This window comes from Streptomyces sp. NPDC093111, from assembly GCF_040683955.1.
Lineage (GTDB): Bacteria > Actinomycetota > Actinomycetes > Streptomycetales > Streptomycetaceae > Streptomyces.
Genome location: NZ_JBFBNW010000003.1, coordinates 452,437 through 503,506, shown reverse-complemented (window position 1 = coordinate 503,506; position 51,070 = coordinate 452,437). Strand labels below are relative to the sequence as shown.

Below are 51,070 nucleotides of genomic sequence, written 5' to 3'. Positions count from 1 at the left end.
GACTGGTCGTGGGATTTGTTGGAGGGGCCGGAGCGGGTGGTGTTGCGGCGGCTTTCGGTGTTCACGGGTGGGTGTGATCTGGAGGCTGCCGAGGCTGTGTGCGGGGGTGCGCTGCTGGGTGGGTTGGGTGTGTTGGATGTGTTGGGGGCCTTGGTCGACAAGTCGTTGGTGGTGGTTGTCGAGGGGGTTGGGGGGATGCGGTATCGGTTGTTGGAGACGGTGGCCGAGTATGCGGGGGAGCGGTTGGACGAAGGGGGGGATCGGGGGGAGACCGAGCGGCTTCATCTGGTGTATTACCGGGAGCTGGCGCGGGTGACCGATCCCGCGTTGCGGGGGCGGGGACAGACCGCCGCCCTCGCCCGGTTCGGCGTCGAGTACGGGAACGTCCGCACCGCGCTGCGGCGGGCCGTCGCCGCCCGCGACGAGCACGAGGCGCTCGTCCTCGTCCACTCCCTGCTCTGGTACTGGACCATGCGCGACCTGCGGGCCGACGCCCTGCACTGGGCCGAGTCCGTCGCCGCCCTCGGGCCCGACCCGTTCGGGCCCGGCGCCGGCCCCGTCGTACCGCTGGGCGAGCCGGTCACCGCACGGACCCCGCCGCTCGACGAGGACCAGCTGTGGGAGGCGCGGCGCGGCGTGCGCCTGATCGAACTGCTCAACATGGACCACGAGACGGGGCGGTGGACCACCCCCGAGGGCATCGCCCGGCTGCGGCGCATCAACGAGATGTATCCGCCGGGGCTGCCCCAGACCTGCCGGCTGCCCGGCTCCTTCGCCGTCTTCGCCGTCCTGCTCATCGCCGAACCCGGACGCATGGGCCAGGCCCTGGACGCCCACGTCGCCGCCTGCCGCCGCTACGGATACGACTGGGAGCTCGGCAACGCCCTGCAACTGCGCGCCAACCTGCTCGCCAACCGGGCCGACCTCGCCGGACAGGCCGCCGTCGACGCCGAGGAGAGCCTGCGGATCTTCGTCCGGCTCGACGACGCCTGGGGCGCGGCCGAGGCGCTGTCCTCGCGTGCCGAGGCGCGGGAACGGCGGCTGGAGTTCCACGGCGCCGCCGAGGACTTCGCCGCCGCCATCGACTACGCGCGGCGGGTCGGCGCCCAGTCCCAGATGGCGCTGCTGCGCGCCCGCTACGCCGACATGCTGATCGAGACCGGGCGTCTCGACGAGGCCGAGAAGATCCTGCGCGAGGTCGTCGAGGGCGAACACGGGCGCGGCCACGAGCCGATGCTCGCCGCCCGGATCTTCCTGGCCATGCTGCTCGGCCGGACCGGACGCCTGGAGGAGGCCCGGGCCCATCTGGAGCGGCTGCTCGGCGAGTTCCGCTCGCAGACCCTCTCCATCTTCGAGGGCTTCACCCTCGGCAGCCTGGGCTGGGTGGAGAACCTCGACGAGCGGTACGACGTGGCCTTCGCGCTCGCCCGGCGGGCGTACGAGCGCTCGCTCGGCGCCCTGTCGCTGATGGTCGCCCCGCAGATGCCGTCGGTCCATCTGATGACCGCCGCCTGGGCGCTGGCCGGGCTCGGCGGGCCCGGGGCCCGTACGGCGGCCGTGCTGCTCGGCGCGTCCGAGGGGCTGCGCCCGCCGGGGCACCTGTCCCCGCCCATCGAGCTGGAGAACCTGGCGCGCGGCACCGAACTGGCCCGTGCCGCGCTCGGCGACGAGGCGGAGTTCGAGGCCGCGTACGCCGAAGGCGGCGGCCTCTCCCTGGAGGAGGCCGCCGCCCTGCTCGTACGCGCCGACGCGATCAACGGGCGCGCCGAGTCCTGAATCCCCCTGCGGATCAGGTCTTCTTGCGGAACTTGGCGACCGCGAGGGGCGCCATGACCACGGTGAGGCCGGCCGCCCAGGCGAGGGTCATCCACACCGAGTGGGCGACGGGGCCGCCGTTGATCAGGCCGCGGGCGGCGTCGGCGAGGTTCGACAGCGGGTTGTAGTCGGTGAAGCTCTGCAGCCAGCCGGGCATCGTGGTCGGCGGGGCGAAGATCGACGAGCCGAACTGGAGGGGCATCAGCACCAGCATCGCCATCCCCTGGACGGCCTGGGCCGTCTTCATGGTGAGACCGAGCAGGATGAAGATCCACATCAGGGCGGCGCCGAAGATCGCGGACAGGCCGATCGCGGCGAACAGGTGGAGCACCGAGGTGTGGATCTGCAGGCCGAGCAGGAAGCCCATGCCCAGCAGGATCGCGGTGGCGATCAGCATGCGGCCGAGCTCGACGACTATCTTCGCGATGAGCACCGAGGAGCGGGCGATCGGCATGGTCCGGAACCGGTCCATGACGCCCTTCTTGAAGTCGTCGTTGATGCCGGTGCCGACGCCCATCGCGATGTTCATGCCCATCATGGCCATCAGGCCGGGCACGACGTAGTTCACGTACTCCGAGTTGTTGCCCTTGCCGGCGATCGCGCCGCCGAAGACGTACACGAAGAGCAGCACGAAGATGATCGGCATCAGGACGGCGTCGAACATCGACTCCGGGTCCTGCTTGATCTGGAGCGCGTTGCGGCGGACCAGGGCGCCGATGTGGCGCAGGTTGGCCCGCAGGCCGATGCGGCCGTCGGCGGCGCCGGGCGCCTGCCGGGAGGGCTTGGGGCCGGGGGTGTCCACGGGGGACTGGGGCAGGGTGGTGGTGCTCATGCGGCGACCTCCTGGTCGAGCGCGTCGTGGACGGCGTCGGTGGCGGACGTCTTCGCGCCCGTGATGGCGAGGAAGACCTCGTCGAGGCTCGGCAGGTGGGTGCCGATGTGGGCGATGCCGAAGCCGCGGGCGCCGAACAGGCCCACGACGGCGGTCAGCTGCTCGTCGCTGAGGATCGGCACGTACAGCACGCCCTCGTCGGGCACCACGGTCGCGCCCGCGACGCCGTCGAGGCCCGTCTCGCGGAGCGCCGCCGCCATCGCGGCGAGGTCGGCCGGATCGGCCGGGCGGACCTGGAGGGTGCGGCCGCCGACCCGCGCCTTCAGCTCGTCGACGCCGCCGCGTGCGATGACCCGGCCGCGGTCGATGACGGTCAGCTCGCTGGCGAGCTGCTCCGCCTCCTCCATGTACTGCGTGGTGAGCAGGACGGTGGCGCCCTCGGCGACCATCCGCTGGACCTCGTCCCACACCTCGTTGCGGGTGCGGGGGTCGAGGCCGGTGGTCGGCTCGTCCAGGTAGAGCACGGCCGGCCGGCCGATCATCGAGGCGGCCAGGTCGAGGCGGCGCCGCATGCCGCCGGAGTAGTTCATCGCGGGGCGCTTGGCGGCCTCGGTGAGGGAGAAGCGCTCCAGGAGCTCGTCGGCGCGGGCCCGGGCGTCCTTGCGGGAGAGGTCGAGCAGCCGCCCGATCATGTACAGGTTCTCCCAGCCGGACAGCTTCTCGTCGACCGAGGCGTACTGGCCGGTGAGGCCGATGGTGCGGCGCAGCTGGCGGGGCTGGCGCACCACGTCGTAGCCGGCGACGAAGGCGGTGCCGGCGTCCGGGGCGATGAGGGTGGACAGGCAGCGGACGAGGGTGGTCTTGCCGGCGCCGTTGGGGCCGAGGACCCCGAGGACGGTGCCCTCGCGGACGTCCAGGTCGACCCCGTCCAGGGCCTTCGTCTCGCCGAAGTGCTTCACGAGGCCCCGGACCTCGACGGCGTTGGTGTGTGATCGCGTCATGTCCACCATGGAACACGGCGCCACCGACAGTCGACCGACAGCGGACCGACAGCCGGCCGACAGCACCGGGCGCGGGCGCCGACAGCAGCCGACGGCCCGCCGACGGGGGACGGTCGGCGGGCCGCGGTTCTTACCGGGAAGGTCCGGTGGGGCTAGTGGAAGCTGTGCTCCTCGGCGGGGAACGCCCCGCCGGTGACGTCCTGGGCGAAGGCGCGGGCGGCGTCGCCGAGCGTCTCGCGCAGGTTGGCGTACTGCTTGGTGAAGCGGGGCACCTTGCCGCCGGTCAGACCGGCCATGTCGGTCCAGACCAGGACCTGCGCGTCCGTGTCGGGGCCGGCGCCGATGCCGATCGTCGGGATGTGCAGCGAGCGGGTGACCTCGGCGGCCAGCTCGGCCGGGACGAGCTCCAGGACCACGGCGAAGGCGCCCGCGTCCTGCGCCGCCTTGGCGTCGCTGAGCAGCCGGTGCGCGGCCTCGTCGGAGCGGCCCTGCACCCGGTAGCCCATGGTGTTCACGGACTGCGGGGTCAGGCCCAGGTGGGACATGACGGGGATGCCGGCCTGGACGAGCAGCTCGGTCTGCGGGAGGGAGCGCTCGCCGCCCTCCAGCTTGATCGCGCCGACGCCCGCGTCCTTGACCAGCCGGGTGGCGTTCCGCAGGGCCTGGACGGGGCCCTCCTGGTACGAGCCGAAGGGGAGGTCGCCGACGACGAGGGCGCGCTTGGTGCCCCGTACGACGGCGGCGGAGAGCAGCGTCATCTCGTCCATCGTGACGGGCACGGTGGTGTCGTAGCCGAGGTGACAGTTGCCCATCGAGTCGCCGACGAGGACCACCGGGATGCCGGCCTCGTCGAAGACGGACGCGGTCATGGCGTCGTAGGCGGTGAGCATGGGCCACTTCTCGCCGCGGGTCTTGGCGGCGGCGATGTCGTGGACGGTGATGCGGCGGGTGCCCTTCCCTCCGTACAGCGCCTTGCTGCTGTCGGCGGGCGGTTTCTGGGCAGCCTGAAGCGTCATGGTGAACGGCTCCTTTTTGTCATCTCGAGGCGCCCTGTGGCGTCCCCGGACCATGTCCATGGTGGCACTTCGCCGGGGGGCCGGGGAAGTGGGGCGGAGTGGTGCTGTTCACACCTGCGCAACGTAAAAACTTCATCAGGTGATTCGATACGAGACGGTCCCGTATCGAAATAGGTCTAGGGTGAGCGGCATGTCTCAGCCGTCCCCTGACCTCACCCTGCCCCGGATACCCGAGGCCGTGCACCGCCGCCGCTGGGCGATCCTCGGCGTCCTGATGCTCAGCCTGCTGATCGTCGTGCTCGACAACTCGATCCTGAACGTCGCCGTCAAGACGATCGCCAGCCCCGCGCCCACCGGCATCGGCGCCACCCAGAGCGAGCTGGAGTGGGCCATCAACTCCTACACGCTCGTCTTCGCCGGACTCCTCTTCACCTCCGGCCTCCTCGGGGACCGCCTGGGCCGCAAGAAGGTGCTCCTGTTCGGCATCACCGTCTTCGGCATCGCCTCCGCGCTCGCCGCGCTCTCCGGCTCGCCGGCCGAGCTCATCGGCTACCGGGCCCTCATGGGCCTCGGCGCCGCCTTCGTCATGCCGGCCACCCTCGCCGTCCTCATGAACGTCTTCGAGCGCGACGAGCAGCCGAAGGCCATCGGCATCTGGGCCGGCAGCGTCGGCCTCGCGATCGCCATCGGCCCCATCACCGGCGGCATCCTCCTGGAGCACTTCTGGTGGGGCTCGATCTTCCTGGTCAACGTCCCCGTCGTGCTGCTCGCCCTCGGCCTCATGGCCTGGCTCGTGCCCGACTCCAAGGACCCGAAGCCCGGCCGGATCGACCTGCCCGGCGTGCTGCTCTCCGTCCTCGGCCTGGTCCTGCTCGTGTACGGCATCATCCGCGGCGGCGAGCTGGCGAGCGTCACCGACGTCACCGTCCTCGTGCCCGCGCTGGCCGGCCTCGCGGTCCTCACCGGCTTCGTGCTGTACGAGAAGCGCACCGACCACCCGGCGCTCGACATCTCGTACTTCCGCAAGCCCGCGTTCTCGGCCGCCGTCGCCGCCATCGCGCTGGTCTTCTTCGCCCTGCTCGGCGTGACCTTCTTCTCCGCCTTCTACCTCCAGAGCGTCCGCGGCTACAGCGCCCTGCAGTCCGGCCTGCTGATCCTGCCGCTGGCCATCGCCCAGGTGCTGTTCTCGCCGCGGGCCCGGCTGGTCGTCGACCGCTTCGGCGCCAAGGCCGTGTGCACCGTCGGCATGCTCGCCGTCGCCGTCGGCCTGGGCGCGTTCGCCTTCTTCGACGCCGACACCCCCGTCTGGGTCCTCGAAGTCGTCTTCTTCGTCCAGGGCGCCGGCATGGCGCACATCATGCCGCCGGTCACCGTCGCCGTGATGCAGGCGCTGCCCCGCGAGAAGGCCGGCTCCGGCTCGGCGATCAACAACACCTTCCGCCAGGTCGGCGGGGCGCTCGGCGTGGCCGTCCTCGGCTCCGTCCTGTCCTCCACCTACCGCGGCGGCATCGAGGACCACCTCGGCGCGGTCCCGCCCGGGCTGCGCGACGCGGCCGGCGAGTCCATCGAGGCCACCCTGGCGGTCGCCGAGAAGCTGGGCCCGGCCGGGCGCGGCCTGGTCGCCCCCGCGTACGACGCCTTCCTCGACGCCATGCACGTCGCCGCCTTCGGCTCCGCCGCCGTCGCCCTCCTGGGCGCCGTCGTCGTGGCCGTCTTCCTCCCCGGCCGCACCCCGGCGCTCCCGGCACAGCGCTCCTCCGTTCCCGGCGACCGGGCACAGGCGGGAGAATCGGTGAAGAGCTGACGACAGGACGCGGCGGTGGCCCAGGGGCCCGGACGGAAAGGCGGAGCGGACGTGGCGCAGGAGAACGACGGGGCACGGCCGACGGCCCCGGGCCCCGCAAGACGGGCCGGGGACACCTCGCGCGGCACGGCCCCGGCCGTGGACGCGCGGCGGGCCGAAGGCCCGGGGAGCGCGACGCCCGGTCGGGCGCCCGCCGCGGGCCCGGCGCGGGCCGAGGGCGCCGCCGCCGCGAGCGGCGCGCGCGATCCGCGCGCCGCGTCCACGACCCCGTCGCCAGCCGCCGCCACCCCGCCGTCCCCCGCCCAGGCCCCCACCACCGCCTCCACCCCCCCTCCCCCCTCCGACGACTGCCCCGGCTCCGCGCGGCGTGGGCGGCCTCGGAGTGAGGCGGTGGAGCAGGCGATCTTCGACGCGGCGATCGGGCTGTTGGAGGGCGGGACGCCGCTGACCGAGCTGTCGATCGAGAAGATCGCCCGCACCGCCGGGGTCGGCAAGGCCACCATCTACCGTCGCTGGCCCGGCAAGGAAGAGCTCTTCGTCGACCTGCTGCGGTCCGTCGAGGCCCCGGATCCGGTGCTGCCCGGGGTCTCGGTGCGGGACGACCTCGTCGCCCTCATGGAGTCGATCCGGCGGCGAGGGCTCGCCAAACGGAACTCCGCGCTGCTCCACAACGTGTTCTCGCAGATGCAGAGCTACCCCAAGCTGTGGGACGCGTACCACCAGACCGTCATCGACCCCCGCCGCCGGATGGGCCTGGACGTCGTCCGGCGCGGGATGGAACTCGGCGAGATCCGCGACGACCTCGACGCCGAACTCGTCAACGACCTCTTCACCGGCCCGTTGCTGCTGCGCACCGTGATCCGCCCCGGCGCGTCCCTGGACCCCGACCTCGCCGAGCGGGTCGTCGACGCCGTCCTGGAGGGCGTGCGCCCGCGCCGCTGACCAGGCACGACACACCGACCGGACGAGTCGTACGAATGTGCGCGTTCTGTCACAGCCCCGCGCCCCGCGCCGCCCTCAGGAACCCGCCACGCGGCTGTGTCGTCCCTCGGGGAGTACGACCGAACCGGAATCGCCTAGGGTCGAGTCCGGGTCGCAGAGCAAGGCAGTGAGGACGGCAGCGATGACGCGGGTGGACATGACGGAGACCGAGAACGGCGGCGCGCCGCACGACAAGGGCCCCGCCTCCCGGCTCGCCTACCGCCTCCGGGCCCTGCGCGGCGACCGCGGCATCTGGCGGCGCGGCATCCTGCTCGCCCTGTGCGCCGTGCTGCTGACGTTCCTGATGGTGTTCCACTCGGACATCCCCAACCGGATCGGCAACCTCGGCAGCCTGACCGAGACCTTCCTGCCCTGGCTCGGCCTGTTCGTGCTGGTGCTCCTCGTCCTCGCCCTGCTGCGCCGCTCCGCGACCGCGCTGATCGCCCTGCTGCTGCCGGCCGTCGTCTGGGTCAACGTCTTCGGCGGCCTGATCGTCGACAAGTCGGAGCCCGGCGACGGCCTCACCGTGGTGAGCCACAACGTGAACGCCGACAACCCCGACCCGGAGGGCACGGCCCGTCAGATCGCCGCCTCCGGCGCGGACGTGGTCGCCCTGGAGGAGCTCAAGGGCGACGTGGTGCCCACCTACGAGCGCGGTCTGGCCGACACGTACCGGTACCACTCGGTGCAGGGCACGGTCGGCCTGTGGAGCAAGTACCCGCTGCGCGACCCGCGGCCGGTCGACATCCGGATGGGCTGGACCCGCGCCATGCGCGCCACCGTCGCCGCCCCCGCCGGGGACGTGGCCGTCTACGTGGCCCACCTCCCCTCCGTACGGGTCAAGCTGAACGCCGGGTTCACCGCCAACCAGCGCGACGACAGCGCCAACGCCCTCGGCGAGGCCATCTCGCACGACCCGCATCAGCGGATCGTGCTGCTCGGCGACCTCAACGGCACCATGAACGACCGCTCGCTCAACGCGGTGACCTCGCAGCTGCGTTCCACGCAGGGCGCGGCCGGCGACGGCTTCGGCTTCAGCTGGCCGGCGTCCTTCCCGATGGCCCGCATCGACCAGATCATGGTGAAGGGCGTGGAGCCGCTCTCCTCCTGGACCCTGCCGGAGACGAAGAGCGACCACCTGCCGGTCGCGGCCCGCGTGAGGTTCTGACCCACCTCCACCCGGGCCGCCGGAGGCTCCGTCAGGCGGGCGTCTCGCGCCAGCGGTTGGTGATGGGCAGGCGGCGGTCCTTGCCGAAGCCCTTCGCGGAGATCTTGGTGCCCGGCGGGTACTGGCGGCGCTTGTACTCCGCCGTGTCCACCATCCGCAGCGTGCGGGTCACCAGCTCCTCGTCGAAGCCGGCCGCGACGATCTCGTCCTTGCCCCGGTCGCGGTCGACGTAGAGCTCCAGGATCCGGTCCAGGACCCCGTAGTCGGGCAGCGAGTCCGTGTCGACCTGGTCCGGGCGGAGTTCGGCGCTCGGCGGCTTGACGATCGAGTTCTCCGGGATCGGCGGGAGCTGGCCGCGCTCCTCGGCGGCCCGGTTGCGCCAGCGGGCGAGCCGGAAGACGTCCGACTTGTAGACGTCCTTGATGGGGCCGTACGCGCCGACGGAGTCGCCGTACAGCGTCGAGTAGCCCACCGCCAGCTCGGACTTGTTGCCCGGTGCGAGGACGAGGTGGCCCTCCTGGTTGGAGAGCGCCATGAGCAGCGTGCCGCGCAGCCGGGACTGGAGGTTCTCCTCGGCGAGCCCGGTCAGGGCGAGGGAGCCCAGATAGGCGTCGAACATCGGCTCGATGGAGACGGTGCGGAAGCCGAGGCCGGTGCGGCGGGCCAGTTCGGCGGCGTCGGCGCGCGAGTGGTCCGAGGAGTACTTCGAGGGCATCGACACGCCGTGCACGTTCGGCGCGCCGACCGCGTCGCAGGCGATGGCGGCGACCAGCGCGGAGTCGATGCCGCCGGACAGGCCGACCAGGACGGACCGGAAGCCGTTCTTGGCGACGTACGCCCGCAGGCCGACGACCAGCGCCGAGTAGACCTCCTCGTCGTCGTCGAGCCGCTCCGCGTAGCCTCCGGTGACCTCCGGCTCGTACGCGGGCAGCGGCTCCTCGGAGAGCACCACCCGGTCGATCCGCAGCCCGTCGTCGACGGTGCCCTCGGCGGCGTCCGGCACGGCCGCCGGGAGGTCCAGGTCCAGGATCACGCTGCCCTCGGCGAACTGCGGGGCGCGCGCGATCACCTCGCCGGAGGCGTCGACGACGATCGAGTCGCCGTCGAAGACCAGCTCGTCCTGGCCGCCGGTGGTCGCCAGGTACGCGGTCGTGCAGCCGGCCTCCCGGGCGCGGGCGCGGACCAGTTCGAGCCGCGTGTCGTCCTTGTTCCGCTCGTACGGGGAGGCGTTGACCGACAGCAGCAGTCCGGCCCGGGCGCTGCGGGCCGCCGGGACCCGGCCGCCGTCCTGCCACAGGTCCTCGCAGATCGCGAGGGCGACGTCGACGCCGTGGACGCGCAGGACGGGCAGGGTGTCGCCCTGGACGAAGTAGCGGTACTCGTCGAAGACGCCGTAGTTGGGCAGGTGGTGCTTGGCGAAGCGCAGCACCACCTCGCCCCGGTACAGCACGGCGGCGGCGTTCTCCGGGGAGCCGGCGGGCCGGCCGAGCCGGGGCCGGTCCCGCTCGGACCGGTCGAGGTAGCCGACGACGACCGGCAGCTCGCCGAAGCCCTCGTCCGCGAGGCGCCGCCCGAGCGCCCGCAGGGCGGCCCGGGAGGCCTCGACGAACGAGGGGCGCAGCGCCAGGTCCTCGACGGGGTAGCCGGTCAGCACCATCTCGGGGAACGCGACGAGGTGCGCCCCCTGCTCGGCGGCGTGCCGGGTCCACTGGACGACGGCCTCGGCGTTGCCGGCGAGATCGCCGACCGTCGAGTCGATCTGATTCAGGGCGAGGCGTAGTTGAGGCACGCCCCCCAGTCTAATCGTCAATTCGACGCTATGTCCTGGGGAATGCGTGCCCGTGCCGTCGTGGCCCTACTTGGTCGAGCCGGTCCAGACGGCCGACTCGTGGTCCAGCACGGTCGGGGCGATCTCGACCTGGAGCTCGCCGGCGGCGTCGGGCGCCATGGCGAAGGTGAAGTCGGCCTTGGCCTGCTTGCCGGGGAGGACCTTGCCCTCGAAGGGCTTGGTGGCGTTGCTGCCGTCGAAGACCATCTCGGCGGTGGCGCCGTTGGCGTCGCTGGCGTTCGGCAGGGCGGCGGTCACGTCGACCGCCTCCTTGCCGCCGTTGACGATGGTGATGGTCACCTGGAAGGCCTTGTTGCCCTTGGTGAAGCCGGCGGCGAAGGCGTCGGGCTTGTGGGCGCGCGGCGCGGAGACGGTGACCTTGAGGCCGTCGTCGTACGCGAAGGTCTCGCCGAACTTCAGCGCGCCGGGGGTCGCGTCGGCCGAGGGCGTGGCGGTGCCGCCCGCGCCCGGCTCGGCGGAGGCGGTGGTGGTCGGCAGGCCGCCCGACTTCTGGATCTCCTCGGCGACGTCGCTCACCGCCGTGGCGATGACGACGGTCCACACGATCGAGACGAGGATCGAGAGGGCGCCCAGGACCAGGCCGGTGACGGCCGCTCCCTTGTTGGTCGCCAGGCCCTTGCCGGCCCGCGAGGCGCCGATGATGCCGAAGATCAGGGCCAGCAGACCGAGGATCCCGCCCAGCCAGAACAGGAACGGGATGATCGCGAAGAGCAAGCCCACGATGCCGAGCACCAGTGCCGAGACGCCGAGCCCGTTGCGGGGCTGGGCCGGGGGCTGCATCCCCGGCGCGCCCCAGGGCTGCTGGTCGGGGGAGTGGGTGGGCATGGTCATGCGATGTCCTTCACGGGCGGTTCGGGGCATGGCAAGACGGCCCCACCCCTGGAGATCACGACCGTATGGCAGTCCGGTGTGAAGAGACCAGTTGATTTGTGAACGATATGTGTTCGTGATCCATACCAGGATAGGGAGGATCTGATTCCTCCTCATTCGGCCGCCTTTGCGAAGATGCTCCCGCCCGCTGATCATGGGCCCATGACGACCACTGACGATGCGGCGGAGCCGTCGGGGAACACCACCGCGGGCTCCCCGGCGGAAGCGGGGCTCCGCCAGGACGACGGCACCGGACGGCAGTTCATCTCCTGGCTGACGCTCGCGTTCATGACCACCGCGTCCGTCGCCTCCCTGCGGCCCTCGCCGTCCATGGCCCTCTACGGCCTCGCGGCGGTCTTCCTCTACCTGCTGCCCGCCCTCGTGTTCCTGCTGCCCACCGCCCTGGTCGGCGCCGAACTCGCCTCCGGCTGGGAGGGCGGCATCTACCGCTGGGTCAGCGAAGCCCTCGGCAGACCGCTCGGGTTCCTCGCCGTCTGGTGCCAGTTCGCCATGACCATCGCGTACTACCCGAGCCTGCTCGCCTACGTGGCCTCGACCTTCGCGTACGTCATTGACCCCTCCCTCGCCGAGAACGGCCCGTACGTCGCGCTCGTCATCGTCGTCGTCTACTGGTCCGGGGTCTGGATCTCCGCGCGCGGCACGAAGACGATCGCCGGCCTGTCCTCCTTCGGCCTCGTCGTCGGCACCCTCGTCCCCGGCGTCCTGCTCGTCGTCCTCGGCATGGTCTTCCTCGGCCAGGGCAACCCGTCCGCGCAGCCCATGACCGCCGACCACCTGCTGCCGCCCTGGACCGGCCTGGCCAGCCTGGTCCTCATCGTCAACAACTTCCTGTCCTACGCGGGCATGGAGATGAACGGCGTCCACGTCTCCTCGCTGCGCGAGCCCAAGCGCGAGTACCCGAAGTCGATGTTCCTGGCGACCGGCCTCGTCCTGCTGATCTTCATCCTTCCGGCCCTGGCCATCGCCTGGGTGATGCCCGCCGAACAGCTCAGCCTGACCGCCGGTCTCATGCAGGCGTTCCAGGCCTTCTTCGACCACTTCTCGATCGGCTGGATGACGAAGGTCGTCGGCGTCATGCTGGTCTGCGCCGCCCTCGGCGGCATGCTCACCTGGCTCTCCGGACCCGCCAAGGGCCTCGTCCTGCTCTCCCGGCAGGAGGGCTACCTGCCGCCCGCGTTCCAGAAGTTCAACAAGGCCGGCGCCCCCGTGAACATCATGGTCGCGCAGGGCGTCGTCACCACCCTGATCGGCGTCCTCTACGCCTTCAGCGACGACGTCTCCAGCGCGTACTGGATGTTCTCCGTGATCACCGTGCAGATCTACCTCATCGCCTACCTGCTGATGTTCGTGGCCGTGGTCAAGCTGCGCAGGACCCAGCCCGCCGTGGAGCGCGGCTTCCGCGTCCCCGCCGTCGCCTGGGTCGCCGGGGCCGGCTTCGTCGCCTCCGTCGCCGCCCTCGTCATCGGCTTCGTGCCGCCCGACCAGTTCGGCGACCAGCCGCTGTGGCGCTACCTCCTGATCGTCGGCGGCGGCCTGCTCGTCCTCGGCCTCGTCATCCCCGGCGCCCTGCTCAAATACCGCAAGCCGGGCTGGATCCACCCGGACCACCGGGAACCTTCCACCACGCCCTGACGTAGGACGAGTGTGTCCAGGAAAGCCACACAGGCCGCCGCCGTCCTCCTCGCGCTCGGCGCGCTCGCGTACACCGCCTGGGTGCTCGAAGTCGTCGTCCGGACCGGGCTCGACCCGGTCCGGACCTACGTCTCCGAGCTCGCCGCCGCCGACCAGCCGCTCGGCGGCCTGTTCCGCGCGACCGACCTCACGGCCGGACTGCTCGTCCTCGCGGGCGCGCTGACCGGCCTCGCGGCCACCGCCCGCCCCCGCCCCGCCGGCCCGGCCGGGACCTCCTGGGCCCGGCGCGAACCCGGCCCGCGCCGCCCCTGGCTGCGCGTCGGCTGGCTCGCCCTCGCGCTCTTCGGAGCCGCCACCGCCGTCGACTCCCGGCTCCCGCTCAGCTGCACCCCCACCGCCGACCCCGAGTGCGCCGCGCGCGAGACCGCCGGACTCGTGCCCGCCACCCACACCGCGCACGCCGTCAGCTCCAGCCTCGCCATGGCCGGCGCGCTGACCGCGATAGTCGCCCTGACCCTGGCCGCCCGCCGCTACGGCCTGTGGCGCCCCCTCGCCCGTACCGGCCCCGTCCTCGTCGCCCTCGAACTCCTCGCCACCGCCTGGACCCTCGCCGCCGTGGCCGCCTTCGAGGCCGGCAAGGGCCTGTGGTCCCTGGGCGCGGGGCAGCGCCTCCAGGTCCTCCTCGTCGCGGTGTGGCTGGCGGTGCTCGCCTGGTCGGTGCACCGGGAGGGGGACTGGGACGAGGACCGGGACAGGGACAGGGACAGGGATGAGGACTCGGCCGGGCCGGGGGTACGGGGTGCGCGGGGTGCGCGGGGTGCGCGGGGCGTACGGCCGGAAGGGCGGCGCCCGTGACCTTCGAGCCCGACCCCGTCCCCGGGGCCTCCGACCGCGCCCCCGGGGCCCCCGACCCCGTCCCCGGGGTCCCCGGGGACACCGCCCCCACCCCCCGCTTCGTCCGTATCGGCGGCGTCCCCCATCACGTCGTCGTCGACGGCTCGGGACCCGTCTGTGTCCTGTCCGCGGGGCTCGGCATGAGCTGGTTCGACTGGGCGCCCGTCGTCCCGCTGCTCGCCCCGTACCGCACGGTCGTCCGGTTCGACCGGCCCGGACACGGCCTCTCCGCCCCCGCCGCCGGGCCCTCCACCGCCGCGGGCGAGGCGGACCGGATCGCCGCCGTGCTCGACGCGCTGCACCTGCCCGGGCCCGCCACCGTCGTCGGCCACTCGCTCGCCGGATTCCACGCGGAGGCATTCGCGCGCCTCCACCCGGCCCGTACCGCCGCGCTCGTCCTCGTCGACTCCTCCGTGGAGGAGCGCCCGCGCGCCTCCCGCACCGGGCCCGCCCGGGCCCGGCTGCTGGGCGCCGTGCTGTCCGCCCTCGGCGTGCCGGCGGCGCTCGGACCGGCCGTCCGCGCGCTGTCCGTACGGCACGACCCGGCACCCCCCGACCTGGTCCGCCGCGTCTACCGCACCTCGCGCGTGCTGCGCGGCACCCTCGACGAGAACGCCCGCTACGGAGCCGTCGCCGCCGAACTCCTCGCCCTGCGGGAGCGCGTGCCGCTGCCGCCCGGACTGCCCGTCACCGTGCTCGCCGCGCCCGCCGGCTCCGCCCGCTGGGAGCGGCGCCAACGCGCGCTGGCCCGACGGCTCGGCGCCCGCTACGAGGCGGCCGAGCCGTCGGGCCATCTGGTCATGCTGGACCGCCCGGACGCCGTGGCCCGGGCCGCGCTGGGAGGCTGAGGCCGCCTCAGGAGACGGCGTCAGGAAGCCGCGTACACGCTCGCGCAGAACGCCTTCAGCTGCTCGTCCGACAGCTGCTGGGCCAGATCGGCCTCGCTGATCATGCCGACCAGCTTCTTGTTCTCGACGACGGGCAGCCGTCGGATCTGGTGGCTCTGCATCTCCTCCAGGACCGCGCCCACGTCGGCGCCCGCCTCGATCCAGCGCGGGGTGCCCTGGGCCATGTCACCACAGGTGATCTTGGCGGGATCGTGACCCATGGCCACGCAGCCGACCACGATGTCGCGGTCCGTGATGATGCCGCAGAGCCGTTCGTTCTGGTCGGCGATGGGCAGGGCGCCCACGTTCAGGTCGCGCATCAGCTGGGCGGCTCGGTCCAGGGTCTCGTGTGCCGGGATCCACTGGGCTCCCGCGTGCATGATGTCCTTCGCCGTGGTCATGGGGTGCGCACCTTTCGTCGAACGCCGGACGTCGGACGTCGGACGTCGGGCGTGCGTACGGGGTCCCCGAGCACCACCATTGTCCGGTCACGACGCGGCCCCCGCGACCGCTGGGGTCACGGGGGCCGGCGCATCGCGCGTCACACGGGTACGTGTGGGTACGCGTGGGTACGCGCGGGCGGGCGCGGTACGGAGATCAGGCGCCGCGCTGCTTGAGCATGTCCGCCATCAGCTTGATCTCGGACTGCTGCCCGTCGACCATGCCCTGCGCGAGGTCGCGCTCGACGCCGGGCACGCACCGCTCCACACAGCCCTGGGCCATGTGGATGCCGCCCTTGTGGTGCTTGGTCATGAGCTTCAGGTACAGCACCTCGGCGTCCCGGCCGGAGGCCTTGCGCAGCTGCTCCAGCTCGGCGCGGGTGGCCATGCCCGGCATGAGCTCACCGTCCTCGCCGGCCCCCTCGGCCGCGGACATGCCGCCCATGCCCATCCAGGTCATCGGCTCCACGCCCGACTGCACCTTGGGCAGCCGCCACATGTCGAGCCAGCCCAGCATCATGCCGCGCTGGTTGGCCTGGGTGTTGGCGATGTCGTACGCGAGGCGGCGCACCTCCTCGTCCTCGGTGCGGTCGCGGACGATGAACGACATCTCGACGGCCTGCTGGTGGTGGACGGACATGTCACGGGCGAAGCCCGCGTCCGCCGACTCCGCGGTGGGCGTGGCCGGGGCCTTGTCGCGGTCGGCGGAGGCGACGGTGACGGCGCCCCCGGCGAACAGCAGGGCCAGGACCACGGCGGTGACGGACGCCCACTGCGTCCGGTTCAGCTTCACTGGCCCATCCCGGCGCCGCCCTGACCGTCCGCGCCGACGCCGCCGGTGCACGCGGCGCCCGGCTCGGGGGTCTGCGGGCCGTTGACGTACTTGGTGAAGAACACGTCGACCCGCGGGTCGCTCGCGCCGTCCACGGTCACCTGCTTGCCCCAGGCGCTCAGCATGATGGCGCCGGTCTGGTCGTCGACCGGGCTCATCAGCGAGTACGGGGTCTTCTTGACCTTCGCGCTCAGCTTCTCCACGTCGGCGGGGGACGCCTTCTTGTTGTACGTCACCCAGACGGCGCCGTGCTCAAGGGAGTGCACCGCGTTGGTGTCGTTGACGGCCTTGTCGTAGACGTCGCCGTTGCAGTTCTGCCAGACGGGGTTGTGGTCCCCGCCGACCGGCGGCTTCATGTCGTACTTCACCGGGGTGGTGACGTGGTTGCGGCCCAGCTTCTTGGCGTCCCAGTCCTTCTCGCCCTTGATGGGGGCCTTGGCGGCCGCCTCCGTCTGCTCCTGCTCCTTGTTCTCCTTGGTGATCACCCAGCCGCCGAAGCCGACGAGGCTGAGCACGACGACGGTGGAGAGACCGATCGTCAGCAGACGGTTGCGGCGCTCACGGGCCTGCTCGGCGCGGCGCAGCTCCTCTATCTTGGCGCGGCGGTCGGCGGTGGTGGAGCGGTTCGCGGCCATGGTGATGTCGTCCTTCTCGGAAGTTCGGAAGTAAGGGGAAATGCGAACGATGCGAACGAACTGTGGGAATGACCCGGCCGTTTACGTCCGCAGCACCTGAAGGACGTGGAGGTCCGGCGCGCGGGGCTGCGCGCCGGGGCGGGGCGCCAGGCCGGAGCGGTGCGGCGCGTCGAGGCGCGGCAGCCGTCCCTCCGCGTGCAGCGGCGGGTCCAGCGGCGGGGCGCTGAGCACCGCGGGCGAGAGGGACGGGAAGAGGGAGCAGCCGCCGGGGTCGTACGGGCACACGTACGCGTCGACGACGGACGTGTGGTGCCGCAGGACCTGTTCGTGGGCGGCGGGGCCCCGGTCGGCGCCGGGCGGGTCGCCGACCCCCAGACAGAGGAAGAGCGCGCCGATGAGCGTCGCCACGGCACTCGCCAGTGCCAGGGGACGCGCGTGTCGCGGCGGGCCGATGAGCCGGGAGGCTCCCATGGGCGCCGATCGTAGTGGTTGAAAGGGGTCCTTGGGCCGAACGGGGGACCGTTCGGTACCGGAAAGATGCCTGACCGGCGCCGCTTTCCGGCCGCTTTCCCGTTACCTGAGTCACAGCGGAGCAGGCACTATGGGTGTGCAACGTGCGCGAAACCATGTGGTGGGATGCTCAGGTGCCCCCCGATGTGCCCGAGACGGTGGGAGCAGGCGGCCTGACCAGCGAGGATGGGTGTGGAAATGGACAAGCAGCAGGAATTCGTGCTCCGTACGCTCGAGGAGCGCGACATCCGCTTCGTGCGTCTGTGGTTCACCGACGTGCTGGGCTTCCTGAAGTCGGTGGCCGTCGCCCCCGCCGAGCTGGAGCAGGCCTTCGACGAGGGCATCGGCTTCGACGGCTCCGCGATCGAGGGCTTCGCCCGGGTGTACGAGTCGGACATGATCGCCAAGCCGGATCCGGGCACCTTCCAGATCCTGCCCTGGCGCGCGGAGGCCCCCGGCACGGCCCGGATGTTCTGCGACATCCTCATGCCCGACGGCTCGCCGTCCTTCGCGGACCCGCGGTACGTCCTGAAGCGCGCCCTCGCCAAGACCTCGGACCTGGGCTTCACCTTCTACACCCACCCTGAGATCGAGTTCTTCCTCCTGAAGGACAAGCCGCTCGACGGCAGCCGGCCCACCCCCGCGGACAACTCGGGCTACTTCGACCACACCCCGCAGAACGTGGGCATGGACTTCCGCCGCCAGGCGATCACCATGCTCGAGTCGATGGGCATCTCGGTCGAGTTCTCCCACCACGAGGGCGCGCCGGGCCAGCAGGAGATCGACCTGCGCTACGCGGACGCCCTCTCCACCGCCGACAACATCATGACCTTCCGTCTGGTCATGAAGCAGGTCGCCCTCGAACAGGGCGTCCAGGCCACCTTCATGCCGAAGCCGTTCTCGGACTACCCCGGCTCGGGCATGCACACCCACCTCTCCCTCTTCGAGGGCGACCGCAACGCGTTCTACGAGTCGGGCTCCGAGTACCAGCTGTCGAAGGTGGGCCGCTCCTTCATCGCGGGCCTGCTGAAGCACGCGGGCGAGATCTCGGCCGTCACCAACCAGTGGGTCAACTCGTACAAGCGCATCTGGGGCGGCTCGGGCCGCACCGCCGGCTCCGGCGGCGAGGCCCCCGCGTACATCTGCTGGGGCCACAACAACCGCTCCGCGCTGATCCGCGTCCCGATGTACAAGCCCGGCAAGATGGGCTCCTCCCGCGTCGAGGTCCGCTCCATCGACTCGGGCGCCAACCCCTACCTGACCTACGCCGTCCTCCTCGCCGCCGGCCTCAAGGGCATCGAGGAAGGCTACGAACTCCCGGCCGGCGCCGACGACGACGTCTGGGCCCTCAGCGACGCCGAACGCCGCGCGATGGGCATCGAGCCCCTCCCGCAGAACCTGGGCGAGGCCATCGCCCTGATGGAACGCAGCGAACTGGTCGCGGAGACCCTCGGCGAGCACGTCTTCGACTTCTTCCTCCGCAACAAGAAGCAGGAATGGGAGGAGTACCGCAGCGAGGTCACCGCCTTCGAGCTGCGGAAGAACCTGCCGGTGCTGTAGGACGCTTCGGCGTGCGACTGCTCCCCACCACCCTCAACCGGGTCGCGAACACCATCCCGGGCAGCGCCCCGGCCGTCGGCTTCGCCGTGCACGCGGCGGAGACGGCGGCCGGCTGGGCGGCCGCCGCGGCCCTCGCGTCCCTGGTGCTCGCAGTGCGGGGCTGGCGGCTGGGCGTGCGGTGCGAGCCGGGTCACCTGGTGGTGAGCGGCTATCTCCGGAGCCGGCGGATCGACCGGTCGCGGATCACCGGGGTCACGGACTTTCCGGCCGTCCGCTGGACCGCCCCGGGCGGTGGGAAGCGGTGGACGCCGGTGCTGGCCTTCCTCGGCACGTCGGAGGAGACCGCCGGTACGTACCGGCGCAAGAGGGAGAACGTGGTGCGGCTGCGGCGCTGGGCGGGCGGCCGGCGGCGGTGATCGGGCCGCCTTCCCGCAAATCCGTTGCGTCCGTCACCGGGCTGGCCGAGACTGCCGCCAATGACTGAGATGAAGATCATCGAAACGGAGCGGCTGGTCCTGCACCCGCTCTCCTTCGGCGACGCGCAGCGCATCGTCGACGTCCGGCCCGCGGTCGGGGAGCGTTGGGCCGCGGAGTATCCCGGGGTCGGGGACATCGCCAGTGCGCGGGCCTTCCTCGCCGGGGTCGCCGAGCGCGGGGACCCGGCGGTCTACCGGCCGTACGCGATACGGGTGCGCGCCGAGGACGTCGTCATCGGGGGGATCGGGTTCCACCGGCCGCCCGGGCCGGACGGTGTCGTCACCGTCGGGTACGGGCTCGTGCCGGCGTTCCGGGGGCAGGGCTTCGCGACCGAGGCGCTGGAGGCTCTGATCGCCCGGGCCCGCGAGGCCGGGGCCACGGCCGTGCGGGGCGACGCGAACCTGGAGAACGTCGCCTCGCAGCGGGTGATGGAGCGGGCGGGGATGGCGTACGAGGGGGAGGACGAGACCGTGCGGAACTACCGGGTCGTGTTTCCCCGGCAGGACAGGCCCTAGCGTTCCGAGAGCTCCGACGGGGACTCCTGGACCACCCAGCCGTTGCCGTCCGGGTCCGCGAAGGTCAGGAACGAGTTCCAGGTGCCGCCCTTGCCCTCCTCCCAGCCCGTCGCCCCCACGTGCATCACCGGGGACACGTCCACGCCCGCCTCGACCAGCTCGTTCCTGGCCCCCTCGATGTCGGTCACGCAGAACTGGAGGCCGTGCAGGGTCCCGGGGGGCATCTCGCGGCTGCCGGGGAACGGCGGCATGCCCTGGATGAGGGTGAGCGAGCAGCGGGAGCCCGGCGGCGTGATCTGGACGATCCGGATGCCCGGCGCCACCTCCTGGTCCAGGTCCACCGTGAAGCCGCACCTCTCGGCGTAGAACTCCTTGGCCCGGTCCAGGTCGGTGACGGGCACGGGGACGACTTCCAGGGTCCAGTTCACGTTCGGGCTCCTCGGTGCGGGGCTGTGCGGGTGCGGTGCGGTTCCGGCCGTACCACCGTGCCCGCCGCGCGTCCGCCACGCACCTCGGAACGCCAAGTCGGCCGTTCGCCGGATAGGCTCGTCCGGGGACTGGAACGACCGGTGGAGGGAGCGGCGGCATGACCGTGCCGGGACGCAGGAGCAGCACGTTCAGCAGGCTGCTGCGGCACGGGTTCACCGATCCGTCCGCCGCCGAACGACTGCTCGACCTGGACGAGCTGGCGGCCCTGCGCGGCGACCCCGTGCTCCTCGACGCCCTCGGCGGCACCGCCGACCCCGACCTGGCGCTGCTCGGCCTGGTCCGGCTCGTCGAGGCGCAGCCCGAGGCCGAGCGCCCCGCGCTCACCACCACCCTGCTCTCCGCCAAGCCCTTCCGCGACCGGCTGCTCGGCGTGCTCGGCGCCTCCGAGGCGCTCGCCGACCACCTGGCCCGCCACCCGCACGACTGGCAGGCCCTCGTCACGTACGAGGCGGCCGATCTGCACCCGGGCGTCGCCGACTTCGAGCGGGGCCTCGCCGAGGCCACCGACCCGGTCTCGCTGCGGGTCGCCTACCGGCGCTGCCTGCTGGCCATCGCCGCCCGCGACGTGTGCGGCACCACCCTGGTCAAGCAGACCGCCGCCGAGCTCGCCGACCTCGCCACCGCCACCCTGCGCGCCGCCCTCGCCCTGGCCTCGGCCGACGCGCCCGAGGACGCCGCCCAGTGCCGGCTCGCCGTCATCGCGATGGGCAAGTGCGGCGGCCACGAGCTCAACTACGTCTCCGACGTCGACGTCATCTTCGTCGGCGAGCCCGCCGACGGCGCCGACGAGGGCAAGGCGATCCAGGCCGCGACCCGCCTCGCCTCCCACCTCATGCGGATCTGCTCCGAGACCACCGTCGAGGGCACCATCTGGCCGGTCGACGCCAACCTGCGCCCCGAGGGCCGCAACGGCCCGCTCGTGCGCACCCTCTCCTCGCACCTCGCCTACTACCAGCGCTGGGCCAAGACCTGGGAGTTCCAGGCCCTGCTGAAGGCGCGCCCGGTGGCCGGCGACCCGGAGCTCGGCGCCGCGTACATCGACGCCGTCTCCCCGCTCGTCTGGCACGCCGCCGAACGCGAGAACTTCGTCCCCGACGTGCAGAAGATGCGCCGCCGGGTGGTCGACAACATCCCCGCCGCCCAGGTCGAACGCGAACTGAAGCTGGGCCCCGGCGGCCTGCGGGACGTCGAGTTCGCCGTCCAGCTCCTCCAGCTCGTGCACGGCCGCAGCGACGCCACCCTGCACAGCGGCAGCACCCTCGACGCGCTCGCCGCCCTCGCCGCCGGCGGCTACGTCGGCCGCGCCGACGCCGCCCAGCTCGACGACGCGTACCGCTTCCTGCGCGCCATGGAACACCGCATCCAGCTCTACCGGCTGCGCCGCACCCACCTCGTCCCGGAGGGCGAGGCCGACCTGCGCCGTCTCGGGCGCTCCCTGGGCCTGCGCACCGACCCGGTCACCGAGCTCAACAAGGAGTGGAAGCGGCACGCGGCCGTGGTGCGCCGCCTGCACGAGAAGCTGTTCTACCGCCCGCTCCTCGACGCCGTCGCCCAGCTCGCCCCCGGCGAGATCCGGCTCAGCCCCAAGGCGGCCGGCCAGCGCCTCGAAGCGCTCGGGTACGCCGACCCGTCCGCCGCCCTGCGCCACCTGGAGGCGCTGTCCTCCGGCGTCAGCCGCAAGGCCGCCATCCAGCGCACCCTGCTGCCGGTGCTGCTCGGCTGGTTCGCCGACTCCGCCGACCCGGACGCCGGCCTGCTCGGCTTCCGCAAGGTCTCCGACGCGCTCGGCAAGACCCCCTGGTACCTGCGCCTGCTGCGCGACGAGGGCGCAGCCGCCGAGAACCTGGCCCGGGTGCTGTCCGCCGGCCGGCTCGCCCCCGACCTGCTGCTGCGCGCCCCCGAGGCGGTCGCGATCCTCGGCGACCCGGAGGGCCTCAAGCCGCGCGGCCGGGAACACCTGGAGCAGGAGGTCCTCGCCGCCGTCGGCCGCGCGGACGGCCCGGAACAGGCGGTCGCCGCGGCCCGCGGGGTGCGCCGCCGCGAACTGTTCCGCACCGCCGCCGCCGACCTCATCCGCTCGTACGGTACGGAGGACAGCCCCCGCGAATCCGACCCCGGCGCCCTCGTGGACCGGGTCGGCAAGGCCGTCACCGACCTCAACGCGGCCACCCTCGCCGGCGCGCTCCGGGCCGCCGTGCGGGCCGAGTGGGGCGACGAACTGCCCACCCGGTTCGCCGTGATCGGCATGGGCCGTTTCGGCGGCCACGAACTCGGCTACGGCTCCGACGCGGACGTGCTGTTCGTGCACGAGCCCCGCGAGGGCGTCGACGAGCAGGAGGCCACCCGGGCCGCCAACCGGGTCGTCGCCGAGATGCGCCGGCTGCTCCAGCTCCCGACCGCCGACCCGCCGTTGCTCATCGACGCCGATCTGCGCCCGGAGGGCAAGAGCGGCCCGATGGTCCGCACCCTCAAGTCCTACGAGGCCTACTACCGGCGCTGGTCGCTGGTCTGGGAGGCCCAGGCCCTGCTGCGCGCCGAGCCGATGGCCGGCGACGCCGAACTGGGCGCGCGGTTCGTCGAGCTCGCCGACCCGCTGCGCTACCCCATGGAGGGGCTCGGCGAGGACGCGGTGCGCGAGATCCGGCGGCTCAAGGCCCGGATGGAGACCGAGCGGCTGCCGCGCGGCGCCGACCCCACCCTCCACGCCAAGCTGGGCCGGGGCGGCCTGAGCGACGTCGAGTGGACGGTGCAGCTGCTCCAGATGCGGCACGGCTGGGCCGAGCCCGGACTGCGCACCACCCGGACCCGCGAGGCACTGGCCGCCGCCCACGCGGCCGAGCTGATCGGCACGGACGAGGCCCAGATCCTGGACGAGGCCTGGGTCCTGGCGACCCGGGTGCGCAACGCGGTGATGCTGGTCCGGGGCCGGCCCGGCGACACCTTCCCCTCCGAGCCGCGCGAACTGGCCGCGGTCGGGCGCTACCTGGGCTACGCCCCGGGCCACGTCGGCGAGATGGTCGACGACTACCGCCGGATCACGCGCCGGGCGCGGGCGGTGGTGGAGGAGCGCTTCTACGGCGCGTAGCGCGGCGCAGGGCGCTCGTCGGGATCAGCGAGACGAGCGCCGTCAGGGCCACCACGAGGAGCAGGGAGCGCAGCGGCAGCAGGGTGCCGGGGGCGTCGTCGATCCGGTCGAGGCCGTTCCACACGGCGAGGATCCAGGCGAAGGTCCCGGTCGTCACGGTCAGCCAGAGCCGCCGCTCGCCCGAGATCCGCAGGCCGGTCCAGAGCACCAGCGGCATCACGAGGGCCGTGTTCATGAGCGCGGTCGTGAACGCCTGGTCCCCGGAGTAGGCGGGCCCTCCGCCGCCCAGGGTCGCCGCGGCCTGTCCGGCGAAGCCCAGGTAGAGGGTGTCGGAGAGGATCAGATGCGAGGCGGCGACGGCCAGCGAGGAGACGGCCAGGGCCTTGAACGGCCGTGAGACGGTGGTCATACCGGCGACTATACGCAGCATGTATACGCGGAGTGCATAGTGGGGTGGGCGACGCCCTCTCGAAGGGCGCGGCGAGGCCCGCACCCGTCAGGAGCGGGTCGCGGCCGGACCTACGCCCCGCCGCCCCCGTCCCCGTCCACGCCGGATCCCCCGCCGTTCCGCTTCCGGCTCGACCGGCTGACGCCGCGCGCCAGTTCGCCCGCCGCCAGGGTCGCGCCGGCCACGCCGCGCGCCCAGCGCGGGCCGCCCCGGGCCGCCCAGACGACACAGCCGCAGCCCAGGGCGGCGAGGGCGACGAGGACGGACAGGATGAGGATGGCCACAGTGCTGTTCTCCTTGGTCAGAGGGCGACGGCGTCGAGCCGTCTCCGGCAGTGTTCCAGGTATCCGGCGAGCGCCAGTTCGAAGGCCGCGTCCGTGCGCCCCCCGGTGACCTCGGCCAGCGCGCGGGCCAGTTGGGGCGTGGCCGTCTCGTCGGTCAGCTCCCACATCGCCTCGGGCGCGGCCATGTCGAGGGCCGAGCCGAGCACCAGGTTCTCCAGGGCGATGATCACCGGCATGACGTCCGGGAGCGGGAAGCCCGCGCCCAGCAGCCGGACGACGGCCTTCTCGTACTGGAGGAGCACCCGGGGCGCCCGTACCGGCGAGGTGGTGAGCAGCGGGATCGCGCGCGGGTGGGCGGCGAAGGCGGCGCGGTACGAGCGGGCCCAGGCCGCCATGGCCGCGTCCCAGGGCTCCCGGTCGAGCGCGCCCCCGTCGATGGCGTCGCAGACCCGCTCCCGCAGCAACTCGACTATGCCGTCCCGGCCGTCCACATGGTGGTACACCGAGGCCGTCTGCGCGCCCAGTCGCCTGGCGATCTGCGGCACGCTGAAGTCGCCCTGCTCGTCGACGAGTTCGAGCGCCGTGGTGGTGATGCGCTCCCGGTCGAGGAGGGGTGTGCGCGGCCGGCCCATGAAGGTGTTCCCCCTGTTCAGGTCTTCCCGAATCGTTGGACCCGAGGCTACATTGCGCCAACCGAAAGGCTTTAGGTTTCCTGCTCCTGCCGCAGAAGGGCCTCCCCACCCATGTCCTCCAGCACCGCCGACGAGCCACCACGACCCGAACTGAGAACCGGCAGCCTCACCACCGCCGACATCTCCTTCTTCGTGGTCTCCGCCGCCGCCCCGCTCACCGTGATGGCGGGCGTCGCCCCCATAGCCCTCGTCCTCGGCGGCATCGGCACCCCCGTCGGCTACCTCCTGGCCGGCGTCACGCTGACCGTCTTCGCCGTCGGCTTCACCACCATGAGCCGCCACGTCCGCAGCGGCGGCGCCTTCTACGCGTACATCGCCCAGGGCCTCGGCAAGCCCGTCGGCATCGCCGCCGCGCTCATCGCGATGGTCGGCTACAACGGCATGGAGATCGGCGTCTACGGACTCCTCGGCTCCGCCACCGCCGACACCGCCCAGGCCCTGTGGGGCGTCGACCTGCCCTGGCTGCCGATCGCCCTCGCCGGCCTGCTGGTCATCTGGTACGGCGGTTACCGCTCGATCGACTTCGGCGCCAAGGTCCTCGGCGTCCTCCTCGTCGCCGAGACCGGCATACTCCTGCTGCTCGCGGGCGGCGTCCTGCTCCGGGGCGGCGCGAGCGGACTCTCCCTGGCCTCCTTCGCCCCCGGCAACGTGCTGGTGCCCGGCACGGCGGCCGTCCTCGCCTTCGCCTTCTCGGCCTTCACCGGCTTCGAGTCCACCGTGATCTACCGCCGCGAGGCCCGCGACCCCGACCGCACCATCCCCCGCGCCACCTACATCGCGGTCGCCTTCCTCGGCCTGTTCTACGCGTTCGTCGTCTGGACCGTCATCCAGGCCTTCGGCGACGAGCGGGTGGTCGCCGCCGCCACCGACGACCCCGGTGGCCTCTTCTTCGCCGCGATCACCACGTACGTCGGCCCCTGGGCCGCCGACCTGATGCACGTCTTCATCGTGACCAGCATCATCGCCTCGCTGCTCGCCTTCCACAACGCGATCAACCGGTACGCCCTCGCCCTCGCCGAGGAGGGCGTCGTGCCCGCCGCGCTCGGCCGGATCCACCCGCGCCACCGCTCCCCGTACGTCGCCGGCGCCGTCCAGACCGTCCTCGGCGCCGTCGTCGTCCTCGGCTTCGCCGCCGCGGGCGCCGACCCGTACGCGCAACTCCTGCTCTGGGTGAACACCCCCGGCATGCTCGGACTCATGGCGCTGATGCTGCTCGCGGCCCTCGCCGTCGTCCGCTACTTCCGCCGCGTCCCGCACGAGGAGGGCGCCCTGCGCACCCTCGTCGCCCCCGGCACCGCCGCCCTCCTGCTGGCCGTCGCGATCTGGCTGGTCGCCTCCAAGGTCCAGCTCTTCACCGGCGCCTCGGACACCGTCGACACCGTCCTCGTCGCCGTCGTCCCCGCCGTCTTCCTCCTCGGCCTCCTCCTCGCGTACCGGCTCCGCCGCACCCGCCCCGAGGTCTACGCCCACTTCGCCGAAGAACCGCCCACCGAGCCCCTGGAACCCGGAGACCCCTCGTGTCCGCAGAGCACGCCGCACCCGACCTCCTCCTCGTCGACGCCCGCCTCCGTACCCCCGCCCTCTCCCGCCACACCGCTGTCGCGGTCCGCGACGGACTGATCACCGCCATCGGCGACGACACCGACGCCCGCGCCTGGCGCGGCCCCCGCACCGAGGTCGTCGACCTCGGCGGCGCCACCCTCACCCCCGGACTCACCGACGCCCACAGCCACCCGGTCTGGGGCCTGGAGATGTCCGCCGGCACCGACCTCTCGGGCGTCACCGACCTCGACGGGCTGCGTGCCGCGCTCAAGGGCGCCGCACGCCGCTCCGGCTGGGTGATCGGCTTCGGCCTCGACCACAACGTCTTCGGCGGACGCCCCATCCACCGCGAGCTGATCGAGGAGGCCCTCGACGGCGCCCCCGCCTTCCTGCGCCTCTACGACGGCCACTCCGCCCTCGCCAGCGGCGCCGCCCTGCGGGCCGCCGGCATCGACGGGCCGCGCGCCTTCACCCAGCGCTCCGAGATCGTCTGCGACGCCGGGGGCCGCCCCACCGGGCACCTCAACGAGCACGCCGCCATGGACCTGATGACCCCGGTCCTGCCGGCCCAGGACTTCGCCGAGCGCCGCGACCGGCTGGTCGCACTGCTCACCGCCATGGCCGCCACCGGACTCACCGGCGCCCACGTCATGGACCTCGGCGGCCACGACGTCCCCGGCCTGCTCGACGCCGTCGAGGCCGCGGCTGACCTGCCGCTGCGGCTGCGCCTCGCCCCCTGGTGCATGCCCGGCGCCACCCCCGAGGAGCTCGACGAACTGATCCGGCTGCAGGACCGGGCCGGGCGGATGTGGCGGATCGGCGGCGTCAAGTTCTTCATGGACGGCACCGTCGAGGGCGGCACCGCCTGGCTGGAGCACGCCGACTGCCACGGCCAGGGCACCGACGCCTTCTGGCCCGACCCGGCCGCCTACTCCGCCGCCGTGCACCGGCTGCACCGCGCCGGCGTCGGCACCGCCACCCACGCCATCGGCGACGCGGCCGTCCGCCACGTCCTGGACACCGTCGAGTCCCTCGGCTCCGGGACCGGCCCCCGCCACCGCGTCGAGCACATCGAGACCGTCCCCGACGACCAGCTCGCCCGCTTCCCGGCGCTCGGCGTCGTCGCCTCCATGCAGCCGCCGCACACCGCGTACACCCGCGCCGACCGCACCGACGAGTGGTCCAAGCGGCTCGGCGACGAGCGGGCCGGCCGGGCCTGGCGCTGCCGCGACCTCAGGGACGCCGGGGCGCACCTCGCGCTCGGCTCGGACTGGCCCATCGCCCACTACGACGCCCGGCAGGTCCTCGCCACCGCCCAGGCCCCGAAGGGCGCGGCCTCGGCCCGGCACGGCCTGACCGGACTGATGGCACTGGAGGGCATGACGACCCACGCGGCGTTCGCGGCGGGGGAGGAGGCGGTCTCCGGCCGGATCGCACCGGGTTACCGGGCGGACCTCGCGGCCTTCGCCCTCGACCCGACGACGGCCCCGGCGGACGAGACCGCCGAGGCCCCGGTCCGGCTGACCGTGGCCGGCGGACGGATCACTTTCCGGAGCTGACCCGCTGCTCCTGCCGCTGCGTCCCGGCCGCCTCGGCCGGGTCCGTGCCCGTCGTCGGGGCCGGGCCGCCCTGGGCGACCGGGGCGGCCGGCTCCACCAGCTTGGGCAGCTTGTGCGGGCGGGAGCCGTACCAGAGGTACGAGACGCCGAAGCCGAAGGCCAGGCAGGCCATGCCGCCGACCGCGTCCATCCAGAAGTGGTTGGCGGTGGCCACGATGACGACCAGGGTCGCCGTCGGGTAGAGCAGGCCGAGGATCCGCGCCCAGGGCGCCTTGGCCAGCAGGAAGATGGTCACGCCGCACCACAGCGACCAGCCGATGTGCATCGACGGCATCGCCGCGTACTGGTTCGACATGTGCTTGAGGTTGCCCGAGGCCATCGAGCCCCAGGTGTGGTGCACCAGCACGGTGTCGACGAAGTTCTGGCCGTTCATGAGCCGGGGCGGAGCGAGCGGATACAGGTAGTAACCGACCAGGGCCACACCGGTGGTGGCGAACAGGACCGTGCGGAACGCCGCGTAACGGCCCGGCTGCCACCGGTACAGCCACACCAGCACGCCGATGGTCACGACGAAGTGCAGGGTGGCGTAGTAGTAGTTCATCGAGACGATCAGCCAGGTCACCGAGTTCACGGCCTGGTTGACGGTGTGTTCGAAGGCGAGCCCGAGGGAGTGCTCGGCCTGCCAGATCCAGTCGGCGTTCTTCAGCGCCTGGGCCTTCTGCTCCGGCACCGCGTTGCGGATCAGGGAGTAGGTCCAGTAGCTGATCGCGATGAGCGCGATCTCGAACCAGATCGTGGGGCGCCGGGGCGTGCGGGCACGCAGGCGCGCGAATCTGCCGCCGGTCACGATGGGTGACGACGGGGTCGTCCGGTCTTCCAAACTCTTCACGGTCGTTTCACCCATGGGAGGAGAGTCTGCCAGATCCCTTTCCTCCGACCGATCATCCCTCGGTCGGGTTCGGAGCGCACCCGCTCCGCCTCAGGGCGGACCTCAGTCCCTTAGGGGAGCCGAGGCGGTTGAACCGCGAACGACCAGTTCGGGCATGAAGACGAACTCGCTGTGCGGGGCCGGCGTGCCGCCGACCTCCTCCAGGAGGGCCCGGACCGCCGCCTGCCCCATCGCCTGCACGGGCTGGCGGATGGTGGTCAGCGGCGGATCGGTGAACGCTATGAGCGGGGAGTCGTCGAAGCCGACCACCGACACGTCCTTCGGCACGTCGAGGCCCTGCTGCCGCGCGGCCCGGATCGCGCCGAGCGCCATCATGTCGCTGGCGCAGACGATCGCGGTGCACCCCTTGGCGAGGAGCGCGGCGGCCGCCGCCTGCCCGCCCTCCAGCGTGTACAGCGAGTGCTGGATGAGCTCCTCGGACTCCTCGGGGGTGAGCCCGAAGCGCTCCTGCATGCCCTTGCGGAAACCCTCGATCTTGCGCAGCACCGGCACGAACCGCTTGGGCCCGACGGCGAGACCGATCCGGGTGTGCCCGAGCGCGGCCAGGTGCGTCACGGCCAGGACCATCGCGGCCCGGTCGTCGGGGGAGACGAAGGGGGCCTGCACCCGGGGGGAGAAGCCGTTGATGAGGACGTACGGGACGCCCTTGCCGCGGAGCTGGTCGTAGCGGGTGGTGTCGGCCGTGGTGTCGGCGTGCAGCCCGGAGACGAAGATGATGCCGGAGACCCCGCGCTCCACCAGCATGTCGGTGAGCTCGTCCTCCGTGGACCCGCCGGGGGTCTGGGTGGCGAGCACCGGGGTGTACCCCTGGCGGGTGAGGGCCTGCCCGATGACCTGCGCGAGCGCGGGGAAGATCGGGTTGTCCAGTTCGGGGGTTATGAGGCCGACCAGTCCCGCGCTGCGCTGGCGCAGGCGTACGGGACGCTCGTAGCCGAGCACGTCGAGTGCGGCGAGAACGGATTCACGGGTGGCCGCGGCCACACCGGGCTTGCCGTTGAGCACGCGGCTGACTGTGGCTTCACTGACCCCCGCCTGGGCTGCGATGTCGGCGAGCCGCGCGGTCATGGGAGTGGACTGTACCGGTCGGCCGTCGGATTGCCCACCGAGCGCGACGGAGGCCCGCGCCGGACCGGCCGGGCGGCGGCCGGCCGTCGGTTCCCGGCCGTCCGCCGGGCCCTGGGCGCGCGGTTTTCGCAAGTTCTTGCAAGAGGCGAAGGGGTGTCGGGGCTGTCAAGCGGCCTGTCGGCAACCTTCAGGACACGCGGATGTAACGATCGCCGGGTCTTGCAGAAAGTTCCCGCAAGGTCTTTCGGCGCGTTTTCATCCCTGTTACGTTCCTGGCAACCCGGGGCGCCGCGAGGGAGCGGTCGCATGAGGAAGTTGTTCGAGACCCTCGTCCAATCCGGGATCAGTTGAAGGAGTTCACATGCGGCGTGGCATAGCGGCCACCGCGCTGGTCGCGGCCCTGGGTGTGTCCCTGGCGGCGTGCGGAAGCGGCGACGGTTCCACCGGCGGCGGCTCGAAGAGCTCGGGTGAGCTGTCCGGCACCGTCACCTGGTGGGACACCTCCACCGTGGGTTCCGAGGACAAGGTCTTCAAGAAGATCGCCGAGGACTTCACGAAGAAGCACCCCAAGGTCACGGTCAAGTACGTGAACGTGCCCTTCGGCGACGCCCAGAACAAGTTCAAGAACGCCGCGCAGTCGGGCTCCGGTGCCCCCGACGTGATCCGCTCCGAGGTCGCCTGGACCCCGGACTTCGCGAACCTCGGCTACCTCGCCCCGCTGGACGGCACCGCCGCCCTGAAGGACCAGGACGACTTCCTCAAGCAGGCCGCCGCGTCCACCAAGTACAACGGCAAGACCTACGCGGTGCCGCAGGTCATCGACTCCATGGGCATCTTCTACAACAAGAAGATCTTCAAGGACGCCGGCGTCGAGGTCCCCAAGACCGTCGACGAGCTGAAGTCCGTCTCCGCCAAGATCAAGCAGAAGACCGGCAAGACCGGCCTCTACCTGCGCGGCGACGACGCCTACTGGTTCCTCTCCTTCCTGTACGGCGAGGGCGGCGACATGGTCAACGCCGACACCAAGACCGTCACGATCGACAACGCGGCCGGCGTCAAGGCCTTCAAGACCGTCAAGGACCTCGTCGAGTCGGGCGCGGCCAAGACCGACGCCACCGACGGCTGGAACAACATGCAGACGGCCTTCAAGGACGGCAAGGTCGCCATGATGATCAACGGCCCCTGGGCCGTCACCGACACCTACGCCGGCAAGGAGTTCGCCGACAAGGCCAACCTGGGCATCGCCCCGGTCCCGGCCGGCTCCGGCGGTCAGGGCGCCCCGCAGGGCGGCCACAACCTCGCCGTCTACGCGGGCTCCAAGAACCTGGACGCCTCCTACGCCTTCGTCGACTACATGAGCTCGCCCGAGGTGCAGACCCAGGTCGCCAAGGAGCTGAGCCTGCTCCCCACCCGCAGCTCGGTCTACGGCAAGTCCGACGTGGCCATGAACGAGATGATCACGTTCTTCAAGCCGGTCGTCGACAAGGCCGTCGAGCGCCCCTGGATCCCCGAGGGCGGCAGCCTCTTCGCCCCGCTGGTCACCGAGTACACCAAGGTCCTCACCAACCAGACCACCCCGGAGCAGGGGGCCAAGACGGCGGGCGAGTCCTACCGCAAGCTGCTGAAGGACTGGAAGTAACAAGGAAGCGGGAAGGAAGGCAGACCGGCTGATGGCTGTGGACACCAGCAGCCAGTCGGTGGCGAAGGCCGCGGGCGAGAACGTCGCCCGCGGCCGGAGCCGCGGAACTGGCAACCGGCAGCGAGCGGCGAAGCGCTCGCTCTCCACTCACTGGTACGCCTGGGCGATGGTCGCCCCGGTGGTGATCGTGGTCGGCGTGATCATCGGCTATCCGCTGGTCCGCGGCATCTGGCTGTCGCTCACGGACGCCAACGAGCGCAACGTCGAGCGCTCCATCGGCGTCAACCACATCCCCGCGACCTACGAGTTCGTGGGCGTGGACAACTACGTCGACGCGCTCACCGGGAGCCAGTTCCTCTCCACCCTGGGCTGGACCCTGGTGTGGACGGTCTCCTGCGTCTCCGTGACCTTCGCCCTCGGCCTCGGTCTCGCCAACCTGCTCAACCGCCGGATCGCCGGCCGCTCCGTCTACCGGATGCTGCTGATCCTGCCCTGGGCCGTGCCCGGCTTCGTCTCCGTCTTCGCCTGGCGCTTCCTCTACAACGAGGACAACGGCCTGCTCAACAAGGTCCTGGCCGGCGGCGGCATCGACGCCGTCCCGTGGCTGAACGACCCCAGCTGGGCCAAGTTCTCGGTCATCGCCGTCAACGTCTGGCTCGGCGTCCCCTTCATGATGGTCGCCCTGCTCGGCGGGCTCCAGTCCATCCCCGGCGAGCTCTACGAGGCCGCCGAGATGGACGGCGCCGGCCCCCTCCAGCGCTTCCGGCACATCACCCTGCCCGGGCTGCGCTCGGTGTCCACGACGGTGATCCTGCTCTCCACCATCTGGACCTTCAACATGTTCCCGGTGATCTTCCTGCTCACCCGGGGCGGTCCGGGCGAGGCCACCCAGATCCTGGTGACCCAGGCCTACAAGTTCTCCTTCGAGATCAGCCCGCGCGACTACGCCCAGTCCTCCACGTGGGGCGTGCTGATCCTGATCCTCCTGATGGTCTTCGCCGCGGTCTACCGGCGAGTCCTCCGCAAGCAGGGAGAAGTCTGGTGACCACGACCACCCCCGCCGCCGCCGCCCCCCGTCGCGGGCGCCGCTCGCCGCTCAGTTCGGCCGCGCTGCACCTCACCCTGATCGCGGCCTCCGTGATCGCCGTCTTCCCGGTGCTGTGGGTCCTGCTGACCTCGCTCAAGCCGGCGAAGTACGCGAGCACCACCGACTTCTTCAAAGACACGACGTTCGAGAACTACACGAACCTGCTGAACGACACCCCGTTCCTCACCTGGTTCGGCAACTCGCTGCTCGTCGCCGCCCTCACCACGGTGCTCGGCGTCTTCGTCTCGTCCACCACCGGCTACGCCGTCAGCCGCTTCCGCTTCCCCGGCAAGCGCGGACTGATGTGGACGCTGCTCATCACCCAGATGTTCCCGGTCGCCGTCCTCATCGTGCCGATCTACAACATCATGGCCTCGATGGGCCTGCTCAACAGCCCGGCCGGCCTGGTCATCACGTACCTGACGATCGCCGTGCCGTTCTGTGCCTGGATGATGAAGGGCTTCTTCGACACCATCCCGCGCGAGATCGACGAGTCGGGGTACGTCGACGGCCTCACCCCCTTCGGCACCTTCTGGCGGCTGATCCTGCCGCTCGCCAAGCCGGGCATCGCGGTCACCGCCTTCTACTCCTTCATCACCGCCTGGAGCGAGGTCGCCTACGCCTCCGCGTTCATGGTCGGCGACGAGAACCTGACCCTCGCCGGCGGGCTGCAGAAGTTCGTGAACCAGTACGGCGCCCAGTGGGGCCCGATGTCCGCGGCCTCCGTGCTCATCGCCGTCCCGGCCGCCCTGGTGTTCCTCTTCGCCCAGCGCCACCTGGTGACCGGCATGTCCGCCGGCGCCGTCAAGGGCTGAGCCGCACACCGGCGCCGCACCCCGCGCCGGGGCCCGCACCCGTGCCCGAACCCGTGTCCGTAATCTCCTTACGACTCAAGGAAGACATGACCCAGCACCTCGCCACTCCCGCCGCCGCCGCTCCGACCACCGGCACGCACTCGGGCTGGTGGAGAGACGCGGTGATCTACCAGGTCTATCCGCGCAGCTTCGCCGACGGCAACGGCGACGGCATGGGCGACCTGGAGGGCGTTCGCAGCCGGCTGCCGTACCTGAAGGAGCTCGGCGTCGACGCCGTCTGGCTCTCGCCGTTCTACGCCTCCCCGCAGGCCGACGCCGGATACGACGTCGCCGACTACCGGGCCATCGACCCCATGTTCGGCACCCTCCACGACGCCGACGCCCTCATCCGCGAGGCCCACGACCTGGGCCTGCGGATCATCGTCGACCTCGTCCCCAACCACTCGTCCGACCAGCACGAGTGGTTCCAGCGCGCCCTGCGCGAGGGCCCCGGCTCCCCGCTGCGCGAGCGCTACCACTTCCGCCCCGGCAAGGGCGACAGCGGCGAACTCCCGCCCAACGACTGGGAGTCCATCTTCGGCGGCCCCGCCTGGACCCGCACGGAGAACCCGGACGGCACCCCCGGCGACTGGTACCTGCACCTCTTCGCGTCCGAGCAGCCCGACTTCGACTGGGACCACCCGGCCGTCCGCGACGAGTTCCGCTCGATCCTGCGCTTCTGGCTCGACATGGGCGTCGACGGCTTCCGCGTCGACGTCGCCCACGGCCTGGTCAAGGCCGCCGGCCTGCCCGACATCGGCAGCCACGACCAGCTGAAGCTGCTCGGCAACGACGTCATGCCCTTCTTCGACCAGGACGGCGTCCACGAGATCTACCGCTCCTGGCGCACCGTGCTCGCCGAATACGACGGCGAGCGCGTCCTCGTCGCCGAGGCGTGGACCCCCACCGTCGAGCGCACCGCGAACTACGTGCGCCCCGACGAGATGCACCAGGCCTTCAACTTCCAGTACCTGGGCACCTCCTGGGACGCGGCCGAGCTGCGCCAGGTCATCGACGCCTCGCTCCGCGCGATGGAGCCCGTCGGCGCCCCCACCACCTGGGTGCTGTCCAACCACGACGTCACCCGGCACGCCACCCGCTTCGCCAACCCGCCGGGCCTCGGCACCCAGCTGCGCACCCCCGGCGACCGCGAGCTCGGCCTGCGCCGGGCCCGCGCGGCGACCCTGCTGATGCTGGCGCTGCCCGGCTCCGCCTACGTCTACCAGGGCGAGGAGCTCGGCCTGCCGGACGTCACCGACCTGCCCGACGAGGTCCGCCAGGACCCGTCGTTCTTCCGGGCCACCGGACAGGACGGCTTCCGCGACGGCTGCCGGGTGCCGATCCCGTGGACCGTCGAGGGCTCCTCGTACGGCTTCGGGGCCGGCGGCTCCTGGCTGCCGCAGCCCGCCACCTGGGGCGGGCTCAGCGTCCAGGCGCAGACCGGCGACCCCGCCTCCACCCTGGAGCTGTACCGCGACGCGCTCGCCCTGCGCCGCGCGCAGCCCGGACTCGGCGCGGGCGAACCCCACAACGGCCTCCAGTGGCTGCCGGCCCCGGAGGGCGTCCTGGCCTTCCGCCGCGACGGGTTCGTCTGCACCGCCAACACCACCGGCCGGGCCATCTCCGTCCCGCTGCCCGGCCGGTTCCTCCTCTCCAACGAGCCCGTCTCGCACGGCGAGGGCATCGTGGAACTGCCCGCCGACACCACCGTCTGGTGGGCGGTGTGACGATCCCCCTGCCGCGGGGCGCCGGTCACGGCGCCCCGCGGCTCGCGGACATCGCGGCCCAGTCCGGGGTGAGCGAGGCCACCGTCAGCCGGGTCCTCAACGGCAAGGCGGGAGTGGCCGGCGCGACCCGGCACAAGGTGCTCGCCGCGCTGGACGTGCTGGGCTACGAACGGCCCGTGCGGCTCAGACGGCGCAGCGCGGGCCTGATCGGCCTGGTCGTGCCCGAGCTGACCAACCCCATCTTCCCGGCCTTCGCGCAGGTCGTGGAGCAGGTCCTCGCCGGGCACGGCTACACGCCGGTGCTCTGCACCCAGATGCCGGGCGGGGCCACCGAGGACGAGCTGGTCGAGCAGCTGGTGGAGCGCGGGGTGGCGGGCATCGTCTTCCTGTCCGGGCTGCACGCGGACGCCACCGCCGACCCGGCCCGCTACACGCGGCTGGCCGCGCGGGGCGTGCCGTTCGTCCTCATCAACGGCTTCAACGAGCACATCGACGCCAACTTCGTCTCGCCCGACGACCGGGCCGCGGCCCGGATGGCCGTACGGCACCTGGTCGAACTCGGCCACGAACGGATCGGGCTCGCCATCGGGCCGACCCGCTACGTGCCCTCGCGGCGCAAGGCGGAGGGCTTCGCGGCCGAGCTGCGCGAGCAGCTGGGCATCGAGCGGGCCGAGGCGGAACGCTTCGTACGGCCCACGCTGTTCGGCGTGGAGGGCGGGCACGCCGCCGCCGACCTGCTGCTGGCCGAGGGGTGCACGGGCATCGTGTGCGGCTCGGACCTGATGGCCCTCGGGGCGGTCAGGGCGGCCCGCGCGCGGGGCCTCGACGTGCCCCGGGACGTGTCCGTGGTGGGCTTCGACGACTCCCCGCTGATCGCGTTCACCGACCCGCCGCTGACCACCGTGCGCCAGCCGGTGCAGGCGATGGCGACGGCGGCGGTCGGCGCGCTCCTGGAGGAGATCGAGGGAAACCCGGTCCAGAGCACGGAGTTCGTGTTCCAGCCCGAGCTGGTCGTGCGCGGCTCCACCGCGCAGTCGCCCCAGCCGGCCGTGTAACTCCTTGCGCAATCCCTTGCATTGCGGTGCCGGAAGGGTTGACCGCACGTCTGTACGCCCCTACGGTCGCGGCTGAAAACAGTTGCTGTCATTTTCGGCAACTTCTTGCGAACCCGCTCTTGCGACAGGGACGTCGTACAGGAGGAAACATGGCAAGAAAGACCGTGGCCGCCGCCCTCGCCCTCGTGGCGGGAGCCGCTGCGGCCCTGACGGGAACCCCGGTGGCGCAGGCCGCAGCCCCGGGGACCAAGGACGTCACCGCGGTGATGTTCGAGTGGAACTTCGCCTCGGTGGCCAGGGCCTGCACCGACCAGCTGGGCCCCGCGGGCTACGGCTACGTCCAGGTCTCCCCGCCCCAGGAACGCATCCAGGGCCCCGCCTGGTGGACCGCCTACCAGCCGGTCAGCTACAAGATCGCCGGCCCGCTCGGCGACCGCACCGCCTTCAAGAGCATGGTCGACACCTGCCACGCCGCCGGGGTGAAGGTCGTCGCGGACTCCGTCGTCAACCACATGGCGAACTCCTCCGGCACCGGCACCGGCGGCACCGCGTTCTCCAAGTACGACTACCCGGGCCTCTACTCCGGCGCCGACATGGACGACTGCCGCGCCACCATCGCGAACTACCAGGACCGCGCCAACGTCCAGAACTGCGAACTCGTCGGCCTGCCCGACCTGGACACCGGCGAGGACTGGGTCCGCGGCAAGATCGCCGGCTACCTCAACGACCTGCTCTCGCTGGGTGTCGACGGCTTCCGCATCGACGCCGCCAAGCACATGCCGGCCGCCGACCTCGCCAACATCAAGTCCCGGCTGACGAATCCTTCCGTCTACTGGAAGCAGGAGGCCATCTACGGCGCCGGCGAGGCCGTCTCGCCGAGCGAGTACCTCGGCAACGGCGACGTCCAGGAGTTCCGCTACGCCCGCGACCTCAAGCGGGTCCTCCAGGGCGAGAAGCTGGCCTACCTGAAGAACTTCGGCGAGGCCTGGGGGTACATGCCCTCCGGCCAGGCGGCCGTCTTCGTCGACAACCACGACACCGAGCGCGGCGGCGACACCCTGAACTACAAGAACGGCGCCGACTACACCCTCGCCTCCGTCTTCATGCTGGCCTGGCCCTACGGCTCCCCGGACGTCCACTCCGGCTACGAGTGGACCGACAAGGACGCCGGCGCCCCCAACGGGCACCAGGTGACCGCCTGTTACAGCAACGGCTGGAAGTGCCAGCACGCCTGGCGCGAGATAGCCTCCATGGTCGCCTTCCGCAACACCGCCCGCGGACAGGCCGTCACCGACTGGTGGGACAACGGCAACAACGCCATCGCGTTCGGCCGCGGCACCAAGGCCTACGTGGCGATCAACCACGAGGGTTCGGCCCTCACCCGCACCTACCAGACCTCCCTGCCCGCCGGCTCCTACTGCGACGTGCAGTCCGGCACGCCGGTGAGCGTCGACTCCGCCGGCCGGTTCACCGCCACCCTCGGCGCGAACACCGCCCTCGCCCTGCACACCGGCGCCACCACCTGCGGGGGGACCACGCAGCCCGCCACGGCCGGCGCCGACTTCGCGGTCAACGCCACCACCAGCCCCGGCCAGAACATCTACGTCACCGGCGACCGCCCCGAGCTCGGCAACTGGGACCCCGCCGCCGCGATCAAGCTGGACCCGGCCGCGTACCCCGTCTGGAAGCTGGCCGCCACCCTGCCCGCCGGCACCGCCTTCGCGTACAAGTACGTCCGCAAGGACGCCGCCGGGAACGTCACCTGGGAGTCCGGCGCCAACCGCACCGCGACCGTCCCCGCCGCCGGCCGCACCGTCCTGAACGACACCTTCCGCCCCTGACGCCTCCCCAGCGTCCCAGGGCCGCCCCGACCGGGGCGGCCCCGATTCCCGTACCCCTGGGAGCACCCTCGTGACACGCAAGAGAACGGCGGTCGTCGTGGCCGCCGCCCTGTGCGCGGCCCTCGTGCCCGTCCTGCCCGCGGCCGCCGCGCCGCGCCCGCCCGCCCCGCCCTCCGACCGGGCGCTGGCCGCCACCCCGGCCCGCCACGACCTGACCCGCGAGCAGTTCTACTTCGTGCTGCCGGACCGGTTCGCCGACGGCGACGCCTCCAACGACCGCGGCGGTCTCACCGGCAGCCGCGAGCGGACCGGCTTCGACCCCACCGACAAGGGCTTCTACCAGGGCGGCGACCTCAAGGGCCTCACCCAGCGGCTCGACTACATCAAGGGCCTGGGCACCACCGCCATCTGGATGGCGCCCATCTTCAAGAACCGGCCCGTGCAGGGCACCGGCAAGGACGCCAGCGCCGGCTACCACGGCTACTGGATCACCGACTTCACCCAGGTCGACCCGCACTTCGGCACCAACGAGGACCTGAAGCGGCTCATCGCCGCCGCCCACGCCAAGGGCATGAAGGTCTTCTTCGACGTCATCACCAACCACACCGCCGACACCGTCGACTACGCCGAGAAGACCTACGGCTACCGCCCCAAGGGCGCCTACCCCTACCTCGACAAGGACGGGCGCCCCTTCGACGACCGCACCGCCGTCGCGAAGACCGACACCGACTCCTTCCCGTACACCCCGGTCGTCCCGCCCGCCGACCGGACCGCCAAGGTCCCGGCCTGGCTCAACGACCCGGCGATGTACCACAACCGCGGCGACTCCACCTGGGCCGGCGAGTCCGCCGAGTACGGCGACTTCGTCGGCCTCGACGACCTGTGGACCGAACGCCCCGAGGTCGTCGAGGGCATGAAGAGGATCTACGAGACCTGGGTCCGCGACTTCGACATCGACGGCTTCCGCATCGACACCGTCAAACACGTCGACCTCGACTTCTGGACCCAGTGGGCCACCGCCCTCGACGCCTACGCCAAGAAGCGCGGCCGCGAGGACTTCTTCATGTTCGGCGAGGTCTACTCCGCCGACACCACCGTCACCGCGCCCTACGTCACCCGCGGCCGGCTCGACGCCACCCTCGACTTCCCCTTCCAGGACGCCGCCCGCGCCTACGCCTCCCAGGGCGCCGGCGCCGACCGGCTCGCCAAGGTCTTCGCCGAGGACTACCGCTACACCACCGACAAGGCCAACGCCTACGAGCAGGTCACCTTCCTCGGCAACCACGACATGGGCCGCATCGGGACCTTCCTCAAGCAGGACCACCCCGACGCCGGCGACGCCGAACTCCTCCAGCGGGCCCGCCTCGCCAACGAGCTGATGTTCCTCGGCCGAGGCAACCCGGTGATCTACTACGGCGACGAGCAGGGCTTCACCGGAGCCGGCGGCGACAAGGACGCCCGCCAGACCCTCTTCGCCTCGAAGACCGCCGACTACCTCGACGACGACCAGCTCGGCACCGACCGCACCCACGCCTCCGACGCGTACGACACCGGACACCCGATCTACCGCTCCATCGCCGCGCTGTCGAAGCTGACCAGGACCCACCCGGCGCTGCGCGACGGCGTCCAGCGGGAGCGGTACGCCGAGGGCTCCGTCTACGCCTTCTCCCGCACCGACGCCCGGGACAGGGTCGAGTACCTCGTCGCCACCAACAGCGCGACCGAGCCGAAGACCGTCACCGTCCCCGCCGACTCCGCCGCCTTCCACCTCCTGTACGGCGGCCAGGGCGCCGTCCGGGCCGAGGACGGCGAGGTCACCGTCACCGTCCCCGCCCTGTCCTCCCTCGTCCTGAAGGCGGACCGGCCGCTGCCCGCCCCCGCCACCGCCCCGGCCGTCACGCTCAAGGCCCCCGCCACCGGCGCCACCGGCACCGTCGAACTCACCGCCGACGTCACCGGCGGCGGCCTGAACCGGGTCGTCTTCGCCGCCCAGGTCGGCGACGGGCGCTGGCAGACCCTCGGCACCGCCGACCACGCCCCCTACAAGGTCACCCAGTACGTCACCGCGCCCGCCGGCACCGCCCTGCGCTACAAGGCCGTCGCCGTCGACTCCGCCGGCCGCACCGCGAGCACCCTCGCCGCCTCCACAGCCGGTCAGGCCCCGGCACCCGAGAAGCCCGTCGCCGTCGAGCGCACCTGGGCCGTCGTGCACTACCAGCGCCCGGACGGCGCCTACGACGGCTGGACGCTGAAGGCCGCCGGACAGGAAGCCCCGTTCACCGGCCGCGACGCCCACGGCGCCTTCGCCTGGGTCCGCGTCCCCGAAGGCGCCGCCACCCTCCCGTACACCGTCGAGAAGAACGGCACGGCCGACGGCCCGCAGCGCGCCATCGGCCTCGCCCGCACCGGCGAGGTCTGGATCACCCAGGGCTCCGACGCCCAGTCCGACACCGCCCCCGCCACCCCGCCCCAGGACAAGAAGAAGGCCGTCGTCCACTACCAGCGCGCCGACGGCGCCTACGACGGCTGGGGCCTGCACACCTGGACCGGCGCCGCCCAGCCCACCGACTGGTCCAAGCCGCTGATGCCGGCCCGCTTCGACGCGTACGGCGCGGTCTACGAGGTCCCGCTCGCCGAGGGCGCGAGCTCCCTCTCGTACATCCTCCACAAGGGCGACCAGAAGGACCTGCCCACCGACCAGTCCCTCGCCCTCGGCACCTACGGCAACGAGGTCTGGCTGCTCGCCGGACAGCCCGCCTACCTCCTGCCGCAGACCGGCGGCACCCCCGACCTGGACCTCGCCAAGGCCGAGGCCCAGTGGATCGACCGCACCACCGTCGTCTGGAAGGTCAAGGCGACCGACGCCACCAGCCAGCAGCTCGTGTACGCCCCCGAGGGCGGCATCACCGTCACCGACGGCGCCCTCAGCGACGAGGGCCGGTGGCTCCGGCTGAACCCGGGCACGCTCACCGACGCCCAGAAGGCCCGCTTCCCGCACCTCAAGGACTACCCGGCCTTCACCGTCGACCCGCGCGACGCCGACCGCGCCCGCGCCTCCCTGCGCGGCCAGCTGATCGCCACCCAGCGCGCCGCCAACGGCGCCCTGCTCGCCGCCACCGGCGTCCAGACCGCCGGCGTCCTCGACGACCTGTACGCACCCGCCGCGACGAAGGCCGCCCTCGGCCCCGTCTTCCGCGCCGGCCGCCCCACCCTCTCCGTGTGGGCCCCCACCGCCCAGTCCGTCGCCCTCGAACTCGACGGCCGGACCGTCCCCATGCGCCGCGACGACACCAGCGGCGTCTGGTCCGTCACCGGCCCGAAGTCCTGGACCGGCAAGCCCTACCGCTACGCCGTGAAGGTCTGGGCGCCCAGCGTCCAGCAGCTCGTCGTCAACCGGGTCACCGACCCCTACTCGACCGCCCTCACCACCGACTCCGCCCGCAGCCTCGTCGTCGACCTCACCGCCCCGGCGCTCGCCCCCAAGGGCTGGCGGACGCTGCGGAAGCCGGCCGCCGTCCCGCTGCGCGACGCCCGCGTCCAGGAACTCCACATCCGCGACTACTCCGTCGCCGACACCACCGTCCCCGCCGCCCACCGCGGCACCTACCTCGCCTTCGGCGACACCGGCAGCAAGGGCGCCCGGCACCTCAAGGACCTCGCCGCCGCCGGCACCAACTACGTCCACCTCCTCCCGGCCTTCGACATCGGCACCGTCCCCGAGAAGAAGTCCGGCCAGACCGCGCCCGCCTGCGACCTGAAGGTCTACGCCCCCGACTCCGAGGAGCAGCAGGCCTGCGTCGCCGCCACCGCGGCCAAGGACGCCTACAACTGGGGCTACGACCCGCTGCACTACACCGTGCCCGAAGGCTCGTACGCCACCGACCCCGAAGGCACCCGGCGCACCGTCGAGTTCCGGCAGATGGTCCAGGCGCTCAACGGCGAGGGCCTGCGCACCGTCATGGACGTCGTCTACAACCACACCGTGGCCGCCGGACAGTCCGACAAGTCCGTCCTCGACCGGATCGTGCCCGGCTACTACCAGCGCCTCCAGGCCGACGGCAGCGTCGCCACCTCCACCTGCTGCGCCAACACCGCGCCCGAGAACGCGATGATGGGCAAACTGGTCGTCGACTCCGTCGTCACCTGGGCCAAGGACTACAAGGTCGACGGCTTCCGCTTCGACCTCATGGGCCACCACCCCAAGGCCAACATCCTCGCCGTCCGCAAGGCCCTCGACGCGCTGACCGTCGCCGAGGACGGCGTGGACGGCAAGGCGATCGTCCTCTACGGCGAGGGCTGGAACTTCGGCGAGATCGCCGACGACGCCCGCTTCGTCCAGGCCACCCAGAAGAACATGGCCGGCACCGGCGTCGCGACCTTCTCCGACCGGGCCCGCGACGCCGTCCGCGGCGGCGGCCCCTTCGACGAGGACCCGGGCGTCCAGGGCTTCGCCAGCGGCCTGTTCACCGACCCCAACACGTCCCCCGCCAACGGCACCCCGGCCGAGCAGAAGGCCCGCCTCCTCCACTACCAGGACCTCATCAAGGTGGGCCTGACCGGCAACCTCGCCGGCTACTCCTTCACCGACACCGCCGGGCGTACGGTCAAGGGCTCCGAGGTCGACTACAACGGCTCCCCGGCCGGCTACGCCGCCGTCCCCGGCGACGCCCTCGCCTACGCCGACGCCCACGACAACGAGAGCCTGTACGACGCCCTCGCGTTCAAGCTGCCGGCCGGCACCCCCGCGGCCGACCGGGCCCGCATGCAGGTCCTCGCCCTGGCGACGACCGCGCTCTCCCAGGGCCCGTCGCTCTCCCAGGCGGGCACCGACCTGCTGCGCTCCAAGTCCCTCGACCGCAACTCCTTCGACAGCGGCGACTGGTTCAACGCGATCCACTGGGACTGCCGCGACGGCAACGGCTTCGGCCGCGGCCTCCCGCCGGCCGCCGACAACAAGCCCAAGTGGGCCTACGGGAAGCCGCTCCTGGGCAACCCGGCCCTGACCCCCGGCTGCGCCGAGATCACCGGCGCCTCCGCCGCCTACCGCGACCTGCTCCGGATCCGCGCCACCGAGCCGGCCTTCTCCCTCGACTCCGCCGCCCGCGTCCAGGACACCCTGTCCTTCCCGCTCTCGGGCCGCGACGAGACCCCGGGCGTGATCACCATGCGCCTGGGCGGCCTGGTCGTCGTCTTCAACGCGACCCCGCAGGGGCAGCGGCAGACCCTCGGCGACCTGGCCGGGACCGGCTACCGCCTGCACCCGGTCCAGGCGGACGGGGCCGACACCGGGGTGAAGGGCGCCACGTACGAGCGGGGCACGGGCACCTTCACCGTCCCGGCCCGCACGGTGGCCGTCTTCACCACCGGCTGACCGCGCGAAGGCCCACCGTCCCCGGGACGGTGGGCCTTCTCCGCTCTACGCCGGGCGCTGCTCTACGAGGGGCGCTGCTCCGGCACCCGCGGCGGCGCCAGGGCGAGCAGGCGCCCCACCAGCTCACCGAACGGCCCGTCGGCCGGCTCGTCGGCGAGGATCCGCACCAGGATCTCCGCCATCTCCCCGTCGTACGCGGCGCTCACCGCGGCCAGCGCCGCGAAGTCGTGCACGAGCTGGCGCTCCAGCTCGGCGCGCGGCACCCGGCGCCCGTCCAGCCACAGCAGGGCCGTCGACTCGGCGAGCGACACCCAGGAACGGACCACCAGTTCGAGCCGGGCGGAGGGGCCGGTCACCTCCAGATGGGCCAGGATCTGCTCGTACGCGGCCTGCCGCACCTCGTCGATCATCGCGTGGGCGGTCGAGGAGCCGACGGCGGGACCGCCCCGCATGAGCGCGGCGAAACCGGGGCCGTGGTCGTCGACGAAGTCGAAGAAGCGCCCCATCACCCGCAACAGCCGCGCGCCCAGCGGACCCTCCGAGGGCTCCACGAACCGTCCGGCCAGGTCGTCGGCGGCCCGCCGCAGCGCCGCCTCGTACAGCGACTGCTTGCCGGGGAAGTAGTGGTAGACCAGCGGCCGTGAGATGCCCGCGGCGGCGGCGATCTCGTCGATCGAGACGTCGTCGGGGGAGCGGTGGCTGAACAGTTCGAGGGCCACCCCGATCAGTTGCTGCTTGCGCTCCTCGACGCCCATCCTGCGGCGTACTCCGGTCGTCATGCGAACAGCCTAACGGGAGTCCGTTACGCTCCCGGCACATGAGCGCTTCTGAGCAGGACACCCCGGACACCGTGGCGGAGCTGGACGAGCCGGCCGAGCCCGGCGATCCGGACGAGGCCGCGGGCCTCACCCCGAAGCAGGCGCGTCTGCTTCGGGTCGTCGCCGGTTCGGTCCTGCTCGTCGTGACGGCCGCGGTGCTGGCGGTCCGCCTGGCGAACCACACGTCCGTCCTCGTCGTCGGCGTGTACGGGATCGCCATGATCCTCTGCGGGGTCGTCATCGAACTCTCCCGCAACGGGCGCACGCGGCTCGCCACGTGGCTCCTGACCGGCGGCCTGCTCACCGCGTTCGCCCTGGACTGGCTGGTCCTTCCCTGACCGGCGGGCCGGCGGACTACAGGTCCAGGACCAGGCGTTCGCCCGCGCACCGCGACACGCAGATCAGCATCGAGCCGGCCCGCTCCTCGTCGGTGAGCAGTTCGTCCCGGTGGTCGACCTCGCCCTCCAGGACGTCCTGCCGGCAGGTCCCGCAGAAGCCCTGCCGGCAGGAGTACAGGACCCCCGGCACGGCCTCGCGGACGGCGGACAGCACCGACTGGCCGGCCGTCACCGTCACCGTGCGCCCGGTGCGCCGCAGTTCGACCTCGAAGGGCGCGCCGCCCTCGGTCCGCGCGGCGGAGAAGCGCTCCAGGGCGGGGACCCGGCCGTCCGACAGGGCCGCGCCCACCGCGTCCATGAGCCCTTCGGGCCCGCAGCAGTAGACGGCGGTCTCGGCGGGCAGCCCGCCGAGGAAGGACAGGTCGGGGAGTCCGCTCTCGTGCTCGGTGACCACGGTCGTCCGGCCGCGCCCCAGCTTCTCCGCCTCGTACACGAACGGCATGGTGGCGCGGTGGCGCCCGCAGTACAGCAGCCGCCAGTCCGCCCCGGCCGCCTCGGCGGCGCGCACCATCGGCAGGATCGGGGTGATCCCGATGCCGCCGGCGACGAAGACGTACGAGGGGGCGGGGGTCAGCGGGAAGCGGTTGCGCGGCCCGCGGATCTCGATCTCGGTGCCCACGTGCAGCTGTTCGTGGACCTCGCGGGAGCCGCCCCGGCCGCCCTGCTCGGCGTCGATGAGCCGGGTGGCGATCGTGTAGGCGTCCCGCTCGGCGGGGTCGCCGCAGAGCGAGTACTGGCGCACGGCGCCGGAGGGCAGGACGAGGTCGATGTGCGCGCCCGGCTGCCAGGCGGGCAGTCCGGGCCCCTCCAGGCGCAGTTGGACGACCCCGGCGGCGGGTTCGCGGCGCTCGGCGACGACGACGCGCAGGGTGACGGTGGAGCCGCGGCCGCGGCCCGAGACCGGCTCGTCGAGCGCGGGCATGGGCCAGAGCGGCGAGGCGTCGATCCGGCGGCGCAGGGCCCGCCTGGCGAGCAGCGCGGCTCCGGCGACCAGGACGACGGTACGCAGTCGGGGCATCAGTGCCGGCCTCCGTTGGCGCCGGGGGAGCTCGCCAGGTAGGCGGCGGCCTGCGCGGTGCTGCCCTCCTGGCTGGGGTGGTAACTCCGGCTCAGGTAGCGGGGGATGGAGCGCAGCATGTCGGGCGTGGCGGGCAGCACGCCCTCGCGGCCCTTGCGGACGAACTGGCCCACGCTCGGCTTGGCGTCGAGCACGCCGGGGTCGTTCTCCATGAAGAAGCGCACCCCGCGCTGCCAGAGGAAGGCGAGCGCGGAGAACGCCGCCGCCCAGGTGCGGGCGCGCCGCCGGTAGCCGCCGTCCAGGTGCAGGAAGAGCTCGAAGGCGACCGAGCGGTGCTCGACCTCCTCGGCGCCGTGCCAGCGCAGCAGGTCCAGCATGACGGGGTCGGCGCCGACCCGGTCCAGCTCCTCGGCGTTGAGCACCCAGTTGCCGAGGAAGGCGGTGTAGTGCTCGATCGCGGCGATCAGCGCGACCCGTTCCATCAGCCACCAGCGGCGCGCCCGGCCCGGCGGCAGGGTCCGGTCGCCGAGCAGCTTCTCGAAGAACCAGTCGACCTGCGCGGTGTACGGGGTGGGGTCGAGCCCCAGCCGCTTGAGGTGCGGCAGCACGTCGTCGTGGGCCTGGGAGTGGACGGCCTCCTGTCCGATGAAGCCGATGACGTCCGCACGCAGCCGGTCGTCGGTGATGTACGGGAGGACCTGCTTGTAGACGTGCACGAACCAGCGCTCACCGGCCGGGAGCAGCAGGTGCAGCACGTTGATGGTGTGGGTGGTGAACGGGTCGCCGGGAACCCAGTGCAGCGGGGTCTCCTCCCAGTCGAAGGAGACCTTGCGGGCCTTGAGCTCGATGTGTTCCGACGCCACCGGTGCAGGCTGCGTATTAGACATGGCGTCAATGTACTGAGGGGTAGGCGCGAGGGCCAGGGGTCGCGCACGCCCATTTCCCCGGCCCCGGCGACCCGTCACCTCAGCGCGCTCACCCGGGTCCCGTCCGCCAGCGTCCCCGTCAGGTCCGCCCGGCTCCCCGCCGCCGCCCGCACCGCGAGCAGATGCCCCTCGGCCCGCCCCCGCACACCGCCCGACAGGCTCAGCGAGGCGAAGTCCCCCGTGCCCGCCGCCACCACGTACCACTGCCCGCTCCGCGCCTGCCAGACCACGCCCGCGAGCACCCGGGGATCCCGCGCCCCGCAGGCCGGGGTCGACTCGGAGCGGGCCGCCAGGGCCGCCGTGCCGGTCGCGCCGGGGGCCCGGAACAGGGCCAGCGCCCGGCTCCCGGTGCCCCGCCAGGTCTCCGCCCGCGCGCACAGCCACTCCGCCCGCCCGGCGGCCTCCGGCAGCGCCTGCCCGGCGAACGCCCAGGAGTTCACCGCCCGCACCCCGTGCGAGCGCACCGCCGAGAGCTGGCAGGCCGTCCGCGCCCACGCCTCCCGCGCCGCCGGCGCCGTCGCGTCCACGGGCGCGGCCGGCGGGCCGGAGGTCAGCCGGGCCGGGGCCAGTTCGCCCAGATCGCCCAGGAGCCGGACCCCCGTCCCGTCCCGCACCTGGAGCGTGTTCCAGCTGTCGCAGGTCCGGGCCGTCGCCGGACTCGGCATCGGCTCGGTCACCCCCGACGCGTCCCGGGGCAGCGGCCACGCCGCCTTCGCGGGCGCCAGGAGGTCGGCGACCGCCGTCTCCTTCACCCAAGGGGCCGTCAGGTAGCGCACGTTGCCCGCGGCCCGCGACACCACGAGCGCCGCCGAGCCGACCGCGTCCGCCCCGTCCGTCCGCGCGAAGTCCAGGGCCGCCCCGCTCTCGTCCCCGACCGGCTCCGCGTACCGCACCACCCGCAGGCCGTCGTAGAACAGCACTACGCGCACCGCGTCCACCCGCCCCGCGTACAGCAGCTGCGGCGATCCCATCGGCGGCCCCGGGGGCGTCCCGGGCGTCGCCGAGGCGTGCACGGACGGACCGGGGCGCGCCCACACCGCGAGCGCCCGCCGCAGCAGCGCCGTGTCGCCGGTGAGCCCGCCCCGCGCCGGCCAGACCGAGAAGTCCGTGCGGGGGGAGGCCCGCCAGGCCGTCGGCTCGACCCGCTTCACGCCGCCCGGGTCGAGCGCCGCCTCCGCCGCCGGGTTACGGGCGTACGAGGGGGCTGCCGCGCCGTTCCTGCCCCAGCCGTCGCCCGGCAGCCCGAGCAGCGTCCCGCACACCACCACCGCCGCGACCGCCGCCAGTGCCGCCCGGCCGTGCTGCCGGCGCCGCATGAGGTCCGGCGGGCGGGCCTGGAGCGAGCAGGGGTCGAACTCGGGCGACTCCAGGAGCGCGCTCCGCGCCTCGACCCCGTCCGCCTCCGCGAGCGCCGCCGCGGGGTCCCCGGCCCCGGCCGCCGCCAGCACCCGCAGCACCTCCGGGTCGCCCTGCCGCTCCAGACCGCGCAGCACGTACGCCGCGCGCCCGGGCCCGGAGAGCGCGGAGAGACGCTGGTCCAGGGCCAGTTCGTCGGCGCCGCCCGCGCGCGGGAACAGCCGCAGGCCCCACACCTGCGGCAGCAGCGGCGGGAACTGCGCCCGGCGCGGCAGCGCGCGCCGCCGCAGCGGCAGCCCGGCCACCAGCGCCTGCCGCAGCACCTCGCCCCGCACGTACGCGTACCCCGGATCGACCGCGTCCTCCGCCCGCCGCGCCCCCGGCACGGCCCCGCCCGAGGTGCGGCGGCGCGGCAGCGAGCGCTGCACGAGCGCGTGCGCGGTCAGCACCCGGCGGTTGCGCCCCAGCGAGGGCGGCAGGACCAGGTACGCGATGCGGACGAGCCGCGGGTAGTGCTCGACGAGCGCGGCCTCGGCCTGCTCCACGTCGACGGGGCCGGGGGAGTCGGGGGAGGGGTCTGAGGAGGGGGCGAGTTCCTGGGTGCTCACGTTCAGCAGAACGAGCGAATCGTGCGATGGTCACCCCGGCGGGGTCCCCCGAACGGGCGCGGACGAGCCCCGGCCGGCGCGGCCCCGGTGTCAGGCCGCGTACACCGTGAGCCGCTCGCGGATCAGCGCGGTCACCTCGTCGGGGACGCCGAGCCCGTCCCGTACGTACTTCTCCATCGACCCGTGCCGCACCGCGACCTCGTCGAGCGCCGCCTCCAGGTACTCCGGCACGACCCCGATCAGCGCGAGCGCCAGGTCGGGATCGCCGCCCTGGGCCGTGAAGCCCTCGATGAGCGGGGCGAAGGCCTGCCGCACCGCCGGGTTGACCGCGAGGAACTCCGCCATGACCGTCTCCTCGTCCGCGCCGAGCAGCGAGAGCACGACCGCCGCCGCCCAGCCCGTACGGTCCTTGCCCGCCGTGCAGTGGAAGAGCAGCGGACCGGCGTACGGGTCGCCCAGCTCGGTGAGGAAGGCCCCGTACGAGGCGCGCGCCGACCCGGTGTTCACGAAGGCCCGGTACGTCCGTTGGAACGCCGCCTGCGCCCGGCCCCCGCCCAGGTGCTCCTCGGCGAGCGCCGGATCGGCGAGCAGGGTCTTCAGCCGGGCGGCGGGCGGCAGCCCGCTGGTCGCCAGGAAGTCCGCGAGCACGTCCGCGACGAGCAGCCGCCCGCCCGCCGGCACGTGGTCGGGCCGCTCGGCCCGCTCGGCGGCGGTGCGGAAGTCGACGACGGTGCGGATGCCGAGCGAGGCCACCACCGGGTCGGCCGGATCGAGCCGGTCGAGCTGCCCGGAGCGGAAGACCAGGCCCTCGCGGACGCTGCGGCCCTCGCCGAGCGGAAGGGTGCCGAGGCCGCGGAGGTTGGCGACGGTGGCGGCGGGGATGGCGGGCATGCGTCGACTCCTCCGAAACCGGTACAAAAGCAGTTCCCCGCTCACCGTAGCCGATGCGGGTCGGGGGTGGTCCGCCGGGCCCGGCGCGGGGATGACAGCATGACCGCACCATGACGCACTCCAGGTCGCCGCTGCGCGCCCTCCGTGCCGCGCTGTTCGCGGCGGTGTGCGTCACTTTGGCCGCGGTGGGGCATTCGTCCATGTCTGCCCATGCGATCCCGGGACGCTCGCTCCTCCTGGCCTTCGCCGTGACGACCGCCCTCGCCTGGACCGCCGCCGGCCGCCGCCGCGGCTCCCTCGCCATCGCGGCCGGCCTCACCTCCGTACAGGGAGCGCTCCACCTGATCTTCGGGGCGGGCGAACACGGGCCGATGTCCGAGCCCAGGGGCTCGACGGGATCCATGAGCGAGCTGGGATCCATGGGCTCGACGGGCGCCATGGAGCACGTGGGCTCGATGAGTGCCGTGGAGCACATGGGCTCGATGAGCGCCATGGAGCACATGGATTCCATGGCGAGCATGGGTTCCATGGCGCACGCCATGACCATGGGCGGCGCCGGTGCCCCCGGGCACGGCGTCGGCCCCGGGTCCGACCTCGGCATGCTCGCCGCGCACCTGTTCGCCGCCCTCGCCTGCGGGCTGTGGCTCGCCCACGGCGAGGCCGCGCTGTTCGCCCTGGCCCGCGCCGTCGCCGCGACCGCGTTCACGCCGCTGCGCCTCGCGCTCGCCGCCGTACGCGCCCTCGCCCCCGTCCCCCCGGCCCTCCGGCCGGTGCGGACCGCCCCGTACCCGCGCAGGCCGCGCGGTGTCGTCCTCGCGCGCTCGGTGTCCCGGCGCGGTCCGCCCCGCCCCGCCGTACCCCGCGCCACGGCCCTCGGAGCACGCGTCTGACGTGATCGGCCCGGGGGTCGCTCTCCCCTGCCGACACCCGCATGCCGACACGGGCATGCCGACACACCTCCTAGGACCGTCATGACCATCGACGATCTCGCACGCCCCGACAGACCCGAGACACCAGACACACCGGACACGCCGGACACGCCGGAGAGCTCCGAGGCGCGCCCCGCCGACTCCCCGTCCCGCCCGCGCGGCTGGGCGGCGCTGCGCCCGCTCGTCCTGCGGCTGCACTTCTACGCGGGCGTCCTCGTCGCCCCGTTCCTCCTCGTCGCCGCCGTGAGCGGGCTGCTCTACGCGCTGTCCGTACCGGCCGAGAAGCTGGTGTACGCGCACGAGCTCGAAGTCCCGGTGCCCGCCGACGCCACGGCCCTGCCGCTCTCCCGCCAGGTCGAGCTGGCCCGCGCGGCCAACCCCGACGGCACCGTCACCGCCGTGTGGCCCGGCGCCGAACCCGGCGCCACCACCCGGGTCCTGATGGACGACCCGGAGGCCCCCGAGGGCACCTCCATGGGCGTGTTCGTCGACCCGTACACCGGCGACATACGCGGACAGCTGCCGAGCTACGGCAGCTCGGGCGCGCTCCCGCTGCGCACCTGGATCTCCGGGCTCCACGTCGACCTGCACCTCGGCGAGCTCGGCCGCAACTACAGCGAGCTGGCCGCCAGCTGGCTGTGGGTGGTCGCGCTCGGCGGCCTGCTGCTGTGGATCGGGCGCCGCCGCAGGAACCGGCGCG

43 protein-coding genes (1 of these 43 cut by a window edge) are annotated in these 51,070 nt (G+C 72.7%); 23 read left to right on the top strand and 20 right to left on the bottom strand.

Translation table 11 applies throughout. From position 1 onward, the window contains the following. The first annotated feature begins 312 nt into the window (after nt 1-312). On the top strand, nt 313-1,776 hold the full coding sequence (locus AB0Q96_RS07085) for a tetratricopeptide repeat protein (RefSeq protein WP_365322469.1): 1,464 nt from the start codon (nt 313-315) through the stop codon (nt 1,774-1,776). A gap of 13 nt (nt 1,777-1,789) precedes the next feature. Here the strand turns inward: AB0Q96_RS07085 and AB0Q96_RS07080 are convergent, their stop codons facing one another. The 3 genes from AB0Q96_RS07080 to panB form a co-directional block, all read right to left on the bottom strand. Next, a complete protein-coding gene (locus tag AB0Q96_RS07080; RefSeq protein WP_365322468.1) occupies nt 1,790-2,647 on the bottom strand; it encodes an ABC transporter permease in 858 nt (285 codons plus the stop codon). Then, a complete protein-coding gene (locus AB0Q96_RS07075; protein WP_365322467.1) occupies nt 2,644-3,657 on the bottom strand; it encodes an ATP-binding cassette domain-containing protein in 1,014 nt (337 codons plus the stop codon). The genes AB0Q96_RS07080 and AB0Q96_RS07075 overlap by 4 nt, the downstream gene beginning before the upstream one ends. Before the next feature lie 143 nt (nt 3,658-3,800). After that, complete coding sequence (gene panB / locus AB0Q96_RS07070) at nt 3,801-4,664, bottom strand: 3-methyl-2-oxobutanoate hydroxymethyltransferase (RefSeq protein WP_365322466.1); 864 nt, start codon at nt 4,662-4,664, stop codon at nt 3,801-3,803. Nucleotides 4,665-4,854: 190 nt separating this feature from the next. Here panB and AB0Q96_RS07065 point away from each other — a divergent pair, with 190 nt between their 5' ends. From AB0Q96_RS07065 to AB0Q96_RS07055, 3 genes are all read left to right on the top strand, one after another. Beyond that, nucleotides 4,855-6,468 (top strand): MFS transporter, encoded by a 1,614-nt coding sequence (locus AB0Q96_RS07065; protein ID WP_365322465.1) that lies wholly within the window; start codon nt 4,855-4,857, stop codon nt 6,466-6,468. A 390-nt stretch (nt 6,469-6,858) separates the two neighbouring features. Then, on the top strand, nt 6,859-7,410 hold the full coding sequence (locus AB0Q96_RS07060) for a TetR/AcrR family transcriptional regulator (protein WP_365322464.1): 552 nt from the start codon (nt 6,859-6,861) through the stop codon (nt 7,408-7,410). A 181-nt stretch (nt 7,411-7,591) separates the two neighbouring features. Beyond that, nucleotides 7,592-8,617 (top strand): endonuclease/exonuclease/phosphatase family protein, encoded by a 1,026-nt coding sequence (locus tag AB0Q96_RS07055; protein WP_365322463.1) that lies wholly within the window; start codon nt 7,592-7,594, stop codon nt 8,615-8,617. Nucleotides 8,618-8,648: 31 nt separating this feature from the next. On the opposite strand, the gene AB0Q96_RS07050 is transcribed toward AB0Q96_RS07055, so the two are convergent. Both AB0Q96_RS07050 and AB0Q96_RS07045 read right to left on the bottom strand, forming a co-directional pair. Next, entirely contained in the window at nt 8,649-10,406 is a 1,758-nt protein-coding gene (locus AB0Q96_RS07050) for an NAD+ synthase (RefSeq protein WP_365322462.1), read from the bottom strand. 66 nt (nt 10,407-10,472) lie between these two features. Continuing rightward, nucleotides 10,473-11,297: a DUF4190 domain-containing protein gene (locus AB0Q96_RS07045; RefSeq protein WP_365322460.1), complete on the bottom strand. Its 825-nt coding sequence runs from the start codon at nt 11,295-11,297 to the stop codon at nt 10,473-10,475. Nucleotides 11,298-11,498: 201 nt separating this feature from the next. On the opposite strand from AB0Q96_RS07045, the gene AB0Q96_RS07040 reads away from it, so the two are divergent. The 3 genes from AB0Q96_RS07040 to AB0Q96_RS07030 all read left to right on the top strand — a co-directional run bounded on the left by AB0Q96_RS07040 (nt 11,499) and on the right by AB0Q96_RS07030 (nt 14,731). Continuing rightward, entirely contained in the window at nt 11,499-12,989 is a 1,491-nt protein-coding gene (locus tag AB0Q96_RS07040) for an APC family permease (protein WP_365322458.1), read from the top strand. Nucleotides 12,990-13,001: 12 nt separating this feature from the next. Then, nucleotides 13,002-13,844: a DUF998 domain-containing protein gene (locus AB0Q96_RS07035; RefSeq protein ID WP_365322456.1), complete on the top strand. Its 843-nt coding sequence runs from the start codon at nt 13,002-13,004 to the stop codon at nt 13,842-13,844. A 107-nt stretch (nt 13,845-13,951) separates the two neighbouring features. Continuing rightward, a complete protein-coding gene (locus AB0Q96_RS07030) occupies nt 13,952-14,731 on the top strand; it encodes an alpha/beta hydrolase (RefSeq protein ID WP_365322510.1) in 780 nt (259 codons plus the stop codon). A gap of 20 nt (nt 14,732-14,751) precedes the next feature. On the opposite strand, the gene AB0Q96_RS07025 is transcribed toward AB0Q96_RS07030, so the two are convergent. From AB0Q96_RS07025 to AB0Q96_RS07010, 4 genes are all read right to left on the bottom strand, one after another. Continuing rightward, nucleotides 14,752-15,171: a CBS domain-containing protein gene (locus AB0Q96_RS07025; protein WP_365322454.1), complete on the bottom strand. Its 420-nt coding sequence runs from the start codon at nt 15,169-15,171 to the stop codon at nt 14,752-14,754. 196 nt (nt 15,172-15,367) lie between these two features. Further along, nucleotides 15,368-15,997, bottom strand: a complete 630-nt coding sequence (locus AB0Q96_RS07020) for a DUF305 domain-containing protein (protein ID WP_365322508.1) — start codon at nt 15,995-15,997, stop codon at nt 15,368-15,370. Nucleotides 15,998-15,999: 2 nt separating this feature from the next. After that, entirely contained in the window at nt 16,000-16,677 is a 678-nt protein-coding gene (locus AB0Q96_RS07015) for a DUF3105 domain-containing protein (RefSeq protein ID WP_365322452.1), read from the bottom strand. An 81-nt stretch (nt 16,678-16,758) separates the two neighbouring features. Beyond that, a complete protein-coding gene (locus AB0Q96_RS07010) occupies nt 16,759-17,148 on the bottom strand; it encodes a hypothetical protein (protein ID WP_365322450.1) in 390 nt (129 codons plus the stop codon). Between the two features lie 237 nt (nt 17,149-17,385). Between AB0Q96_RS07010 and AB0Q96_RS07005 the strand changes: the two genes are divergently transcribed. From AB0Q96_RS07005 to AB0Q96_RS06995, 3 genes are read left to right on the top strand one after another with little or no spacing between them, the layout of a single operon-like run. Then, nucleotides 17,386-18,747: a glutamine synthetase family protein gene (locus AB0Q96_RS07005; RefSeq protein WP_329420080.1), complete on the top strand. Its 1,362-nt coding sequence runs from the start codon at nt 17,386-17,388 to the stop codon at nt 18,745-18,747. A gap of 11 nt (nt 18,748-18,758) precedes the next feature. Further along, nucleotides 18,759-19,163 carry a hypothetical protein gene (locus AB0Q96_RS07000; protein WP_365322449.1) on the top strand — a complete coding sequence of 135 codons (405 nt, stop codon included), beginning with the start codon at nt 18,759-18,761 and terminating at the stop codon, nt 19,161-19,163. Nucleotides 19,164-19,223: 60 nt separating this feature from the next. After that, nucleotides 19,224-19,739 carry a GNAT family N-acetyltransferase gene (locus AB0Q96_RS06995; protein WP_365322447.1) on the top strand — a complete coding sequence of 172 codons (516 nt, stop codon included), beginning with the start codon at nt 19,224-19,226 and terminating at the stop codon, nt 19,737-19,739. Here AB0Q96_RS06995 and AB0Q96_RS06990 read toward each other — a convergent pair. Further along, nucleotides 19,736-20,167: a VOC family protein gene (locus tag AB0Q96_RS06990; protein WP_365322445.1), complete on the bottom strand. Its 432-nt coding sequence runs from the start codon at nt 20,165-20,167 to the stop codon at nt 19,736-19,738. The genes AB0Q96_RS06995 and AB0Q96_RS06990 overlap by 4 nt on opposite strands. Before the next feature lie 158 nt (nt 20,168-20,325). Here AB0Q96_RS06990 and AB0Q96_RS06985 point away from each other — a divergent pair, with 158 nt between their 5' ends. Then, nucleotides 20,326-23,313: a bifunctional [glutamine synthetase] adenylyltransferase/[glutamine synthetase]-adenylyl-L-tyrosine phosphorylase gene (locus AB0Q96_RS06985; protein WP_365322442.1), complete on the top strand. Its 2,988-nt coding sequence runs from the start codon at nt 20,326-20,328 to the stop codon at nt 23,311-23,313. On the opposite strand, the gene AB0Q96_RS06980 is transcribed toward AB0Q96_RS06985, so the two are convergent. From AB0Q96_RS06980 to AB0Q96_RS06970, 3 genes are all read right to left on the bottom strand, one after another. Further along, nucleotides 23,264-23,722 (bottom strand): hypothetical protein, encoded by a 459-nt coding sequence (locus tag AB0Q96_RS06980; RefSeq protein WP_365322440.1) that lies wholly within the window; start codon nt 23,720-23,722, stop codon nt 23,264-23,266. The genes AB0Q96_RS06985 and AB0Q96_RS06980 overlap by 50 nt on opposite strands. A 110-nt stretch (nt 23,723-23,832) precedes the next feature. Beyond that, nucleotides 23,833-24,045 carry a hypothetical protein gene (locus tag AB0Q96_RS06975; RefSeq protein ID WP_365322438.1) on the bottom strand — a complete coding sequence of 71 codons (213 nt, stop codon included), beginning with the start codon at nt 24,043-24,045 and terminating at the stop codon, nt 23,833-23,835. Between the two features lie 17 nt (nt 24,046-24,062). After that, the gene (locus tag AB0Q96_RS06970) at nt 24,063-24,677 is read right to left on the bottom strand and encodes a TetR/AcrR family transcriptional regulator C-terminal domain-containing protein (RefSeq protein ID WP_365322436.1); all 615 of its coding nucleotides are present in this window, start codon (nt 24,675-24,677) and stop codon (nt 24,063-24,065) included. A 111-nt stretch (nt 24,678-24,788) separates the two neighbouring features. Between AB0Q96_RS06970 and AB0Q96_RS06965 the strand changes: the two genes are divergently transcribed. Then, nucleotides 24,789-26,357, top strand: a complete 1,569-nt coding sequence (locus AB0Q96_RS06965) for an APC family permease (protein WP_365322434.1) — start codon at nt 24,789-24,791, stop codon at nt 26,355-26,357. After that, nucleotides 26,255-27,838 carry an amidohydrolase gene (locus tag AB0Q96_RS06960; RefSeq protein ID WP_365322432.1) on the top strand — a complete coding sequence of 528 codons (1,584 nt, stop codon included), beginning with the start codon at nt 26,255-26,257 and terminating at the stop codon, nt 27,836-27,838. Before AB0Q96_RS06965 ends, AB0Q96_RS06960 begins: the two co-directional genes overlap by 103 nt. On the opposite strand, the gene AB0Q96_RS06955 is transcribed toward AB0Q96_RS06960, so the two are convergent. Further along, on the bottom strand, nt 27,822-28,742 hold the full coding sequence (locus AB0Q96_RS06955) for a phosphatase PAP2 family protein (RefSeq protein ID WP_365322429.1): 921 nt from the start codon (nt 28,740-28,742) through the stop codon (nt 27,822-27,824). The two genes, AB0Q96_RS06960 and AB0Q96_RS06955, sit on opposite strands and share 17 nt — an antisense overlap. An 87-nt stretch (nt 28,743-28,829) precedes the next feature. Then, entirely contained in the window at nt 28,830-29,852 is a 1,023-nt protein-coding gene (locus tag AB0Q96_RS06950) for a LacI family DNA-binding transcriptional regulator (protein WP_365322427.1), read from the bottom strand. Nucleotides 29,853-30,213: 361 nt separating this feature from the next. Between AB0Q96_RS06950 and AB0Q96_RS06945 the strand changes: the two genes are divergently transcribed. The 7 genes from AB0Q96_RS06945 to pulA all read left to right on the top strand — a co-directional run bounded on the left by AB0Q96_RS06945 (nt 30,214) and on the right by pulA (nt 43,426). After that, the gene (locus AB0Q96_RS06945; RefSeq protein WP_365322424.1) at nt 30,214-31,491 is read left to right on the top strand and encodes an extracellular solute-binding protein; all 1,278 of its coding nucleotides are present in this window, start codon (nt 30,214-30,216) and stop codon (nt 31,489-31,491) included. Between the two features lie 31 nt (nt 31,492-31,522). Further along, nucleotides 31,523-32,536, top strand: a complete 1,014-nt coding sequence (locus AB0Q96_RS06940; protein ID WP_365322422.1) for a sugar ABC transporter permease — start codon at nt 31,523-31,525, stop codon at nt 32,534-32,536. After that, entirely contained in the window at nt 32,530-33,393 is an 864-nt protein-coding gene (locus tag AB0Q96_RS06935) for a carbohydrate ABC transporter permease (RefSeq protein WP_365322506.1), read from the top strand. The genes AB0Q96_RS06940 and AB0Q96_RS06935 overlap by 7 nt, the downstream gene beginning before the upstream one ends. A gap of 86 nt (nt 33,394-33,479) precedes the next feature. Next, nucleotides 33,480-35,159: a glycoside hydrolase family 13 protein gene (locus AB0Q96_RS06930; protein WP_365322420.1), complete on the top strand. Its 1,680-nt coding sequence runs from the start codon at nt 33,480-33,482 to the stop codon at nt 35,157-35,159. Beyond that, nucleotides 35,147-36,214, top strand: coding sequence for a LacI family DNA-binding transcriptional regulator (locus tag AB0Q96_RS06925; protein ID WP_365322418.1), 1,068 nt, complete (start codon nt 35,147-35,149; stop codon nt 36,212-36,214). The genes AB0Q96_RS06930 and AB0Q96_RS06925 overlap by 13 nt, the downstream gene beginning before the upstream one ends. A 149-nt stretch (nt 36,215-36,363) precedes the next feature. Then, entirely contained in the window at nt 36,364-38,055 is a 1,692-nt protein-coding gene (locus tag AB0Q96_RS06920; RefSeq protein ID WP_365322416.1) for a carbohydrate-binding module family 20 domain-containing protein, read from the top strand. 70 nt (nt 38,056-38,125) lie between these two features. Next, entirely contained in the window at nt 38,126-43,426 is a 5,301-nt protein-coding gene (gene pulA, locus AB0Q96_RS06915) for a pullulanase-type alpha-1,6-glucosidase (protein WP_365322414.1), read from the top strand. A gap of 62 nt (nt 43,427-43,488) precedes the next feature. On the opposite strand, the gene AB0Q96_RS06910 is transcribed toward pulA, so the two are convergent. Next, a complete protein-coding gene (locus AB0Q96_RS06910) occupies nt 43,489-44,205 on the bottom strand; it encodes a TetR/AcrR family transcriptional regulator (protein WP_365322412.1) in 717 nt (238 codons plus the stop codon). 38 nt (nt 44,206-44,243) lie between these two features. On the opposite strand from AB0Q96_RS06910, the gene AB0Q96_RS06905 reads away from it, so the two are divergent. Beyond that, nucleotides 44,244-44,582: a hypothetical protein gene (locus tag AB0Q96_RS06905; RefSeq protein WP_365322410.1), complete on the top strand. Its 339-nt coding sequence runs from the start codon at nt 44,244-44,246 to the stop codon at nt 44,580-44,582. Between the two features lie 16 nt (nt 44,583-44,598). Here the strand turns inward: AB0Q96_RS06905 and AB0Q96_RS06900 are convergent, their stop codons facing one another. The 4 genes from AB0Q96_RS06900 to AB0Q96_RS06885 all read right to left on the bottom strand — a co-directional run bounded on the left by AB0Q96_RS06900 (nt 44,599) and on the right by AB0Q96_RS06885 (nt 49,441). Further along, nucleotides 44,599-45,660 carry a PDR/VanB family oxidoreductase gene (locus AB0Q96_RS06900; protein WP_365322408.1) on the bottom strand — a complete coding sequence of 354 codons (1,062 nt, stop codon included), beginning with the start codon at nt 45,658-45,660 and terminating at the stop codon, nt 44,599-44,601. Further along, nucleotides 45,660-46,547 carry a metal-dependent hydrolase gene (locus tag AB0Q96_RS06895; RefSeq protein WP_365322406.1) on the bottom strand — a complete coding sequence of 296 codons (888 nt, stop codon included), beginning with the start codon at nt 46,545-46,547 and terminating at the stop codon, nt 45,660-45,662. The genes AB0Q96_RS06900 and AB0Q96_RS06895 overlap by 1 nt, the downstream gene beginning before the upstream one ends. 74 nt (nt 46,548-46,621) lie before the next feature. Beyond that, nucleotides 46,622-48,550 carry a hypothetical protein gene (locus AB0Q96_RS06890; RefSeq protein ID WP_365322404.1) on the bottom strand — a complete coding sequence of 643 codons (1,929 nt, stop codon included), beginning with the start codon at nt 48,548-48,550 and terminating at the stop codon, nt 46,622-46,624. A 90-nt stretch (nt 48,551-48,640) separates the two neighbouring features. Next, entirely contained in the window at nt 48,641-49,441 is an 801-nt protein-coding gene (locus tag AB0Q96_RS06885; RefSeq protein WP_365322402.1) for a tyrosine-protein phosphatase, read from the bottom strand. A 200-nt stretch (nt 49,442-49,641) separates the two neighbouring features. Between AB0Q96_RS06885 and AB0Q96_RS06880 the strand changes: the two genes are divergently transcribed. Both AB0Q96_RS06880 and AB0Q96_RS06875 read left to right on the top strand, forming a co-directional pair. After that, nucleotides 49,642-50,331 (top strand): hypothetical protein, encoded by a 690-nt coding sequence (locus AB0Q96_RS06880; protein WP_365322400.1) that lies wholly within the window; start codon nt 49,642-49,644, stop codon nt 50,329-50,331. A gap of 81 nt (nt 50,332-50,412) precedes the next feature. Continuing rightward, nucleotides 50,413-51,070, top strand: the start of a protein-coding gene (locus AB0Q96_RS06875) for a PepSY-associated TM helix domain-containing protein (RefSeq protein ID WP_365322398.1). 827 nt of this gene lie beyond the right edge of the window; only the first 658 of its 1,485 coding nucleotides appear in the window; the start codon lies at nt 50,413-50,415; the stop codon falls past the right edge of the window.

Bases quoted from the DNA above. Each gene is read 5' to 3' on its own strand.
- AB0Q96_RS07080 (WP_365322468.1), bottom strand. From the start codon at position 2,647: ATGAGCACCACCACCCTGCCCCAGTCCCCCGTGGACACCCCCGGCCCC.
- AB0Q96_RS07055 (WP_365322463.1), top strand. From the start codon at position 7,592: ATGACGCGGGTGGACATGACGGAGACCGAGAACGGCGGCGCGCCGCAC.
- AB0Q96_RS06910 (WP_365322412.1), bottom strand. From the start codon at position 44,205: ATGACGACCGGAGTACGCCGCAGGATGGGCGTCGAGGAGCGCAAGCAG.
- AB0Q96_RS07040 (WP_365322458.1), top strand. From the start codon at position 11,499: ATGACGACCACTGACGATGCGGCGGAGCCGTCGGGGAACACCACCGCG.
- AB0Q96_RS07010 (WP_365322450.1), bottom strand. From the start codon at position 17,148: ATGGGAGCCTCCCGGCTCATCGGCCCGCCGCGACACGCGCGTCCCCTG.
- AB0Q96_RS06940 (WP_365322422.1), top strand. From the start codon at position 31,523: ATGGCTGTGGACACCAGCAGCCAGTCGGTGGCGAAGGCCGCGGGCGAG.
- AB0Q96_RS07075 (WP_365322467.1), bottom strand. From the start codon at position 3,657: ATGGTGGACATGACGCGATCACACACCAACGCCGTCGAGGTCCGGGGC.
- AB0Q96_RS06895 (WP_365322406.1), bottom strand. From the start codon at position 46,547: ATGTCTAATACGCAGCCTGCACCGGTGGCGTCGGAACACATCGAGCTC.
- AB0Q96_RS07005 (WP_329420080.1), top strand. From the start codon at position 17,386: ATGGACAAGCAGCAGGAATTCGTGCTCCGTACGCTCGAGGAGCGCGAC.
- AB0Q96_RS06995 (WP_365322447.1), top strand. From the start codon at position 19,224: ATGACTGAGATGAAGATCATCGAAACGGAGCGGCTGGTCCTGCACCCG.
- AB0Q96_RS07025 (WP_365322454.1), bottom strand. From the start codon at position 15,171: ATGACCACGGCGAAGGACATCATGCACGCGGGAGCCCAGTGGATCCCG.
- AB0Q96_RS06905 (WP_365322410.1), top strand. From the start codon at position 44,244: ATGAGCGCTTCTGAGCAGGACACCCCGGACACCGTGGCGGAGCTGGAC.
- AB0Q96_RS07045 (WP_365322460.1), bottom strand. From the start codon at position 11,297: ATGACCATGCCCACCCACTCCCCCGACCAGCAGCCCTGGGGCGCGCCG.
- AB0Q96_RS06930 (WP_365322420.1), top strand. From the start codon at position 33,480: ATGACCCAGCACCTCGCCACTCCCGCCGCCGCCGCTCCGACCACCGGC.
- AB0Q96_RS06945 (WP_365322424.1), top strand. From the start codon at position 30,214: ATGCGGCGTGGCATAGCGGCCACCGCGCTGGTCGCGGCCCTGGGTGTG.
- AB0Q96_RS06965 (WP_365322434.1), top strand. From the start codon at position 24,789: ATGTCCTCCAGCACCGCCGACGAGCCACCACGACCCGAACTGAGAACC.
- AB0Q96_RS06970 (WP_365322436.1), bottom strand. From the start codon at position 24,677: ATGGGCCGGCCGCGCACACCCCTCCTCGACCGGGAGCGCATCACCACC.
- AB0Q96_RS06950 (WP_365322427.1), bottom strand. From the start codon at position 29,852: ATGACCGCGCGGCTCGCCGACATCGCAGCCCAGGCGGGGGTCAGTGAA.
- AB0Q96_RS06900 (WP_365322408.1), bottom strand. From the start codon at position 45,660: ATGCCCCGACTGCGTACCGTCGTCCTGGTCGCCGGAGCCGCGCTGCTC.
- AB0Q96_RS06980 (WP_365322440.1), bottom strand. From the start codon at position 23,722: ATGACCACCGTCTCACGGCCGTTCAAGGCCCTGGCCGTCTCCTCGCTG.
- AB0Q96_RS06955 (WP_365322429.1), bottom strand. From the start codon at position 28,742: ATGGGTGAAACGACCGTGAAGAGTTTGGAAGACCGGACGACCCCGTCG.
- AB0Q96_RS06880 (WP_365322400.1), top strand. From the start codon at position 49,642: ATGTCTGCCCATGCGATCCCGGGACGCTCGCTCCTCCTGGCCTTCGCC.
- AB0Q96_RS07065 (WP_365322465.1), top strand. From the start codon at position 4,855: ATGTCTCAGCCGTCCCCTGACCTCACCCTGCCCCGGATACCCGAGGCC.
- AB0Q96_RS06920 (WP_365322416.1), top strand. From the start codon at position 36,364: ATGGCAAGAAAGACCGTGGCCGCCGCCCTCGCCCTCGTGGCGGGAGCC.
- AB0Q96_RS06885 (WP_365322402.1), bottom strand. From the start codon at position 49,441: ATGCCCGCCATCCCCGCCGCCACCGTCGCCAACCTCCGCGGCCTCGGC.
- panB (WP_365322466.1), bottom strand. From the start codon at position 4,664: ATGACGCTTCAGGCTGCCCAGAAACCGCCCGCCGACAGCAGCAAGGCG.
- AB0Q96_RS07015 (WP_365322452.1), bottom strand. From the start codon at position 16,677: ATGGCCGCGAACCGCTCCACCACCGCCGACCGCCGCGCCAAGATAGAG.
- AB0Q96_RS06985 (WP_365322442.1), top strand. From the start codon at position 20,326: ATGACCGTGCCGGGACGCAGGAGCAGCACGTTCAGCAGGCTGCTGCGG.